The 57,671-nt window shown below is 35.0% G+C and carries 58 protein-coding genes and 1 other RNA gene (2 of these 59 cut by a window edge); 35 read left to right on the top strand and 24 right to left on the bottom strand.

The window, feature by feature from the left end; genetic code table 11:
* On the top strand, window positions 1–535 hold the end of the coding sequence (locus KXJ69_RS07665; protein WP_219052418.1) for a DNA gyrase/topoisomerase IV subunit A. Its footprint begins 2,159 nt before the window's first position; 535 of the gene's 2,694 nt are visible here — the last part of the coding sequence; its start codon lies off the left edge, out of view; it ends in the stop codon at window positions 533–535.
* 2 nt (window positions 536–537) lie between these two features.
* Here the strand turns inward: KXJ69_RS07665 and KXJ69_RS07660 are convergent, their stop codons facing one another.
* From KXJ69_RS07660 to KXJ69_RS07645, 4 genes are all read right to left on the bottom strand, one after another.
* Window positions 538–2,253, bottom strand: a complete 1,716-nt coding sequence (locus tag KXJ69_RS07660) for a T9SS type A sorting domain-containing protein (protein WP_219052417.1) — start codon at window positions 2,251–2,253, stop codon at window positions 538–540.
* A gap of 69 nt (window positions 2,254–2,322) precedes the next feature.
* A complete protein-coding gene (locus KXJ69_RS07655; protein ID WP_219052416.1) occupies window positions 2,323–3,705 on the bottom strand; it encodes a pyridoxal phosphate-dependent decarboxylase family protein in 1,383 nt (460 codons plus the stop codon).
* 4 nt (window positions 3,706–3,709) lie between these two features.
* Complete coding sequence (locus KXJ69_RS07650; RefSeq protein WP_219052415.1) at window positions 3,710–4,081, bottom strand: DNA topoisomerase IV; 372 nt, start codon at window positions 4,079–4,081, stop codon at window positions 3,710–3,712.
* 46 nt (window positions 4,082–4,127) lie between these two features.
* On the bottom strand, window positions 4,128–4,505 hold the full coding sequence (locus KXJ69_RS07645; RefSeq protein ID WP_219052414.1) for a helix-turn-helix domain-containing protein: 378 nt from the start codon (window positions 4,503–4,505) through the stop codon (window positions 4,128–4,130).
* Between the two features lie 269 nt (window positions 4,506–4,774).
* Here KXJ69_RS07645 and KXJ69_RS07640 point away from each other — a divergent pair, with 269 nt between their 5' ends.
* The 3 genes from KXJ69_RS07640 to KXJ69_RS07630 are packed head-to-tail and all read left to right on the top strand — an operon-like array spanning window position 4,775 to window position 6,978.
* Window positions 4,775–5,923, top strand: a complete 1,149-nt coding sequence (locus KXJ69_RS07640; RefSeq protein WP_219052413.1) for a M14 family zinc carboxypeptidase — start codon at window positions 4,775–4,777, stop codon at window positions 5,921–5,923.
* Between the two features lie 58 nt (window positions 5,924–5,981).
* Entirely contained in the window at window positions 5,982–6,461 is a 480-nt protein-coding gene (locus KXJ69_RS07635; RefSeq protein WP_219052412.1) for an Lrp/AsnC family transcriptional regulator, read from the top strand.
* A 4-nt stretch (window positions 6,462–6,465) separates the two neighbouring features.
* Window positions 6,466–6,978 (top strand): DinB family protein, encoded by a 513-nt coding sequence (locus tag KXJ69_RS07630; protein WP_219052411.1) that lies wholly within the window; start codon window positions 6,466–6,468, stop codon window positions 6,976–6,978.
* Here KXJ69_RS07630 and KXJ69_RS07625 read toward each other — a convergent pair.
* Window positions 6,975–7,310, bottom strand: coding sequence for a hypothetical protein (locus tag KXJ69_RS07625; RefSeq protein WP_219052410.1), 336 nt, complete (start codon window positions 7,308–7,310; stop codon window positions 6,975–6,977). The two genes, KXJ69_RS07630 and KXJ69_RS07625, sit on opposite strands and share 4 nt — an antisense overlap.
* A 43-nt stretch (window positions 7,311–7,353) precedes the next feature.
* Entirely contained in the window at window positions 7,354–8,430 is a 1,077-nt protein-coding gene (aroB, locus tag KXJ69_RS07620) for a 3-dehydroquinate synthase (RefSeq protein ID WP_219052409.1), read from the bottom strand.
* Window positions 8,431–8,496: 66 nt separating this feature from the next.
* On the opposite strand from aroB, the gene KXJ69_RS07615 reads away from it, so the two are divergent.
* On the top strand, window positions 8,497–9,669 hold the full coding sequence (locus tag KXJ69_RS07615; protein WP_219052408.1) for a proline dehydrogenase family protein: 1,173 nt from the start codon (window positions 8,497–8,499) through the stop codon (window positions 9,667–9,669).
* Here KXJ69_RS07615 and KXJ69_RS07610 read toward each other — a convergent pair.
* The 6 genes from KXJ69_RS07610 to porX form a co-directional block, all read right to left on the bottom strand.
* Window positions 9,666–11,798, bottom strand: a complete 2,133-nt coding sequence (locus tag KXJ69_RS07610) for a DUF2135 domain-containing protein (protein ID WP_219052407.1) — start codon at window positions 11,796–11,798, stop codon at window positions 9,666–9,668. The genes KXJ69_RS07615 and KXJ69_RS07610 overlap by 4 nt on opposite strands.
* 36 nt (window positions 11,799–11,834) lie before the next feature.
* The gene (locus KXJ69_RS07605; protein WP_219052406.1) at window positions 11,835–12,206 is read right to left on the bottom strand and encodes a hypothetical protein; all 372 of its coding nucleotides are present in this window, start codon (window positions 12,204–12,206) and stop codon (window positions 11,835–11,837) included.
* A gap of 2 nt (window positions 12,207–12,208) precedes the next feature.
* Window positions 12,209–13,408, bottom strand: coding sequence for an alanine dehydrogenase (locus KXJ69_RS07600; RefSeq protein ID WP_219052405.1), 1,200 nt, complete (start codon window positions 13,406–13,408; stop codon window positions 12,209–12,211).
* A gap of 58 nt (window positions 13,409–13,466) precedes the next feature.
* Window positions 13,467–13,997, bottom strand: coding sequence for a hypothetical protein (locus KXJ69_RS07595; protein WP_219052404.1), 531 nt, complete (start codon window positions 13,995–13,997; stop codon window positions 13,467–13,469).
* 247 nt (window positions 13,998–14,244) lie between these two features.
* Complete coding sequence (gene tsaE / locus KXJ69_RS07590) at window positions 14,245–14,661, bottom strand: tRNA (adenosine(37)-N6)-threonylcarbamoyltransferase complex ATPase subunit type 1 TsaE (protein WP_219052403.1); 417 nt, start codon at window positions 14,659–14,661, stop codon at window positions 14,245–14,247.
* Window positions 14,662–14,755: 94 nt separating this feature from the next.
* On the bottom strand, window positions 14,756–16,303 hold the full coding sequence (gene porX, locus KXJ69_RS07585) for a T9SS response regulator signal transducer PorX (protein ID WP_219052402.1): 1,548 nt from the start codon (window positions 16,301–16,303) through the stop codon (window positions 14,756–14,758).
* A 117-nt stretch (window positions 16,304–16,420) separates the two neighbouring features.
* Here porX and KXJ69_RS07580 point away from each other — a divergent pair, with 117 nt between their 5' ends.
* The 12 genes from KXJ69_RS07580 (at window position 16,421) to aroQ (ending at window position 28,005) form a co-directional block, all read left to right on the top strand.
* Window positions 16,421–17,647 (top strand): HD domain-containing protein, encoded by a 1,227-nt coding sequence (locus tag KXJ69_RS07580; RefSeq protein WP_219052401.1) that lies wholly within the window; start codon window positions 16,421–16,423, stop codon window positions 17,645–17,647.
* A 37-nt stretch (window positions 17,648–17,684) separates the two neighbouring features.
* A complete protein-coding gene (gene lpxD / locus KXJ69_RS07575; RefSeq protein ID WP_219052400.1) occupies window positions 17,685–18,710 on the top strand; it encodes a UDP-3-O-(3-hydroxymyristoyl)glucosamine N-acyltransferase in 1,026 nt (341 codons plus the stop codon).
* Between the two features lie 4 nt (window positions 18,711–18,714).
* Entirely contained in the window at window positions 18,715–20,112 is a 1,398-nt protein-coding gene (locus tag KXJ69_RS07570; protein ID WP_219052399.1) for a bifunctional UDP-3-O-[3-hydroxymyristoyl] N-acetylglucosamine deacetylase/3-hydroxyacyl-ACP dehydratase, read from the top strand.
* Complete coding sequence (gene lpxA / locus KXJ69_RS07565; protein ID WP_219052398.1) at window positions 20,109–20,891, top strand: acyl-ACP--UDP-N-acetylglucosamine O-acyltransferase; 783 nt, start codon at window positions 20,109–20,111, stop codon at window positions 20,889–20,891. Before KXJ69_RS07570 ends, lpxA begins: the two co-directional genes overlap by 4 nt.
* A gap of 17 nt (window positions 20,892–20,908) precedes the next feature.
* Window positions 20,909–21,475: an elongation factor P gene (efp, locus tag KXJ69_RS07560; protein WP_219052397.1), complete on the top strand. Its 567-nt coding sequence runs from the start codon at window positions 20,909–20,911 to the stop codon at window positions 21,473–21,475.
* An 83-nt stretch (window positions 21,476–21,558) separates the two neighbouring features.
* Window positions 21,559–22,497 (top strand): UDP-3-O-(3-hydroxymyristoyl)glucosamine N-acyltransferase, encoded by a 939-nt coding sequence (locus KXJ69_RS07555; RefSeq protein WP_219052396.1) that lies wholly within the window; start codon window positions 21,559–21,561, stop codon window positions 22,495–22,497.
* Window positions 22,494–22,907 (top strand): nuclear transport factor 2 family protein, encoded by a 414-nt coding sequence (locus KXJ69_RS07550; RefSeq protein WP_219052395.1) that lies wholly within the window; start codon window positions 22,494–22,496, stop codon window positions 22,905–22,907. The genes KXJ69_RS07555 and KXJ69_RS07550 overlap by 4 nt, the downstream gene beginning before the upstream one ends.
* Before the next feature lie 65 nt (window positions 22,908–22,972).
* Complete coding sequence (sucD, locus tag KXJ69_RS07545) at window positions 22,973–23,845, top strand: succinate--CoA ligase subunit alpha (RefSeq protein ID WP_219052394.1); 873 nt, start codon at window positions 22,973–22,975, stop codon at window positions 23,843–23,845.
* A gap of 105 nt (window positions 23,846–23,950) precedes the next feature.
* Entirely contained in the window at window positions 23,951–24,697 is a 747-nt protein-coding gene (gene fabG / locus KXJ69_RS07540; RefSeq protein ID WP_219052393.1) for a 3-oxoacyl-[acyl-carrier-protein] reductase, read from the top strand.
* Between the two features lie 10 nt (window positions 24,698–24,707).
* The gene (locus KXJ69_RS07535; RefSeq protein WP_219052392.1) at window positions 24,708–26,741 is read left to right on the top strand and encodes a VWA domain-containing protein; all 2,034 of its coding nucleotides are present in this window, start codon (window positions 24,708–24,710) and stop codon (window positions 26,739–26,741) included.
* Between the two features lie 20 nt (window positions 26,742–26,761).
* Window positions 26,762–27,577 (top strand): prohibitin family protein, encoded by an 816-nt coding sequence (locus KXJ69_RS07530; RefSeq protein ID WP_219052391.1) that lies wholly within the window; start codon window positions 26,762–26,764, stop codon window positions 27,575–27,577.
* 11 nt (window positions 27,578–27,588) lie between these two features.
* On the top strand, window positions 27,589–28,005 hold the full coding sequence (gene aroQ / locus KXJ69_RS07525; RefSeq protein WP_219052390.1) for a type II 3-dehydroquinate dehydratase: 417 nt from the start codon (window positions 27,589–27,591) through the stop codon (window positions 28,003–28,005).
* A gap of 46 nt (window positions 28,006–28,051) precedes the next feature.
* Here aroQ and lpdA read toward each other — a convergent pair whose 3' ends face one another.
* From lpdA to KXJ69_RS07510, 3 genes are all read right to left on the bottom strand, one after another.
* Window positions 28,052–29,428, bottom strand: a complete 1,377-nt coding sequence (lpdA, locus tag KXJ69_RS07520; RefSeq protein WP_219052389.1) for a dihydrolipoyl dehydrogenase — start codon at window positions 29,426–29,428, stop codon at window positions 28,052–28,054.
* 152 nt (window positions 29,429–29,580) lie between these two features.
* Complete coding sequence (gene msrB / locus KXJ69_RS07515; protein ID WP_219052388.1) at window positions 29,581–30,060, bottom strand: peptide-methionine (R)-S-oxide reductase MsrB; 480 nt, start codon at window positions 30,058–30,060, stop codon at window positions 29,581–29,583.
* Window positions 30,061–30,072: 12 nt separating this feature from the next.
* The gene (locus KXJ69_RS07510) at window positions 30,073–30,567 is read right to left on the bottom strand and encodes a hypothetical protein (RefSeq protein ID WP_219052387.1); all 495 of its coding nucleotides are present in this window, start codon (window positions 30,565–30,567) and stop codon (window positions 30,073–30,075) included.
* Window positions 30,568–30,703: 136 nt separating this feature from the next.
* On the opposite strand from KXJ69_RS07510, the gene KXJ69_RS07505 reads away from it, so the two are divergent.
* The 3 genes from KXJ69_RS07505 to KXJ69_RS07495 are packed head-to-tail and all read left to right on the top strand — an operon-like array spanning window position 30,704 to window position 34,303.
* Window positions 30,704–31,516, top strand: a complete 813-nt coding sequence (locus KXJ69_RS07505; protein ID WP_219052386.1) for a M48 family metallopeptidase — start codon at window positions 30,704–30,706, stop codon at window positions 31,514–31,516.
* Window positions 31,517–31,560: 44 nt separating this feature from the next.
* Window positions 31,561–32,859, top strand: a complete 1,299-nt coding sequence (locus KXJ69_RS07500; RefSeq protein ID WP_219052385.1) for an MFS transporter — start codon at window positions 31,561–31,563, stop codon at window positions 32,857–32,859.
* 55 nt (window positions 32,860–32,914) lie between these two features.
* Window positions 32,915–34,303 carry a DUF6252 domain-containing protein gene (locus KXJ69_RS07495; RefSeq protein WP_219052384.1) on the top strand — a complete coding sequence of 463 codons (1,389 nt, stop codon included), beginning with the start codon at window positions 32,915–32,917 and terminating at the stop codon, window positions 34,301–34,303.
* A 69-nt stretch (window positions 34,304–34,372) separates the two neighbouring features.
* On the opposite strand, the gene KXJ69_RS07490 is transcribed toward KXJ69_RS07495, so the two are convergent.
* Genes KXJ69_RS07490 through KXJ69_RS07475 form a run of 4 tightly spaced genes read right to left on the bottom strand, consistent with a single transcriptional unit; the run spans window position 34,373 to window position 37,287 of the window.
* Window positions 34,373–35,104 carry a head GIN domain-containing protein gene (locus KXJ69_RS07490; RefSeq protein WP_219052383.1) on the bottom strand — a complete coding sequence of 244 codons (732 nt, stop codon included), beginning with the start codon at window positions 35,102–35,104 and terminating at the stop codon, window positions 34,373–34,375.
* An 11-nt stretch (window positions 35,105–35,115) separates the two neighbouring features.
* On the bottom strand, window positions 35,116–36,210 hold the full coding sequence (locus KXJ69_RS07485; RefSeq protein WP_219052382.1) for a hypothetical protein: 1,095 nt from the start codon (window positions 36,208–36,210) through the stop codon (window positions 35,116–35,118).
* Entirely contained in the window at window positions 36,194–36,739 is a 546-nt protein-coding gene (locus KXJ69_RS07480; RefSeq protein WP_219052381.1) for a hypothetical protein, read from the bottom strand. The genes KXJ69_RS07485 and KXJ69_RS07480 overlap by 17 nt, the downstream gene beginning before the upstream one ends.
* Window positions 36,736–37,287 carry an RNA polymerase sigma factor gene (locus KXJ69_RS07475; protein WP_219052380.1) on the bottom strand — a complete coding sequence of 184 codons (552 nt, stop codon included), beginning with the start codon at window positions 37,285–37,287 and terminating at the stop codon, window positions 36,736–36,738. Before KXJ69_RS07475 ends, KXJ69_RS07480 begins: the two co-directional genes overlap by 4 nt.
* A gap of 215 nt (window positions 37,288–37,502) precedes the next feature.
* On the opposite strand from KXJ69_RS07475, the gene lon reads away from it, so the two are divergent.
* The 14 genes from lon (at window position 37,503) to KXJ69_RS07405 (ending at window position 53,534) form a co-directional block, all read left to right on the top strand.
* On the top strand, window positions 37,503–39,953 hold the full coding sequence (gene lon / locus KXJ69_RS07470) for an endopeptidase La (RefSeq protein WP_219052379.1): 2,451 nt from the start codon (window positions 37,503–37,505) through the stop codon (window positions 39,951–39,953).
* Window positions 39,954–40,048: 95 nt separating this feature from the next.
* Complete coding sequence (porQ, locus tag KXJ69_RS07465) at window positions 40,049–41,068, top strand: type IX secretion system protein PorQ (RefSeq protein WP_219052378.1); 1,020 nt, start codon at window positions 40,049–40,051, stop codon at window positions 41,066–41,068.
* The gene (cmk, locus tag KXJ69_RS07460; protein WP_219052377.1) at window positions 41,068–41,760 is read left to right on the top strand and encodes a (d)CMP kinase; all 693 of its coding nucleotides are present in this window, start codon (window positions 41,068–41,070) and stop codon (window positions 41,758–41,760) included. Before porQ ends, cmk begins: the two co-directional genes overlap by 1 nt.
* A 524-nt stretch (window positions 41,761–42,284) precedes the next feature.
* Entirely contained in the window at window positions 42,285–43,883 is a 1,599-nt protein-coding gene (locus tag KXJ69_RS07455; protein ID WP_219052376.1) for a T9SS type A sorting domain-containing protein, read from the top strand.
* A 214-nt stretch (window positions 43,884–44,097) separates the two neighbouring features.
* Window positions 44,098–45,939, top strand: coding sequence for a 30S ribosomal protein S1 (gene rpsA / locus KXJ69_RS07450; RefSeq protein WP_219052375.1), 1,842 nt, complete (start codon window positions 44,098–44,100; stop codon window positions 45,937–45,939).
* A gap of 127 nt (window positions 45,940–46,066) precedes the next feature.
* Window positions 46,067–46,606 carry a bifunctional pyr operon transcriptional regulator/uracil phosphoribosyltransferase PyrR gene (gene pyrR / locus KXJ69_RS07445; RefSeq protein WP_219052950.1) on the top strand — a complete coding sequence of 180 codons (540 nt, stop codon included), beginning with the start codon at window positions 46,067–46,069 and terminating at the stop codon, window positions 46,604–46,606.
* Window position 46,607: 1 nt separating this feature from the next.
* Window positions 46,608–47,546, top strand: a complete 939-nt coding sequence (locus KXJ69_RS07440; RefSeq protein WP_219052374.1) for an aspartate carbamoyltransferase catalytic subunit — start codon at window positions 46,608–46,610, stop codon at window positions 47,544–47,546.
* Window positions 47,536–47,871: a ribonuclease Z gene (locus KXJ69_RS07435; RefSeq protein WP_219052373.1), complete on the top strand. Its 336-nt coding sequence runs from the start codon at window positions 47,536–47,538 to the stop codon at window positions 47,869–47,871. Before KXJ69_RS07440 ends, KXJ69_RS07435 begins: the two co-directional genes overlap by 11 nt.
* A gap of 28 nt (window positions 47,872–47,899) precedes the next feature.
* Window positions 47,900–48,808, top strand: coding sequence for a ribonuclease Z (locus KXJ69_RS07430; RefSeq protein ID WP_219052372.1), 909 nt, complete (start codon window positions 47,900–47,902; stop codon window positions 48,806–48,808).
* Between the two features lie 24 nt (window positions 48,809–48,832).
* The gene (locus KXJ69_RS07425) at window positions 48,833–49,303 is read left to right on the top strand and encodes a DinB family protein (RefSeq protein WP_308701034.1); all 471 of its coding nucleotides are present in this window, start codon (window positions 48,833–48,835) and stop codon (window positions 49,301–49,303) included.
* 85 nt (window positions 49,304–49,388) lie between these two features.
* Entirely contained in the window at window positions 49,389–50,033 is a 645-nt protein-coding gene (pdxH, locus tag KXJ69_RS07420; protein ID WP_219052370.1) for a pyridoxamine 5'-phosphate oxidase, read from the top strand.
* Window positions 50,034–50,060: 27 nt separating this feature from the next.
* Window positions 50,061–50,546 carry a SixA phosphatase family protein gene (locus tag KXJ69_RS07415; protein ID WP_219052369.1) on the top strand — a complete coding sequence of 162 codons (486 nt, stop codon included), beginning with the start codon at window positions 50,061–50,063 and terminating at the stop codon, window positions 50,544–50,546.
* Window positions 50,546–52,633 (top strand): polyphosphate kinase 1, encoded by a 2,088-nt coding sequence (gene ppk1, locus KXJ69_RS07410; protein WP_219052368.1) that lies wholly within the window; start codon window positions 50,546–50,548, stop codon window positions 52,631–52,633. The genes KXJ69_RS07415 and ppk1 overlap by 1 nt, the downstream gene beginning before the upstream one ends.
* A 1-nt stretch (window position 52,634) precedes the next feature.
* Window positions 52,635–53,534, top strand: a complete 900-nt coding sequence (locus tag KXJ69_RS07405) for a Ppx/GppA phosphatase family protein (RefSeq protein WP_219052367.1) — start codon at window positions 52,635–52,637, stop codon at window positions 53,532–53,534.
* On the opposite strand, the gene KXJ69_RS07400 is transcribed toward KXJ69_RS07405, so the two are convergent.
* Window positions 53,531–54,112, bottom strand: a complete 582-nt coding sequence (locus tag KXJ69_RS07400) for a MiaE family protein (protein WP_219052949.1) — start codon at window positions 54,110–54,112, stop codon at window positions 53,531–53,533. The two genes, KXJ69_RS07405 and KXJ69_RS07400, sit on opposite strands and share 4 nt — an antisense overlap.
* A 22-nt stretch (window positions 54,113–54,134) precedes the next feature.
* Window positions 54,135–55,871, bottom strand: coding sequence for a DNA polymerase III subunit gamma/tau (locus KXJ69_RS07395; protein ID WP_219052366.1), 1,737 nt, complete (start codon window positions 55,869–55,871; stop codon window positions 54,135–54,137).
* 94 nt (window positions 55,872–55,965) lie between these two features.
* Between KXJ69_RS07395 and rnpB the strand changes: the two genes are divergently transcribed.
* Window positions 55,966–56,284: RNase P RNA component class A (gene rnpB, locus KXJ69_RS07390), an RNA gene on the top strand.
* Here rnpB and KXJ69_RS07385 read toward each other — a convergent pair.
* The 3 genes in view from KXJ69_RS07385 to KXJ69_RS07375 are tightly spaced (at most 56 nt apart) and all read right to left on the bottom strand, a layout consistent with a single transcriptional unit that may run on beyond the window.
* Window positions 56,283–56,654, bottom strand: a complete 372-nt coding sequence (locus tag KXJ69_RS07385) for a hypothetical protein (RefSeq protein ID WP_219052365.1) — start codon at window positions 56,652–56,654, stop codon at window positions 56,283–56,285. The genes rnpB and KXJ69_RS07385 overlap by 2 nt on opposite strands.
* A 56-nt stretch (window positions 56,655–56,710) precedes the next feature.
* On the bottom strand, window positions 56,711–57,247 hold the full coding sequence (gene rsmD, locus KXJ69_RS07380) for a 16S rRNA (guanine(966)-N(2))-methyltransferase RsmD (RefSeq protein ID WP_219052364.1): 537 nt from the start codon (window positions 57,245–57,247) through the stop codon (window positions 56,711–56,713).
* A protein-coding gene (locus KXJ69_RS07375; protein WP_219052363.1) for a DUF3822 family protein crosses the window boundary here: on the bottom strand, window positions 57,247–57,671 show its 3' portion. The gene runs 340 nt beyond the window's last position; only the last 425 of its 765 coding nucleotides appear in the window; its start codon lies beyond the right edge, outside the window; it ends in the stop codon at window positions 57,247–57,249. The genes rsmD and KXJ69_RS07375 overlap by 1 nt, the downstream gene beginning before the upstream one ends.

Raw genomic sequence — 57,671 nt, 5'->3', positions numbered from 1 at the left:
CATTCCGGAAGTCACCATGCATTTTGATAATGATATGATTGTTCTTGAAAAATGGGATCCAAAAAAACCTATATCCGTAATTTATTGGGAAGGAGAAAAGGAACTTTTTTATATAAAACGCTTTTTAATTGATACTCCAGATAAAGAAGAATTTGTTATTACTGAGCATCCAAAATCATATCTAGAAAAAGTTTTTACAGACTATCTTCCTATGGCCGAAGTGGTTTTTGTAAAAGAACGAGGAAAAGAACGAAAGGATAACCTCGAAATTAACCTAGAGGAGTTTATTTCGGTGAAAGGAATTACCGCGATGGGAAATCAATTAACCAAAGAAAAAGTGTTAGAAATTAATGCCCTAGAACCCCTTCCGTACACTCCACCAGAACCGGTAAAAGCGGAAGAAATGGAAGTTGTGGATGAAGAAAATGTTACAAATGAAGACACTTCTGTAGCGAAAGAAAAGTCAACTCCTTCAAATGAAAGCGATGATTCAACCCCGCAAAATGGAGGAGAGGGACAAATTACACTCTTTTAAACTTACTTTTTAATAATTTTAAAAGTCTGAAATTCCCCTTTATCATTTTCAATCGTAATAAAATAAAAACCAGAGTTTAATTCCTCTAAACTGATTTGGTTTTCCTCATTTCTTCCTACCTGAACTATCTTTCCAAGAGCATCAGAAATTTGATATTTTGAAAATTCAGAAGAGACATACACATACTTTGAAGTAGGATTAGGATAAAAGTAGCTTTTTTCAATTTCAAAATCATTTTTCGAAAGCACTCCTTGACAATCTCGTATTAAATTACCAATAAGAATATCACTTAACTGTAAGTTGTTTTGTGAGTTAGGAGCAGCTCCCACGATGATGGAGGTGTTGGTTATGCTAACTCCATTTGGTGAAATAATCAATTCCTTGTTTTCGCAATCATTTCTTTTGTCATTAAAAGTCCTAATCATATTTGCTTCAGAGAAATTAACACCAGCATTGGTTCTGTAATCTATGTGAAAATAGTTTAAAGCGCCATTTAGCGCTGCGTTAAAACTGATATCGGGAAAATATAAAAGTGGAAACTGACCATTCCAAAAATTATATTCGTCTCCCAAAGGTTCTACATGTGGAACCAAATATTGATAATTTGTGACCACTTGATTACCAGTGGCTTTTTCAAATTCATAAACAAACAGATTACTTTGTCCAGAAAGGGCATTTCCAGCGGTATCTACCCAATTTTCAAATGCATCGTATCCGGTAATTACCAAATTATTCATACTGTTTACAGATTCCATAAGTGTGAAACCGTAAATATCAAATTCGGATGCAGTACCTATCCAAGTTTCAGCAGTATTTATCACTCCAGTGGTGTTGTTGTAGGAAGTAATTCCGAAAAAATGAGCGTGAGAATAATTGGTAAGCGCATAAATTTTATCTGAAACACTATCGTAATAGGCATCTACACTAATATCACGACTGTTTCCGCCAGAATAACTGTTATCCCAAAGATACGTACCGTCAAATCCAATTTTAAGTCCCAAAATAGCTTGCTTTGATCCTTCGTTGGCACTTCCAGTAATAAAAAAGCCGTCAGAGGTTTCAGTACAATGGTTCGCAAAATCGTAATCGGTTGTCGTGGATGTACTATCAATTTCTATCGTCCAATTTAGGTTTAAAGCCATATCGGTTCGCATAACAAAGCCGAAATTAGAAGCAGCAGTATCCACAGCATAAGAATCACTAAAAAACCCACTTACAATGTAACCAGGATCGGCAACCGAGTCTCCATCTGCATCGCTTTCAGTATATATAATATGAATTCCAGTTGAATTAAAATTAGGGCTAATAATCCCGTAATATTGTGAAGAAATCATAACTCCAGTGGTAGCATTGATTCTGGCTATAAATACTTTTTTTACCCCTGAAACATCCACAGAGCCTGTAACTACAATCATATCAAAAACTGAAATTACATCAAAAAAGCGCAAATTTTGTAGTCCAGTGGCACTATATTCTTTAAACCAAACCACGACACCATTTTCGGTTACCCGTTTTAAGACAGGAACATAAGTAGATATTGACGCGTCAAATAAGTTTCCTGAAACCACATAATCATTGGAGCTATCATCCAGTTGAGTTATATTTAAATCGTGGAAATGTAATTGGTTGTTGGCATCGACACTTTTCTCGAAAATTTGTGATGACAATTGAAACGATAAAAAACAGAAAATAATAAAGAAAGGTAGTTTTGTTTTCATAATAGTGCTTATTTAGACAAATTAGAAGCCTTTAATAACTTCTCGGAAGTCCCATAAAGCTACATTATTTTATTTAAAACTCTTGTTGACAAGGAAACTATTTTCATTTATAAAGACTTCTAACGTATTGAAAAAGTGTAAGATATCTTCATTTTCGTTTTGTGCGTTTATGGTTACCAATCGAATAAACTCTTCATCATTAAAGGTACCATATCCCACTAATAATTTGGATTTTTCATAGAGTAGCGTACATAATTTACGCGCAGGAATATCTTTATAATTAAAGCATACCGAAATTGAGTTATCATAGCTGTAAAGTTTATAATCTGGATTGCTATTGATATAAGTACGAGCTACATTAGCTAATTCAAACTGCTTATCCACAATTGCCTCCAATCCTTTTGTTCCTACACTTTTCCATAATGTCCAAAATTTAAGAGCATCATTTCGTCTGCCACATTGCAAAGATGTTTTTCCAGGATTAAAATCATCTTCATCTGTTTGATAGAGATAATCGGCTTCATTTGCAAAGGATTGATCTAAGTACATTTTATTTTTTACTAAAAGTAAAGAACATGTTAGGGGAGTACCTATCATTTTATGAGCATTAAAGCTAAAAGAGTCAGCATTTTCAACCCCTTTAATGAGATGTTTGTATTTGTTGCTAAATAGGACAGAACCACAATAAGCACCATCTATATGAAGCCAAATATCATATTTCTTACAGATTTCTGAAAGGGGTAAAATATCATCAAAAGCACCTAAAACAGTGGTTCCAGCTGTGGCATTGACTAGAGTTGGGATATAACCATTCTTTATGTCTGCTTTAATGCTTTCAGCTAATTTTGAAGGGATTATTTTTCCGAAAGAATCTACAGGAATATACCGTACCTGATTTCTTCCTATTCCTGCAAAGGCAGCATTCTTTGGAATACTGTAATGCGATTCGGTCGAAGTGTACACGGTCATTCTTTCAGAAACACCATCCAATCTTACGTGGTTGTTTTTTGAATCTCTGGCCATAAGCATCGCCATAAAGTTGGTCATGGAACCTCCAGGAGCAAACGATCCACCGCTATTAGTATCCCATCCAATCATAGCACATACCTTTTCAAGAATCACTTTTTCCACTCCAATTTGTGGTCCGGCAGCTTTATACGTATACATGCTGTTATTTATCATGACAGCCAGCAAATCACCCAGAACTGCCTTATCATTTCGTCCACCAAACAACTGATTAAAAAAGGTGTTTGTAGCAGTTTTAGGAGTGTGAAGGAGTAATTCTTTTAAGGAGTTGAGAAATACTTCGTCAACAACGGGCGTCTCTTGTAACGAAATATCCAAGGTGTTAAACACATCTTTGGATGGAATAAAGTCTGCTACTGGTTTACTTTTTTCTTTTTCGAGTAAGAGGGAAGCAATCTCATTAAATGTTTTTAGCGTGTCTTTCATGGAGTTACTTAACCTTTGTTGCAGTTCCTTTTTTTCTAGTGGTTTGTCCTACGATGGCGTAATCGAAAGTATATTGATTATTGGTGCTATTTAAAATTCGAATATGGACAGCTTTTTCTTCTGCCATATTTTTAGGGTTCAATTTCTTTACAATATACTCGCAATCGTTAATCCATCGTATACTGGAGGTATCGGCTTTCCCTCGAAAATAATCAATTTCTATAGTATCATTCCTTATGAAGGTGGTTGTTTCAAGCTCAGTGCCCACTAAAGCCTCAAATGTAAAAGTTCCCGTTTTAAAATTCGTACAGTTTTTTTCTTTTTGTTGACAAGCAATAAAGGATCCTAATAAAATGAAAACAAGAAATATATGCATTTTGAAAATCTTTCAGCAAAGTTCTGAAAAATTGAACGAATTGTAGTTATTGATACGATTTAAAACTACCGTCTTTAAAAAAGATGACAATTCTTTCAATAGACGAATCATTCACTTTTTCAATTTTAAAATTTTCGGAAACTTTAGAAGGAACATCTTTCTCTTTTGATGAGACTATTTCTTTTTCAGTTATTGGAGAAGAAGGGAAGCTTCCTTTTCCATTTAACAACCAGTATAATTCTACCTCTGGAAATTCCTGAAGCACCTTCATAATAAATTCTAAACTTGGTTTATTTCTACCCGATAATAAATGTGAAATAGTGGACCTATTAAAATCTATTTTTTCTGAAAAAGCGGTGGCAGATAGACCGTAATAATCTAGGATATTTTGAAGCCTTTTTGCAAAATCTGCACTGTTTACCATTGTAAATATAAGTTGTTATTAAATAATGTTACAAATGTAACTATTATAACGATTTTGCAGGAGAATACATTGTTTTTCTTTTTATATATTATAAACTTATACTTTAATATTAATAATTTAAATCTCTGAAATACAATAATATAAATATTTAAATATTTATTTGTTAATTTATTTTTGATTTCTGACTGATAAATGTTTACAATTGTACATAATTCTTTTGTTTATTATTGTTTACAAAAGTAAACATTGCTTTGTTTACCTTTGTTAATATGATTTTAAACTCGCAAATTACCAACTGGTATTCAAAGCATTTTGAAACTCGTTTATCGGGGCGTCATATTTGTTTAAAACATATCAACCCTATTCTTTTTGAGTATAAAAAATTGGGTCTAGTTGAGGTGATAGGAAATTCAGAAAAGGGTGAAAAAATTCACCTTATAAAAATTGGTAATGGCCCAAAAAAAGTTTTGGCTTGGTCTCAAATGCATGGAAATGAATCGACAACTACAAAAGCCATTTTCGATTTTTTAAAGTTTTTATTGCAAAAGGATCATTTTAATAATGAAATTGAAATTTTTAAAAAGGAATGGAGTTTTTTTATAATACCCATTTTAAATCCTGATGGAGCAGAGCTATATACTCGTGAAAATGCAAACCTAATTGATTTAAATAGGGACGCACAAAATGCATCACAAGTTGAAAGTTTAATTCTATTAGATGTGTTTAATTCAATCAATCCTGATTTTTGCTTAAATCTTCACGATCAACGTACTATTTATAGCCTCCCTAATGGGCAACCAGCTACCATTTCGTTTTTGGCACCCTCTGCAGATGCTAAGCGCACTGTGACCAGTGCGAGACGTATTGCAATGTTGACTATAGCGAGAATGAATAACATATTGCAATCTTTTATTCCTGGTAAAATTGGTCGATACGACGATTCTTTTAATATAAATTGTGTGGGTGATAGTTTTCAAGCAAATGGAGTGCCAACCATTCTATTTGAGGCAGGCCATTTTCCTAACGATTATCAACGAGAGAAGACTCGGGAGTATGTTTTTTATGCATTTTTAGGCTTTTTTAAACTACTAGAGTCCAACAAGGAGCTGTTTACTATTAAGGATTATCTTATAATTCCTGAAAATGAGAAGAATTTTAATGACGTAGTATTACGTAATGTTAGTTTAAATGATGAAATTGTGGATATTAACATCCAGTTTGAAGAAAAACTACTGAATGATTCTATAATTTTAGTTCCAAGAATTGAAGATATTTCAAAAAAATCCAAAAAAACCGGTCATAAAGAAATTGATATTGAAAGAAATGAGCTATTGATAAATTCTCACGAAAACGTTTTCGTTAATGAAGAAATTGCAACAATTTTCTTTAAAAAGTCAAAAAAAGCCATAATACTTTAAAATTTATTGAGGATTCCGAAAAGTTTATTTGTATTTTTGCCCTTCAAATTTAAGAGCCATGGCAAAATTCAAATTAGACGAAACAGATCATAAAATTCTCGATATGTTAATTGAGAATACTAGAACTCCTTTTACAGATATTGCTAAAAATCTTAAAATTTCTGCTGGAACTGTGCACGTTCGTGTAAAAAAAATGGAGGAATCGGGAATAATTATTGGTTCATCCCTCACATTGGATTATAAGAAGCTAGGATATGCTTTTATTGCTTATGTAGGTGTGTTTCTTCAAAAGACATCTCAAACACAATTTGTATTAGAACGAATTAATGAGATTCCATATGTTACTGTTGCTCATGTAACCACAGGAAAATTTAACATTTTTTGTAAAATAAGAGCAAGAGATACCAGCCATGCAAAAGAAATAATTTACAGCATTGATGATATAGAAGGAGTGACTAGGACAGAAACCATGATTTCACTTGAAGAAAGTATAAACGATAAAAAGCGATTAATGCATACTATTTTTAAAAATATCTAATAGTATGAATTCTGATATCACACCAAATGAATATGCTCCTTTTTACGAAGGCTATATAAAAAAATCCGAAGGCATCGAAATTGTAAATGGCTTAGAAATGGGTTTACATAGAACCAAAGCCTTTTTTGAATCCTTTCCTATCGAAAAATTGGAGTATCGCTATGCAGAAGGAAAATGGACGCCTAAGGAAATTTTATTGCACCTTATTGATTCCGAAAGAGTTTTTGCCTACAGAGCTTTATTTATTTCACGTGCTACTAATGCCGAAATGCAAGGTTTTGATCAAGATGAATTTGTTGAAAATAGCAATGCCAATTCTAGAAGTATACGTAGTTTGGTAGAAGAGTATATTAATGTGAGAAAATCCAGTGTCTCTTTATATTCAAGTTTTAGTAAAGAAACGATGGCAAGAATGGGAAAAGCCAATAATACAAGTGTTTCAATTCGTGCGATAGGAAGAATTATTCTAGGTCACGAAATCCATCACACCGCTATTTTAAAAGAAAGATACCTTTAATCTTCTTCAGGATCTATTTCCGGATCTATATCTTCTACATCCAAATCATCGTCAATAGCTTCTTTTTCAGGAAGCTCACTAATGGGTTCAGAAAATTCATCTTCAGTATAATCATCCTCATCAAAATTTGCCATGGAGACTTCTAACCTTGCACTTACTTTTACAAGATAAATAGTATCTTCTGTTTTTACTTCAACAGCTTCAACCCATTCATTTTTAGCATTTTTAAAGCTTATTATATGATTGTCATCATACCCATCTGGATATTTTTCCACTAAAAGGGAAAGGATTTCCGGAGTTAGTTTTTTATAATCAACAATTATACGTCTCATAGTTTTGGGGAGGTTGGTACTGTTTCAAATATATAATAAGTTTTTATTTGGTAATAAAATTTTTATAAAATTTAAATGCTTTTTTTAATATGTCATTAGATATCACACAACTGGTTTTGGATTTTCCAATATCTGATAAAAGAACAAACTGAATGGTACCATGTGTGTTCTTCTTATCGAAAATTAATAATTTAATAATCTCATCAATGTCATTATCGTTAAACGAAACTTTTGGAAAAATGGCTAGTAGTTTATCTGTAATCTCATTTAATTTATCTTGTGAAAAGTCAAACATTTCAGAAGAAATATACGTTTCTAATATTAATCCAATGGCAATAGCTTCTCCGTGTAAAAGAGTAGGTTTTTTAGCATGATCGAGGCAATAGGATTCTATAGCATGCCCCATGGTGTGCCCATAATTTAGAGTTTTACGAATGCCTTTTTCTGTAGGATCTTGAGTTACAATTTTATTCTTTATTAGAATAGATTCCCATATTAATTCTTCGGCTTCAGAAGTATTGTCAACTTTAAATTCCCACGTTTTTTTTAAGTAATTTTCTGAAGTAATTAATCCGTGCTTAATCATCTCGGCCTTGCCAGAAGTAATATGATCTTTGGGAAGGGTCTTCAGAAAATGACTATCCACAATGACAGCTATTGGATCTTTTATAACACCAATTTGGTTTTTTAAATTCCCTAAATCCACCCCATTTTTCCCACCTACCGAGGCATCTACCATAGCTAATAGGGAAGTGGGGATATTAATAAAAGAAATACCTCTTTGATAGGTGCTTGCCACAAAGCCTCCTAAATCTGTAACGACGCCACCCCCTAAGTTTATTAAGAGACTTTGCCTATCGGCTCCTTTTTTCGACAACGCATTCCAAACAAGAAGGCAAGTCTCGATAGATTTATATATCTCTCCTACAGGAATCGTAATAATTTCTATTTTATCAAGGGATGTTTTTTCAATGAAGAGGGGTAAGCAATGTTTTTTTGTTTCGGTATCGACAAGTACAAAAATTTTAGAATAATTTGAACCTGCGACACTGTCATTTAAATATTCCCAGCAACCATCATTGCAAACAACAGTACTATTTTCTCTTTTAATTTTTTTCATGAGTGATGAAAAACTTCGGTTTTGTGATTTCAAATCTAACTATATTTGTGATAATAAAATTTTAAAATGACCACAAAACGTTTGTTTGATAATACCGAAATTGCTTTTAAGCTTAAAAGCGATGCTCAATTAGAGCGTGCTTATTTTTTATTTAAAATGATTGCAAATGAACCTTTGGTGAAGATTGGTTCTGCTGTGACCAAGTTTGCGCTAACAGTACACTTACCTGTTGAAGGGCTTATTCGGTCTACGGTTTTCGATCATTTTTGTGGAGGAGTTAATGAAAAGGATTGTTTACCCGTAGTGGATAACTTAATGGAAGCAGGGGTATATTCGGTTTTGGATTATTCGGTTGAAGGGAAAGAAGAGGAAAATCAGTTTGATTCTACCTTGAAAAAGATAATAGAATTAACCCGTTTTGCTGAAAAAAAGCCAGCAATGCCATTTTCTGTGTTTAAACCAACAGGATTGGGACGGTTTAAGATTTGGCAAAAAGTTACTGAAGACAAAGAACTTACTTCTGAAGAATCTGCAGAATGGGACCGAATTATTAAACGATATGATGCTGTTTGCAGTGAAGCTCATTCTAGGAACATTCAACTACTTATCGACGCCGAAGAAACCTGGATGCAAGATGCGGCAGATGATCTTTGCGAAGTAATGATGGAGCGCTATAATAAAGAGAATGTGATTGTTTTTAATACGCTACAGTGCTATCGGTGGGATCGATTGGATTATTTAAAAGAGATACATCAACGAGCTAAGGCAAAAGGCTATAAATTAGGATTTAAAGTAGTGCGAGGTGCTTATATGGAAAAAGAAAATGACAGAGCAGAGGAGAAGGAGTATCCTACACCCATATGTGCCAATAAGCAAGCGACGGATATTCATTTTAATCAAGTAGTACGGTACATTTTAGAAAACATTAATGATATATCCTTGTTTTTGGGTTCACACAATGAGGAAAGCAGCTATTTGGCTATGGAAATTATGGAGGAATTGGGAATCGAAAAAAATGATTCTCGTGTTTGGTTTGGGCAACTCTACGGAATGAGTGACCATATAAGTTATAACCTTGCTGAAGCGGGATATAATGTAGCGAAATACATTCCCTTTGGTCCTGTTAAAGACGTGATGCCATATTTAATACGCAGAGCCGAAGAAAATACTTCAGTGGCGGGGCAGACGAGTCGAGAATTGGAGTTGCTTAAGAAAGAAAAAAGTAGAAGAGGGATTTAGTTTATATTTACTTTAAACAACACATATTCACTTCCTTTTTCAGAGAGGCGAAGTACCTTTTCTTCTGTTCTTTCGGTAGGTTTGCCATAATCATATTGAACTGTATATTTTAAAAAAGTAGGTTCTATATCTTCAAAAATTCTATTCCCAATATATTTTACTGTAATGAGCCATTGTCCCTTAGGGCTTCCTTCAATTTCAAATTCTTCTTGATTAATCCCCAATAGTTGTTCTAGCTGCAGTCTTTCTAGGTTATTATTTGTGTGTTCCCATTTATAAAAAAGATTAGATGGGTTTACGAAAAACAATTCAAATTCGGCATTTGGGTTATTCCATGCTACTACTATTCTAGCATCTAAATTTGGTTTTGTCAGGTGTTTTACACCAATTTTACTTAAATCAAAATGGGCGTCTTTTGTAGCAGCTATGTTTCTAATTTCATTGTTTACCGTTTTAAGTAAAGGTGTAAAATTAATACTTGGATTAATGGTGCCGTTATCAATAGCAAGTAACATATTTAAAGCAATTTGTTTATTTCCTGCATTCTTTTGAGCTAATGCAAGGTCTAAATACGATTGAGCATCTTCAGGATATTGCTCTAATAAATGCGTTGCGACATCTAACGCCATCTCATAATGCTTATTTTGAGTGGTTGCATATAAAAGTCCTTTTAACGAAGAAAGTTTACTTTCTTCACGTTCCAAAAGATTATAGCCAATGGCCTGTGCCATTTTTAAATTTAAAGGGGTAAAGTGGTTGTATAAGTCAATTATATAGGCTGGTTCATTCCAAAATTGTTCTCGCTGATTTAAAAATAGATTATATGCCGACTTACTGTCTTTTACATTTTTTATCTCGTTAAGATACTTCGTTTCTGTGGGAGGTAACGTATAGATGGGTTTACCCTCGTAAAAGTTATCTGGCTTTTTTACTCTCCCACTTTTTTCAGCCTCTTCACGAGCGGCTTCCATTTTGGTTTTTATAAGAATCACTCCATTAGATCCTTCCGATCCATATTGATTGGTGGCTGCCAAGCCCTTTAAAACGGTAACGTCTGCAACATTTTTTGGATCAATAAAGTCGGTAAGTTGAAGTAATCCATTAGTAGTTGAATACGATCGAGCAATAGGAGCACCATCGATAATAATTAGTGGATAGTTATTTCCTGAAATGGTTGATAACCCTCGAATCAATGATTGACTCACATCTTGGTTTACTCCTTTTGTAACACCACTAAATTTTCCTTCTGTGGCATCGCTAATATTACTTACTCCTTGATTGAGATCTTCTTCTTCAACTGTAGAAACAGCGTAGCCAATGGTTTTTGGGTCTCTTTCTTTTTTAACAACAACATTAGATTCTTTTTCTGCTTTTTTGTTTTTAATAAATACTTGGTCTAGTTGAATTCCATCATTTTTCACCCAAACATTTAGGTTCCTATCTTCTGTTACTTTTTTTTCTATGGGAGGCAGTCCTAAAGAACTGAACACTAAAATATCTCCAGGTTGTGCTTCAATAGAATAGGTTCCATCTTTATTTGCTATGACTGAATTATTAGTTCCTTTTACAGAGATAACTACTTCTGAAGCCTCATTACTTTCAGAAAAAATAGTCCCGGTGTATGTTATATAATTACTTGAGGTTGGCAGAGTGCTAATTAAGTTGATAAAACGACCTTTATTGGCTAATGCTAAGAATTGTAAGTTTTTTAAATCGTGATCCTTATTCCCATTTACAACATATAGTGTTCCTTCAATTAATGGTAAATCTCTTTCTATATTTTCTTTTCCATCTGTAAAAAGCAGGGTAGTGCTTGTTGAAGGAATATTATTTAGCAGATGATATGATGTTGCCCCATTGTATTGAGAGGATTCTAAAAGTGTCTTTATTGCGGACCAATCGCCATCTGTTATGGTAAATTCTGTTTCTGAAAGATTAACATTATTAAACTGTAAAACAGTTACTTGTGTGTCTTGGTAGCGCTCAAAATATTTAGTGATGAAATCAAATTCCTTTTCCAAATCTCTTTCTTTCATGGACAATGAAATATCCCAAGCAATGATTGTTTCAGTTTGTGCATTTACTGAAATTGAAATTGTAAATAAGATTAAAATCAGAAACCGAATCATATTAAAAGCTTTATTCCTATTAAATATAAATATTTTCTATTGCATACTCACCGCATTGATTGAGGCTCTTTTTTCACAATTCTCGATGGTAAGTTTTATTATTTTTTTTTCAATTTCACCTTCAACTACATAAATCTTACAAGAGTCAAGTTTAGTATTACTTTCAGAAAATAATACATCGCCCTCCCTTAGAATCTTGGATACTGAAGAAGTATCAAGTCCTTTATTTTGAAGCTGTATAAGTACTTCAGGGCTAATGATTCTGTTTTTAGTCCGAATATTCTTTAGCGTGCGGGCACTAGGGCCATAATCACAAGAGGCCTTTTTTCCACCTAAAAAGAAAAATAAAATGACTAATCCTATGGAGAATCCTCCAAAATAATATAGAAATCGTTTAAAAAGGCTCAATGCTAAAAAATTAGAAGATTAATATCGCTATGTGGCAAACTAAACCAGTTTCCAACGGTTTGATTGGTTAAAATACCTCGGTAAAAATACAATCCATTTTTTAAACCATTGTCAAAACGAAGTGCATTTTCAATTCCGCCAGACTCGGCAATGTCGAAGAGGTAAGGGGTGAATATATTACTGATAGCTATGGAAGCGGTTTTGGGATATTTGGCCGGAATATTGGGTACCCCATAATGAATCACACCATGTTTTACGTGTGTAGGCCTGTCATGTGAAGTCATTTCGGAAGTTTCAAAGCACCCTCCCATATCAATGCTTACATCAATAATTACAGCCCCTTTTTTCATATTTTCAACCATTGTTTCTGTGACGACCACGGGAGACCTATTACTTCCGCGAAGCGCTCCAATGGCAACATCACATCTGCGTAATGCTTTTAAAAGATATTTTGGCTGTAGCGTACAAGTAAAAATAGATTGGCCAGCTACTAATTGAAGATTTCTAAGTCTAGGAATTGAACTATCAAAGACCTTAACGCTAGCACCTAATCCTATAGCGGATCTTGCAGCAAATTGGCCTACTGTTCCTGCGCCAATAATGACAACTTCTAGGGGAGGAACGCCACTAATATTTCCGAATAAAAGTCCATTACTATTATTACCATACGCCATAAGTTCTGCAGCTATTAATACTGAGGCAGTACCTGCGAGTTCGCTTAAGGCTTTGACAGCAGGGTAGGTACCATCTTCATCTTTTATGAATTCAAAGGCTAGTGCTGTAATCTTTTTTTTAGATAACAGTTCGAAATATTCTTTCTTTTGTGTTTTTAACTGTAGCGCCGAAATAAGTAATGTTTTAGGCTGAATCCATTTAATTTCTTCTAGAGTAGGCGGTTCTACTTTTAAAATAATTGGGCAACCAAATACCTTTTCGGTGTCATGAGTCAATTGTGCACCAGCTTCATTATAGTCAGAATCTTGAAAACCCGCTTCAGTTCCAGCGCCTTTTTCCATGAGTACTTTATTCCCTTGTCCTACAATGGCTGCAACTGCATCTGGCGTAAGGCAAATTCTTTTTTCTTGAAAGTGTGTCTCTTTGGGAATCCCTATATACAATTGGGTTTTATTTCGGGTAATCTCCAAAGTTTCTTCCTGTGGAATGAGTTGCGCTTTGGTAAATGGGGAAGAGGAGCTTGACATAATAAGGACTTATTGCTTATGCCAAGTTACTAATAAATTTTAAAAAAAGGAATGCGATTTATTGGAATAAATCTTTGATTTGTTGCCAGAACGTTTTTTGAGAACTTAATTCTTCTTCGAAAGATTTTAAGTCATTACCTCTTACTTTATTAAAAAGTTTGGCTCGGATTAAATAAACTGCTGGAACTAAAAATAACATGAGTGGAACCAAGTAGTATAGTTCTAATTCATCAAGGTTATTACTCTCGTTAATTACGCCCCATAATTGAAAGGCATACATGGCTATAGGAACAAGTATAATCCAATGCCACCAATCTCTACAAGTAAAAAACCATAGTAATAGTAAATAAAGAGGTATTGCCTTCCCTGTAAAGTACCAAGCAAATGAATACCAATCTGGAAAAGAGGTGTTTAGGGTAAATAGAGAAGTCTCCCAGACTTGAGATTCTGGGAAACTTTTATATGAATAAAATAAAAATGGTGAGACCGCAATTAATAAAACGATAATCCCCCCAAACGCTAGCGATTTACTAGCCGTTCTGGAGTGGTTTAAGTGTTTTGTCGACTTGTTGGTCTGTTTGTCCATCATTCACGCTTTCTGGAGTACAAGACACAAATAATGCAGCTCCAAACAATGCAACGATTAAAAGGTATTTAAGTTTCATAATACTAGGTTTTTTGTGAGGTTTATATTACAAACCTATCACGAAAAAAAACAAGTATTTCAAATAGTTTAGTGGTATTTTGTATAGTTTACCCTAATGTGAAATAAATTAATCTTACTTAATGTTAAAATAAGATTTTTTCATTACTATTTATCTTCGTACCCTCGTTGTTTAGCTCATTGGCATTATCTGTATTGTTCTACTTCCGTTTGTATTTTTGGTCAATTTTAGCGTTGTTCTGTTGAATGGTAAAAGATTTTCGTTTACTCTCTCGGGCCATTCAATTAATTTCCAGTGATCTGTTTCAAAATAATCTTCAATTCCAATATCCAATAATTCTGTTTCATCTATTATTCGATAAAAATCAAAATGATATAATTTATCTTTTGGTAAATCATACTCATTTACAATTGAAAAGGTTGGACTGCTAATTGATTCTTTTATACCTAACTTTTGTGCCAACTCTTTTACTAATGTCGTTTTGCCCACTCCCATTTCACCATATAACAATAGTGTCTTGGAAGAAATGTTTTCAAGAATCAAACTAGCAATGTCTGGTAATTCTGCAAGTGTGTATGTTCGTTTCATGATTCAAGGGCTGAAACAAATATAGAATTATTTTCGATTACGGTACATAAAATCCGATAAAAAGTATTAATATAAGTAAAATCCTACAAATAAATTACTTTGGAATTAAAGTAGAGAATGGAATAAGCATTTCTTCTAACGATACACCTCCATGTTGGTAGGTGTTTCTAAAGTAACTTACATAGTGATTATAATTATTTGGGTATGCAAAAAACAAATCCCCTTTGGCAAAAATAAAGGAGCTACTCATATTAATGGTTGGTAAGTGGACTGTTTTGGGATCTTTAATTGCCAATACATCTTTATCTTCATAGGATAGACTTCTTCCTGTTTTATACCGAAGATTTAAACTTGTATTCTTATCGCCAATTACTTTTGATGGATTCTTAACATTAATAGTCCCGTGATCTGTAGTAATTATTAGTTTGAACCCAGATTGCGCGGCTTGTTGAATTATTTCTATTAATGGAGAGTTTCGAAACCAACTTTTTGTTAATGATCTATATGATTTATCGGTAGAGGCTAATTCTTTTATTACTTCCATTTCAGTTTTCGCATGGGAAAGCATATCTACAAAATTGTAAACCACAACGGTAAGGTCTTCATTTTTATGAGATTTAAAGTTCTCTGAAAGCTTTTTGCCTTGTCGTAAGCTTGATATTTTATGGTAACTCCAATTAAGATTAAGCCCTAGTCGCTTTAATTGCGCTTTCAAAAAATCTTCTTCATATAAATTTTTTCCTCCATCGTCAGTATCATTTAGCCAAAAATTAGGATATAATTTTTCCATTTCACTAGGCATTAAACCTGAAAAGATGGCATTACGAGCATATTGAGTTGCAGTTGGTAATATGCTATAAAAAATTTCCTCATTTGTTTTTTTATAGAAACTGGAAAGCATGGGTTCAAAAGCTTTCCATTGGTCATATCTTAAATTGTCAACAACCACTAATAAGGTGGGTGTGTTTTTTATCTCGGGAATAACCTTTTCTCTAAACAAAGTGTGCGACATAACAGGTGCTTCATCATCTCCGTCAAACCATGAAGCATAGTTTTTTTCGATAAACTTGCAAAACTGGATATTAGCTTCCGTCTTTTGACTTTCTAATATTTCAATCATACTATTATCCTCAATATCTTCAAGTTCTAGCTCCCAATACACCAATTTCTGATATAACTCTGCCCACTCTTTTGGGGAATTTACCATAGACATATCCATGGAAATTTTCCTAAACTCCTGTTGATAATTAGAGGTTGTCTTTTGTGAAACAAGCCTAGAGTGATCAAGATTCTTTTTTAAGCTTAATAATATTTGATTAGGATTAACAGGCTTAATGAGGTAATCTGCAATTTTAGAACCAATAGCTTCCTCCATAATATACTCTTCCTCGCTTTTGGTAATCATAATCACAGGAATCGAGTCTTTTTGCTCCTTAATCTCAGCAAGAGTTTCAAGTCCAGTAAGTCCAGGCATGTTTTCATCCAAGAAAATAATATCAAAATCATCTTTATGAATTTCTTCAAGTGCTTCTGAACCACTTTGAGCGGTAGTTACTTTGTAATTTCTGTTTTCAAGAAATATAATGTGTGGTTTTAACAAGTCGATTTCATCATCTACCCAAAGTACTTTTATCTCGCTCATATATGTATATTTGTGAAGTTTTGTTTTTTACTGATTCTTTCAGTTATGTATATAACAACAAAATTAGCTTTGTAGTATTCCAATACTAAAGTAGCACTATTAATTTAAAGTTAAAGTTTGACTGGAACTACCAAACTGAAAATTGTAAACGACCCTGTGTACGGTTTTATAACTATACCCAGTGAGTTGGTTTTTAAACTTATTGAGCATCCTTTCTTTCAAAGGTTACGGAGGATTTCCCAAATGGGATTATCGTACTTAGTATATCCTGGTGCACACCACACACGTTTTCATCACGCATTAGGCGCTATGTTTTTAATGCAACGTGCTGTGCAAGTACTTAAGTCTAAAGGTGTTGAAATTTCCAAAGATGAAGAACAAGATCTTTATATCGCAATTTTACTTCATGATATAGGACATGGGCCTTTTTCGCATGCGATGGAAAACTCCATTGTTGAAGGAATAGGCCACGAAGAGCTTTCCCTCATGTTTATGAATGCTCTTAATAAGGAATTTGAAGGGAAACTAAGTGGCGCCATTGCTATTTTTAAAAATGAATGTCCTAGAAAATTTATGCATCAATTAGTTTCTGGACAATTGGACATGGACAGGCTTGATTATTTACGTCGTGATAGTTTTTATACCGGTGTAGCCGAAGGAAATGTAAGCTCACAGCGATTAATTGCTATGCTGGATGTGCATAATGATGCGTTGGTGGTAGAGGAGAAGGGAATTTATTCGGTTGAAAAATTTATTGTAGCTAGGCGATTTATGTATTGGCAAGTTTACTTGCATAAAACATCCTTAGTTGCAGAACAATTGTTGCTTGGCTTGTTGAAAAGAGCCAAGTACTTATCCCTAAAAGGGGAAATCTTACCTGCTAGTGAAGCATTATCCTATTTTTTAAGTAAGAAAATTACGAAAGAAGATTTTTCTTCAGAAGCACTACAAATATTTTCAAAATTAGATGATACAGATATTTTAGCAGCAATAAAAGCATGGGCAAGTCACAAAGATGTCGTGTTATCAATGATTTCTATGATGCTTTTACACAGAAATCTTTTGAAAATAAAGATTAAATATGAACCTTTTTCTGAAGAAAAAATAAATGAAAAACGAATTCAAGTTATAAATAAGCACAACCTTTCGGAAGAAGAAGCATCTTATTTTGTGTTTACCGGGGAAATATCGAACCAAGCTTACCGCATGGATAAGGAAAATATTTATCTCCTTAAAAAGAACGGAAAAGTAGTAGATGTAGCTAAAGCCAGTGACCAATTAAATATTAAGGCGCTTTCAAAAACAGTGGTAAAACATTATCTATGCTATCTGAAGATAGATTAGCATTGCTTTTTTTATATTTGCATTCATAAACGTAAAAATGAACTTTACAGCCAACCAGATAGCAGGCATTCTAGAAGGAACCGTGGAGGGAGATGGAGAGATAGAGGTATCAAGACTTGCAAAGATTGAAGAGGGAACTCAAGGGAGTCTTACTTTTTTGGCAAATCCTAAATACAAACCTTATTTATATACAACCGAAGCTTCGATTACCATTGTTGATAATGAATTCGTAGTTGAAAGTCCTATTAAAACTACTTTAATTAGGGTGGAAGATGCCTATAAGTCTTTTTCAAAATTACTGGAATATTACAACCAAGTAAAAATGAATAAGACAGGAATTGAAAAGCCTACATTTATTTCGGAAAGCGTTACTTATGGAGATAATATATATATAGGTGCGTTTTCTTATATAGGAGAAAATGTGAAAATTGGAGAAAATGTAAAGATTTATCCAAATGTATATATAGGTGATAATACAACTATAGGTGATAATGTTGTGGTTTTTGCTGGCGCAAAGATTTATTCAGAAACTATTATTGGGAATCATTCGGTTATTCACAGTGGAGTTATTATAGGAGCAGATGGTTTTGGATTTTCACCCAACGAAAAAGGAGAGTATATTAAAGTACCTCAAACAGGAAATGTGATTATTGAAGATAATGTGGATATTGGTGCTGGTACAACAATAGATAGAGCAACATTAGGCTCTACGATTCTTAGAAGAGGTGTGAAATTGGATAATCAAATTCAAATTGCACATAATGTTGAAATTGGTAAAAACACAGTAATTGCTGCACAAACGGGTATTGCAGGTTCTACTAAGATTGGAGAAAATTGTATGATAGGCGGACAAGTAGGCATTGTTGGACATTTAACCATTGGTAACAATGTTCGTATCCAAGCTCAAAGCGGTATTGGTCGAAATTTAAAAGACAATGAAGTGGTGCAAGGATCTCCGGCTCTTAATTATGGAGATTACAATAAAAGCTATGTTCATTTTAAAAATCTTCCCAAAATTGTTGAGCGTTTTAATACTTTTGAAAAAAAATTAAAAGACAATTAACCGTATGGCAAAACAGCGAACCATAAGTAAAGAAATTTCATTAACTGGTGTGGGACTCCACACAGGAAAAGAAGTGACCATTACTTTTAAACCTGCTCCCGAAGATTACGGTTATGCCTTTGTGAGAGTAGACCTTGAAGGTAGCCCTGTAATTGAGGCAGATGCAAATTATGTGGTAAATACACAACGAGGGACAAATCTTGAAAAGTTAGGTGTTAAAATTCAAACATCAGAGCACGTACTCGCTGCCTTGGTAGGTATGGAGGTTGATAACTGTATGATTGAACTGAATGCTTCAGAGCCTCCTATTATGGATGGATCTTCAAAATATTTTGTAGAGGCGATTGAAAAGGCTGGCATTGTAGAGCAAGAGTCAGAGCGTGAAGAATATGTAGTTGAAGAGGTAATTTCGTTTCTGGACGAAGAATCTGGTAGTGAAATAACAATCATTCCTGCAGAAGAATACCAAGTTACAGCCATGGTAGATTTTGGAACTAAGGTTTTAGGAACCCAAAACGCTTCTTTGAAACACCTTTCAGAGTTTAAAGATGAAATTGCAGATTCCAGAACGTTTAGTTTCCTTCATGAAATTGAAATGTTATTGGAACACGGACTTATAAAAGGAGGTGATTTAAATAATGCCATTGTTTATGTAGACAAGGAACTTTCCGAAAAAACAATGGAGAAACTACGAGCGGCATTTAAAAAGGATAAAATTTCAGTAAAACCCAATGGAATTTTGGATAATCTTACGCTCCATCATCCTAATGAAGCGGCCAGACATAAATTACTTGATGTTATTGGTGACTTAGCATTGGTGGGAACTCGAATAAGAGGAAAAGTAATTGCCAATAAGCCGGGTCATTTTGTGAATACTCAGTTTGCGAAAAAGCTTTCGAAAATTATTAAAATTGAAAAGCGTAATAAAATTCCAAAATTCGATATCACAAAAACTCCAGTAAAGGATGTCAATGCCATTATGGCCATGTTGCCACATAGACCGCCTTTTTTATTGGTAGATAAAATTCTAGAACTATCTAGTAATCATGTGGTTGGATTGAAGAATGTGACCATGAACGAACCGTTTTTTGTGGGACATTTCCCTGGAGCTCCAGTGATGCCTGGTGTTTTAATTGTAGAGGCAATGGCACAAACAGGAGGGATTTTGGCTTTAAGTACGGTTCCAGATCCAGAGAACTATCTTACATTTTTTATGAAAATAAACAATGTAAAATTTAAGCAACAAGTAAACCCTGGGGATACTTTAATATTTAATTTGGAGTTAATAACTCCTATAAGACGAGGCATTGTCCATATGCAAGGAAATGCTTATGCAAATGATAAATTAGTTACTGAGGCAGAGCTTATGGCTCAAATAGTAAAAACAAAAAACACTGAATGAATCAACCGTTAGCATATGTTCATCCTGGGGCAAAAATTGCCAAAAATGTAGTAATAGAGCCATTTACTACCATTCATAATAATGTAGTCATTGGTGAAGGAACTTGGATAGGTTCTAATGTGACCATTATGGAAGGCGCACGCATAGGAAAAAACTGTAATATCTTTCCAGGAGCCGTAATTTCAGCCATTCCACAGGATTTAAAGTTTCAAGACGAAGAAACTACAGCAGAAATTGGTGATAATACTACTATAAGAGAGTATGTAACTATAAATAGAGGAACTATAGATCGCGGTAAAACAGTGGTTGGTAATAATTGCCTCATTATGGCCTATTGCCACATTGCTCACGATTGTTTTGTGGGAAATAATTGTATTTTTTCAAACAATAGTACTTTGGCTGGACATATCACCATTGGTGATTATGTAGTATTAGCCGGGATGACAGCTGTTCATCAGTTTTGCATGATAGGGAATCACGCTTTTGTAACGGGAGGATCTTTAGTAAGAAAAGATGTTCCTCCCTATGTAAAAGCTGCTCGTGAACCTCTTTCTTATGTGGGGATAAACTCTATTGGTTTACGAAGAAGAGGATTTGATCCTAAAAAAATAAGTGAGATTCAAAATATTTATAGAATTCTCTATCAAAAAAACTATAATAATACCCAAGCGTCACAAATTATTGAAGCCGAAATGGAGGCAACTCCAGAGCGTGATGAAATCCTTCAGTTTATCAAAAACTCAAAGCGGGGTATTATGAAAGGATATTTTCAGAATTAAAAATCATTAAAAATAGTATGGCGAGTACATCAGATATTAGAAAAGGATTGTGTATTAGATACAATCATGACATTTTTAAAATAATTGAATTTCTTCACGTAAAACCAGGGAAAGGTCCTGCTTTTGTGAGAACGAAATTAAAGAGTGTGACTACAGGAAAGGTAATTGATAACACGTTTTCTGCAGGACATAAAATTGAAGATGTTCGAGTAGAAACGCATAAATTTCAATATTTATATAGCGAAGGAGCAACCTATCATTTTATGAATACGGAGGATTACACGCAAATTCAGCTACAAGAAAGTGCCCTCGATAGACCCGATTTACTAAAAGAAGGAGAGGTGGTAACAGTGATAATTAATTCTGAAGATAATATGCCATTGTCTGTAGAAATGCCTGCGCATGTGATTCTCGAAGTAACTGCTACAGAGCCTGGTGTTAAAGGGAATACCGCTACCAATGCTACAAAACCCGCCACTGTAGAAACAGGGGCACAGGTAAATGTTCCATTATTTATAAATGAAGGCGATAAAATTAGAATCGACACTGAAAAAGGACAGTACCAAGAGCGAATGAAAGAATAGATTTCCCTCAATAAAAATATAAATCCCATCGCAATCCTTTTTGCGGTGGGATTTTTTTATATTTGGTATTCAAATTTTTTTAGGTGAAATTTAAGATACCACAAACGCTCGAAGCCATTGCCAGTATAATCGATTGCGACTATAAAGGGGATGCTAATTTCCCTGTGCTGGGAATGAACGAAATTCATGTCGTCCAACCAGGAGATATTGTTTTTGTAGATCACCCTAAATATTACGATAAGGCGCTTCAATCCCTAGCGACCATTATTCTTATAAATAAAGAAGTAGAATGTCCTAAAGGAAAGGCTCTGTTAATTTCTGATGACCCTTTCCGTGATTTTAATAAACTTACTAATCATTTTCGCCCTTTCGAAATGGCACGTGCGGTGATTTCTGAAACCGCCAAGATTGGAAAAAATACGGTCATTCAACCTAATGTATTTATCGGAAATAATGTTACCATTGGCGATGATTGTTTAATTCATCCCAACGTCATTATTTACGACCATACCGTAATTGGGAATAATGTCACAATACACGCAGGAACAGTTTTAGGAGCAGATGCTTTTTACTACAAGAATAGACCCGAAAAGTTTGATAAATTAGTGAGTGGAGGAAATGTTGTCATAAAGGATGGTGTAGATTTAGGTGCCTTATGTACCATTGATAGAGGGGTTAGTGCTTCAACGGTTATTGGAGAAGGAACTAAAATTGATAATCAAGTACATGTTGGGCACGACACAGTTATTGGAAAAAGGTGTTTAATTGCCTCACAAGTGGGTATTGCGGGTTGTGTTTTAATTGAAGATTTTGTGACTATTTGGGGGCAGGTGGGTCTAACTAGTGGAATTACTATTGGAGAAAAGGCAATTATCTCAGCGCAAAGTGGGGTTAGCAAATCACTAGAAGCAAATAAATCGTATTTTGGGACTCCTGCAGATGAATTCAGAAAAAAATATAAAGAAATAGCCTCTATTAGACTTATTCCAGATATTATTGAAAAACTTGACAAACTATCATGAGTAAAACTGCTAAAGAAATTGTTCGTAATTTCTACCTTTCAGATATTCTTAAAGACAAAACTGTTTTAAAAAAGTATTTTCACCCAGAATTAGTATTAATCTGGAATAGCAGTGATGGACTTTCCATAAAAAATTACGATGATATTGTTCAATTTTTTGAAGAAATACGTCGTACTTACACCGGTTTACGAGTTGAAGTGAGTCATATGCTTCAAGACGATACTCACGTAACTATTCGATATAAGTATTATGTTCGCACGTTTGAAAACCCCGATGAAGAATTGGGTATTGCCCATTTTATTGCCATTTGGGAAGTAAAAGACGAAAAATTATACCGTGGATATCAAGTAAGTCAGCCAGTAACAGACAAGGATGACACCAATGAATCATATCATAAAGTAAAGGTGTAATTCCTTTTGTAAAAAAGGACAAAAAACTACCTTTGCACTTCAAAATTTTAAAAGATAAATACTCCATGAGTGTATTAGTAAATAAAAATTCAAAAATTATAGTTCAAGGATTTACGGGTAGCGAAGGAACTTTCCACGCAGGTCAGATGATTGAATACGGAACCAATGTAGTGGGAGGGGTAACCCCCGGAAAAGGTGGCCAAACACATTTAGACAAGCCTGTTTTTAATACAGTTGTAGAAGCAGTTGAAAAAGTAGGAGCCGATACCAGTATTATTTTTGTGCCACCAGCATTTGCCGCTGATGCTATCATGGAAGCCGCCGAAGCAGGTATAAAAGTGATTATTACCATTACAGAAGGTATTCCTGTGGCCGATATGATTAAAGCTGCTGCTTACGTAAAAGATAGAGATTGTCGTTTAATAGGCCCTAATTGCCCCGGAGTTATCACTCCTGAAGAAGCCAAAGTAGGTATTATGCCTGGTTTTGTGTTCAAGAAAGGAAGAGTGGGTATTGTTTCTAAATCGGGAACATTAACTTATGAAGCGGCAGACCAAGTAGTAAAACAAGGACTCGGAATTACAACGGCCATTGGAATTGGTGGAGACCCCATTATTGGAACCACTACCAAAGAAGCTGTAGAATTATTAATCAATGACCCTGAAACTGAGGCTGTTGTTATGATTGGTGAAATTGGAGGTCAATTAGAGGCCGATGCTGCCAATTGGTATAAAAATAGTGGAAGTAAAAAGCCTATTGTAGGATTTATAGCTGGTGAAACAGCGCCTGCGGGACGTACCATGGGGCACGCTGGTGCCATTGTTGGCGGAAGTGATGACACCGCACAAGCCAAAAAGAAAATTATGAGAGCTTGCGGAATTCATGTAGTAGATTCACCTGCAGAAATAGGAAAAAAAGTGGCTGAAGTTTTAGCGTAAGTATTATTTTATAAAATTGAAAAGCCTTGCAAATAGCAAGGCTTTTTTTATGGGAAAGCCGAAGCGTTTTCCTATATTTGAAATTCAACAGAAAACAAATTTATCATGAAATTATTGCAAGGTAAAACAGCTATTATTACAGGGGGTAGCCGTGGAATTGGAAAAGGAATTGTTGAAGTATTTGCACAACACGGTGCCAATGTAGCATTTACATATAATTCTTCTGCAGAAGCTGCTGAGGCTTTAGCAGATGAGGTTTCCAAACAAGGAGTGAAAGCTAAGGCCTATAAAAGTGATGCCTCTAATTATGAAGAGTCTCAAAAATTAGCTGAGCAAGTGTTAGAAGACTTTGGGTCTATTGATATTCTTATAAACAACGCTGGAATTACCAAGGATAACCTTTTAATGCGTATTTCTGAAGAAGATTTTGATAAAGTCATTGAAGTGAATCTTAAATCGGTGTTTAATATGACCAAAGCGGTGCAACGCGCCATGTTAAAACAACGCTCTGGTTCCATTATTAATATGAGCTCTGTTGTTGGGGTGAAAGGAAATGCGGGTCAAACCAATTATGCTGCCTCAAAAGCAGGGATTTTAGGGTTTACCAAATCGGTTGCTTTAGAATTAGGGTCTCGAAATATTCGTTGCAATGCTATTGCGCCTGGTTTTATCGAAACCGAAATGACTGGCAAGTTAGATGAAGCGACCGTACAAGGATGGCGAGATGCCATACCATTAAAAAGAGGGGGAACCCCCGAAGATATTGCCAATGCCTGTGTGTACTTGGCTAGTGACTTGTCTGCCTATGTTACTGGACAAACGTTGAACGTAGATGGAGGAATGCTTACCTAGAATTTAAAATTTGACCGCACAAACTGTACTTTATATTGTCATTGCTGGCGTTACTTCTTTTGCATTAGCGGTTTTCATGTATGGCTATAAAACCAAGTACAACCGCTCATTAAGTTGGCTTTTTGGGATTTTACGTTTTATAACACTCTTTTCATTATTGCTACTTTTAATCAATCCGAAATTTAAAAGTGAAACGTACTCTGTTGAAAAACCTAAACTCCCTGTTTTAGTGGATGTTTCGTCTTCTATTTCCTCGTTGAATCAAGACGAAAATGTGAGAGATTTGGTAGCAAAGATTCAGAATGATGCGTCATTGCAGGATAAGTTTGATGTTAGTTATTTTGGCTTCGGAAATGATTTTGGCATATTAGATTCGGTTTCCTTTTTAGATAAACAAACCAATATTAATAAGGCGTTTAAAACTACAAACGAACTATTTAAAAACGAAATAGCTCCTACCATAGTCATCAGTGACGGAAACCAAACCTTTGGAAGCGATTACGAATTCTCTAGTTTGACTTTTTCAAACTCAATTTACCCGATTATTGTGGGGGATTCCACCCAATATATCGATTTAAAAATAGAACAGTTGAATACCAATCGGTATTCCTTTTTAAAGAATGAATTTCCGGTAGAAGCCATTTTAGTGTATAACGGGAAGGATGCCGTGACATCTAGATTTGTCATTAGGCAGGGTGGGAGTGTAGTTCATTCGCAAAATGTAAGTTTTACACAAAACAACAACTCACAAACTATTTCAGTATCATTGCCTTCCACAAGAGTAGGGTTACAACGCTATACCGCAACGATTGAGCCGCTTCAAGAAGAAAAAAATAAATCGAACAACAGCAAAGTCTTTGCTGTTGAAGTAATTGACCAAGCAACTAAAGTGCTTATTTTGAGTCAATTGAAACACCCCGATTTAGGTGCTTTAAAAAAGGCCATTGAAAGCAACGAACAACGTAAAGTTACTTTTATGGAACCCGAAAAGGCTTCAGCAGTGTTAAATGATTATCAGTTGGTGGTTCTCTTTCAACCCGATAGAAGTTTCAGAGCTGTTTTTTCAGAAATAGATAAATTAAAAAAGAATACCATTGCCATAACAGGGTTACAAACCGATTGGAATTTTCTGAATTCGGTTCAAAATAACTTCAGAAAGGAAGCCGCGAATGCTTCAGAAGATGTTTCAGGAGTACTTAATTTAAATTACGGGAGCTATGCGGTAGAAGACTTTGGTTTTTCAGAGTATCCACCTTTGCAGACATTGTTTGGGGAATTGGAAATTAAAGTGCCTCATGAGGTGCTTTTGCAACAACAAATAAGTGGTTTTTCAACCGGAAGCCCTTTGTTTGCCTCTATGGAAGTGAATGGTGTTCGGACTGCTATTTGGGATGGGGAAGGTATATGGAAATGGCGTGCTAATGCGTACTTAAATGCTGAAAGCTTTCAGGATTTTGATGAATTTGTGGGTAAAATGGTTCAGTATTTGGCTTCCAATAAAATCAGAACGAGACTGGAGGTTAACCACGAAACATTTTATTATAATAATAATCCCGTGGTTGTTTCGGCACAATATTTTGATAAGAGTTTTGTGTTCGACAATCGGGCGCAACTAGAAATAACGGTAGTTCATTCTGAAACCAAAAAAAGGGATGTTTTTCCGCTCTTGCTAAAGAATAATTATTTTGAAGTGGATTTAAACTCATTACCGCAAGGAGATTATAGTTTTACTGTTTCTGTAAAGGATGAAGCGGTTTCGAGAAGTGGAAACTTTACCATTTTGGATTTTAATGTGGAGCAACAATTTTTGAATGCTAATGTAACAAAGCTACAACGTGTTGCGACCCATACGGGTGGAGCAAGCTATTTTTCAAATAACATGGATGCTTTAATAGATTCTCTTCTAAAAAATGAAGACTATACAGCGGTTGAAAGAAGCCAACAAAAAGTTGTACCTTTAATAGATTGGAAATACTTGCTCGGACTCATTGCTATTGTTCTTTCCGCCGAGTGGATTATAAGAAAATATAACGGACTAATTTAAATTATAAAAAATAAAATATTATGGAAAAACTACCCAAATTAGGAATTTTTAGTATCGTCATTATTATTGTTTTGGTGATTGTGCTAGCTAAGTCTGCTGTTACTGTTGGCTCTGGAGAAGCAGGTGTTTTGTACAAAACCTTTGGTGGAGGTGTTGTAACCGATGAACCGCCTTTAGGGGAAGGATTTCATGTGGTAGCGCCTTGGAATAAAGTAATTATTTATGAGGTGCGCCAGCAGGAAGTATTTGAACAATTGAAAGTGCTTTCGTCTAATGGGCTTGAAATTCAGATTGATGCATCAGCCTGGTATTTGCCTGTTTATAATGATTTAGGAAACTTACATCAATCCCTTGGAGAAAATTACTTACAAAGAGTTATTCAACCAGCAATTAGAAGTGCGGCTCGTAGTGTTGTGGGGCGTTACACCCCAGAGCAGCTATATAGTAGTAAACGTGATGTAATTCAGGAAGAAATTTTTGAAGAAACCAAAAAGATTTTAGACAATCAATATGTACAACTCAATGAAGTGTTAGTGCGTGATGTTACATTGCCTAACACTATTAAAGACGCTATTGAGCGTAAATTAAAGCAAGAGCAAGAATCCTTGGAATATGAATTTAGATTGGTGACGGCTGCCAAAGAGGCGGAAAAAGTAATTATCGAAGCCCAAGGAAAAGCTGATGCTAACCGTATTTTAAGTGCTTCCCTTACCGATAAGATTCTTCAGGATAAAGGGATTGACGCCACGTTAAAGTTGGCGGAATCTCCTAATTCTAAAGTTGTGATTGTTGGTGGTGGTGATAGTGGTTTACCCATTATTTTAGGGAATAACTAATTTTTTTTGAAGTGAAGATTATCATCATTAACGGTCCTAATCTCAATTTGCTTGGAAAGCGAGAAAAGAACATCTACGGTGACTTAACTTTCGAGGAGTTTTTTCAAACTTTGAAAGAAAAGTACCCACAAGTGGAGCTATCCCATTTCCAATCGAATGTAGAAGGAGAGTTGATAAACAAAATCCAGGAAGTGGGGTTTTCTTATGAGGGCATTATTTTAAATGCTGCTGCTTATACACATACATCGGTAGGGATAGGGGATGCTGTAAAAGCCATTGAAACCCCTGTAGTGGAAGTGCATATTTCTAACACTTTTGCTAGAGAAGAATTTAGACATCATTCACATATCTCTGCAGGTGCAAGGGGCGTCATCCTTGGTTTTGGTTTGCAAAGTTATGAATTGGCACTCCAGAGTTTTCTAAAATAAAAAAAGCCCCAATTTGGGGCTTTTTTATTACAATACTATTTATTTTCTATAAATGGATTACTTCTCCATAAGCATCGGCCACAGCTTCCATTACAGCCTCACTCATAGTAGGGTGTGGGTGAATGGCTTTTAGCACCTCGTGCCCTGTAGTTTCCAATTTGCGTCCTAATACGGCTTCGGCAATCATATCGGTTACACCAGCTCCAATCATATGGCACCCTAACCATTCGCCGTATTTGGCATCAAAAATTACTTTTACGAATCCGTCCTTGGCACCAGAAGCACTTGCTTTTCCACTAGCGGAGAAGGGGAATTTACCCACTTTCAATTCGTACCCTTTTTCCTTAGCTTGCTTTTCGGTAAGTCCAACACTGGCAATTTCAGGCGAAGTATAGGTACATCCAGGAATGTTTCCGTAATCAATGGCTTCAACATGCATTCCGGCAATTTTTTCAACACAGGTAATTCCTTCTGCGGAAGCAACGTGAGCTAGAGCAGGACCAGGAACTACGTCACCAATGGCATAATAACCCGGGATGTTGGTTTGGTACCAATCGTTCACCATAATTTTACCTTTATCGGTGACTATTCCTACATCTTCTAATCCAATATTTTCAATATTTGCTGCAATTCCCACAGCAGAAAGAACTACATCTGCCTCCAGTATTTCTTCTCCTTTTTGGGTTTTTACTTTCGCTTTTATACCTTTGCCAGAAGTATCTACACTTTCTACAGACGAATTGGTCATCACATTGATGCCTCTCTTCTTAAATATTTTTTCAAATTGTTTGGAAACGTCTTCGTCCTCCAATGGAACTAAATTTGGCAAGAATTCTACGATGGTAACTTCAGTACCCATACTGTTGTAGAAATTTGAAAACTCAACACCTATTGCACCACTCCCCACAACAATCATCTTTTTAGGTTGTTCTTTCAGCGTCATGGCTTCACGATAGCCTATCACTTTTTTTCCGTCTTGTTTTAAATTAGGAAGCTCACGAGAACGAGCTCCTGTAGCGATGATGATATGATCTGCGCTGTATTCTTTTCCGTCGACATCTACTTTTTTTCCTGGTTTTATTTTTCCGAAACCATTAATCACATCAATTTTATTCTTTTTCATCAAAAATTGAACACCTTTGCTCATCCCATCGGCAACACCACGGCTACGTTGTACCACTTTGGTAAAATCTTTATCAAATTCTTTTACAGTAAGTCCGTAGTCTTCGGCGTGTTTTAAATAATCGAAAACTTGCGCACTTTTAAGTAGGGCTTTGGTAGGAATACATCCCCAATTAAGGCAAACGCCTCCTAAGCTTTCTTTTTCAATAATGGCGGTTTTAAAACCTAATTGCGATGCTCTAATCGCCGTAACATAGCCTCCGGGGCCACTTCCAAGAACAATGATATCGTATTTACTCATTTCGAAAATTTATCGTGATTTTGAAGTAGCAAATTTACGAAATGTATCTATAACAAGGAAGTATTGTTTGCTTTTTGAATACCCTTTCATTTTAAAAAGGAAAACCCTTCAAATTCTATTTTGAAGGGTTTGTATATATATTTTGAAAAATTCTACTTTTCAGAAGGAATAAATTTTAGGGCCGCACCATTAATACAATGTCTTTTTCCAGTCGTTTCCCTTGGGCCATCATTAAATACGTGACCTAGGTGACCACCACAAGTGGCACAGTGCTCTTCGGTTCGTGCATAGCCAATATTATAATCGGTAGAAAAGGCTACATTTCCTTTAATTTCTCTATCGAAACTTGGCCAACCTGTTCCACTATCAAATTTATGTTTGCTCAAAAACAGGGGAGTTTCACACGCGGCACAAACGTAGGTTCCTTTTTCTTTATTATAATTTAATTCGCTAGTAAAAGCTCTTTCGGTTCCTTCTTCACGAAGGACGTAGTATTGTAAATCGGTTAACTGTGCTTTCCATTCGGCTTCCTTTTTGGCCACAGAGAAGGATTCTTTTTTCTTTTCATTTTGTGCTTTTGAATTACAGCTTAGTAGCAATAACCCAACAAGCAGTAATGCTATTTTATTCATATTTTTTTCAATTTAGTTTCCTAAAAACTCCACTTGAGGGGAATTTTCCAGTTGCTCCATGGTAAGGTCTGCTTGACCAAATTCGGCAGGAACAATGGCTATGCGGAAACTTTGGTCGTTTGTCCATTCCGATCCTAACTCGGTTAAATCAAAATTTCCATCCAAAAAGAATTTAACATCAAAAAAGGTATGGTTGAAGGTATATAAGAAAGTATCTCCTAACGAGAAATAGGTGGCAGGAAGTGGTGTCCAAATATCAGCTCCGTCAAAAGTACCTTCCCAGCGATACACGAGGATTACATCACTTTCATAAACTTCAATTGCTGATGGGATATTTACAACTCTCTGAAAATTATTATTCTCATTTAAGTTAATTGTTACTTCAAAAACTTGCCCTAAAATATTGATGCCATCATAGCCTGGAGGTCCTGGAGGGCCTTGTGGCCCTTCACAAGCAGTTAAAAATAGAGAAATGACAATGAGCGGAAGAATGAGTATTTTTTTCATAGTAATTTTTTTAGTTTGAAAAGGTATTGCAAAAGCCGTTCCATTTTCAAAATTATAGTTTTTAAATACACTTAGGCATCGTATTTGTAAATATCGTTATATTTAACGTCTTAAATATTCATTTAAATATTTCAAAATGAAAAAGCTCACTATTCTCTTTGCAATTGCACTTTTTTTATCCTGTAGTACAAACCCCTTTACTGGGAAAAGCACGTTGGCGCTAGTACCAAATTCTCAGTTATTTCCTATGGCTTTTCAAGAATACAGTAGCTTTTTATCTGAAAATAAAGTGGTTTCGGGAACAAAAGATGCACAAATGGTAAAAAGTGTAGGGCAAAAAATTGCCGTTGCTGCAGAACGTTATTTAAATGCAAATGGTTATGCAGGGTATTTACAGGATTATCAATGGGAGTATAATTTGGTAGATAGCCCAGATGTAAATGCTTGGTGTATGCCTGGAGGAAAAATTGTAGTGTATACAGGTATTTTACCCATCACGCAAAATGAAGCAGGATTAGCTGCCGTTATGGGTCACGAGGTTGCCCATGCATTGGCAAATCACGGACAACAGCGTATGAGTGCAGGACAATTACAGGCTTTAGGGGCAGTAGCAGGAAATATAGCTTTAAGTAAAGATCCTAAAAATCAAGAAATTTTTAATCAAGCATACGGAATTGGAAGTACGGTAGGAGTAATGTTACCCTTTAGTAGAAATCACGAAAGTGAAGCAGACCAAATAGGATTATATCTTATGGCAATTGCAGGTTACGAGCCTATGGTAGCAGCTCAATTGTGGGAACGAATGAAAGCTAATGCAGGAGGACAAGCTCCGCCGGAGTTTTTAAGTACACACCCGTCAAGTGATACACGAATAAATAATATTAAGGGTTGGGCACCCGCCGCAAAAGCTGAAGCAAAAAAATACGGAGTGACCACTTTCAAAAAATAACTAACTTATACAAAAGCCGCCAAGGGCGGCTTTTTTGATTCGATATGGCTAACTTACCAAAAGGAAGTAAAAAACTTCTCAATGCTTGGGCGTTTTACGACTGGGCAAATTCTGTTTATACACTTACTATAGCTTCGTCTATTTTTCCAATATTTTATTCCGCATTATTTCTTTCAGAAATTAAAACTGTTGATGCCTTTGGTTTTACATTTAAAAGCACGGCGTTAATTACGTTTGTGACAGCCTTTACTTTTTTGGTTGTGGCTTTCACCTCTCCAATTCTTTCAGGTATTGCAGATTATGTAGGCAATAAAAAGTATTTTATGAAATTCTTTTGCTATGTGGGAGGGTTAGGATGTATCGGTTTGTATTGGTTTAGTTTAGACCATATTTATTTAAGTATCCTATTTTATTTTATGGGTTTAATAGGGTATTGGGGGAGTTTGGTTTTTTACAATTCATACCTTCCCGATATTGCCTTTCCAGAGCAACAAGATAGGGTAAGTGCCAAAGGTTTTTCACTTGGTTATTTTGGAAGCGTCATTCTTCTTATCGTAAATCTTGCTATGGTGATGAGTCAAGATGACGGTGCTGCTAAAATGGAAATGATGCGTTATTCTTTTATCACGGTAGGAGTGTGGTGGATTTTGTTTAGTCAGTATTCTTTTTATTATTTACCAAAAGGGACTTCTTCGGGACATAGGGTTACAAAGGCAGTTGTTTTAAATGGGTTGCGTGAGTTACAACAAGTTTGGAAGCAATTAAAAAACAACTTACAATTGAGACGCTATTTGCATGCATTTTTTGTTTTTAGTATGGCTGTACAAACTATTATGCTTGTTGCAGTATATTTTGGAGAAGAAGAAATAGCGTGGGGCAGTGATGATGCAAAGACCATGGGGTTAATTATAAGCATTTTAGTGATACAAATTGTGGCGGTAATTGGTGCGGTATTAACTTCGAGAGCTTCTGCCAAATTTGGAAATATTAACACGCTCATTTTTATTAATTTTATTTGGATGGGCTTATGCTTTTATGCATACTTTATGCAAAGTCCAATTCAGTTTTATATTGCCGCTTCCTGTGTTGGTTTTGTGATGGGCGGAATACAATCCTTGGGGCGTTCAACCTATTCAAAATTTTTACCCGAAACAGAAGATACTACGTCCTATTTTAGCTTTTATGATGTTGCCGAAAAAATAGGAATTGTTATAGGGATGGGGATATTTGCTTCTATAGATCAATTAACCGGAAGTATGCGAAATGCCATTTTATTTTTGTTTATTTTCTTTTTAATTGGAATCATTTTATTGTTTAGAGTACCAAGAAAACAATTAGATTAAACAATTTTTACTTATGTTTGCGTTACATACCTATGCGAATTAACTTACTTACTTTATGAAAAAAGCGATTATTTTAAACTGGATGCTCTTAGCCCTATTTGCATTAAGTTTTTCAAGTTGTACCAACGAGACTTTAGAAGGAGAATTTATTACAGACGAGACTGGAACTGGAAACGGCGAATTCTCTGCGACCATAGATGGTGAAAATTTTGTAGCTACTGCAGTAACAGCCGAACTTACAGATGGTGTTTTAAACTTAAAGGCTACTGATGCCGGGGGAAATGTGGTTACCTTATTAATTGAAAATGTTGGAATTTGTACTTACGATTTATCTTTACAGAGTAGCACTGCAGAATATGCAATAGTGAATGATAATGATTCGTTTTCTAGTTTAGGTTCCGTTGGAGGATCTGGATCGGCAAGAATAATCGCACTAGAATCTGAAGACCTAAAGATTGCAGGAACTTTTCAGTTTAATGCCATTAGACAAGTAAATGCTACTAATGAATTTGTTGTTGTAACAAATGGGGTTTTTACCGGTGTTGCTTTTAATCTAGTTAGTGGTAGTGCCTTGCCTAACGAATGTGAAACATCTGGAGGAGGAAATGTAGATCCTGAAACTAGTTTCTTTGCTAAAGTCGATTTGTTAGAGTTTGTAGAAGAAACCATTGAGGTAACTCGAGTAACTGTTTATGACACGCCAATGGTAAATATTGTTGCCACCACGGCAAATGGTGCGCAAATTAGAATAGATATTCCTGAAAATATTGGTGGTGTTGGTACGTATACGTTTCCGCCAGCAGATATGCCAATTTCAAATGGAGCCATACTCTTTGCAAGTTATAATGATGCGGCAGGAGGCGAATCTTTAACTGCTATTCCAGAAACCGGAACCATTACCTTTACGGAGTTTGGAGCAAATACAGGTAAAATGACAGCTACTTTCTCTTTTATGGGACAAGATCCTATTGATGGAGGTGAAATCGTAGAAGTTACTGAAGGAACGTTTACAATCGATTTTATTGAAAATAGTGGTGGAGTAGAAGACACATTTACCGCAGATATAGATGGTGAAGAATACACTTATGATTCTATTGAAGTTACTCAAAATCCATTTAATGGACAGACCATAATTAACATTACAACAATAGATTCAGTTACCAATAGAAGCCTAACTATTTCTTTTCCTATAGATATTCAAGTAGGAACCTATGAAATGTCGCCATTCTTTACTAACGGAGATGAAGTAGTGGGTATTCATAATCCTAATATAGGAAGTTCCATTCTTTTTAAATCAAATCCAGGAACTCTGTCAATTTTTAGCTATGAATACAGTAGCGGAGTTTTAGAAGGAGCGTTTAGTTTTTCAGCCGTCGATCCTTTAGAGAATGATCCCACAGTTTATGAAGTTACCAATGGGTATTTTGTAATTACACTACAATAATGTAGAAATATTAAATTATAAAAAAAGCCACTCATTGAGTGGCTTTTTATTTGAATTGTTATTTTGATTTTAATAAGAAGTAATATCACCAGAACCAGATGTTTTAGTATCACTTTTTTCAGGATTTCCTTTATAAACTATATCACCAGATCCGCTTACCCGTGCATTTATACTTTGTTTAGCTACCACTTGTATATCGCCCGACCCGCTTACACGCGCTTCGGTATTGTTGGATTGTAGGTCGAACCCTTTAAAGTCTCCACTTCCAGTAACCGTTACAGCAAGGCTATTAGTAGAACCCTTTAAAACAACATCTCCTGAACCTGTTATACTTGTTTCAATGCTTTGTGCTTCTACAGTTAAATTAATATCTCCAGAGCCTGTTACAGATACTTCAAATTCATTCGCTTTTATGGTATCTTTTGTGTCTACATCCCCAGAACCTGTAAGACTTACTTCAGAAATATCCTGAAAGGGTACCGTAACGTGAATCCCTTTTTTGGTTTTCAAATTGTATCCTTTTTTCGTTTTTATGACCAATTCTTCTCCTTTTACCTCTATCACTATATAGTCGTGTAAATTGCTATCGGTAGTTACAGATATATTTCCTTCGGTTCCTTTTTCTAGATGAACATCCATGGAGCCGACCACTTTAATCTCGTCATAACCCCCAGTGGATACAGATTTGGTGGTTACATTCCCGTCGCCGACCACTTTGTTATGTCCCCATTGGGCATTACTTTCGGTCACTGAATAAAGTAATAGTCCAGCACACATGATTGATTTTAAGATAGTTTGCATAGTTTTTAGTTTTAAAGTTTTTTAAGGGTTACGCCCCCATATCCTGAATTAATATTTATTGTATTTCCCGAATCTTTTCTACCGTAATAACCGCTGTAGGTCTTACTTGAATAATCTTTCGAAGTTTTGGTAATCTCCAAGTCCTCTTCACCATTTAGGCCTGCATAGGATAGGTCTATGTAAAAATTAAAGTTTGCATCACTATCATAATACAGTTTAACCCCGGCATAATCTGAATCAATAGTAACATCTTTTACAGAAGATTTCATTCTATCTACAGTAACCGAGCCATAATCTGTATTTACATTTAGACTTTCGGTTAATACATCTACTCTTAATGGAATGTAATCACCACGCCCTAAAAGTTTTCCTACTTTTCCAATGTTTAGTTTACCATAATCATTGTTGTAATTAATGCTCCCTACTTCGTTAACTTCAGAGTTGGTATAATCTGCATTTAACTCAAGATACTCTACCTTATCTAAAGTAAAGCTAGAATAATCTGCATTTATCTTTCCGCTTTTCATATAGCTTATGGTAGAATTTTTGGTATAGTCGAAATTGAGGTAGTTATTATCTGCTAAAAGTCTTCCAAGGTTTAATTGACCATAATCACAGTTAATCTTCGCATTCCCTTTAATTTCATTAATGTTAATGCTTCCATAGTCATTATTTAAATCTACGCTATTAGTAACGGGCATTTTTATGGTGTAATTAATCTCCATATGTACATTTTTGTTATTGTTGTTACCCCAGAAACTCCAAGATGAATTTTTACGATCTTTAAAAATAGTTTTTGCGGTAACTTTTGAAGCACTACCAGAAAAATCTACATCAATATTGTCCAGTTTTTCTTGTACACGTTCTTCGTCGTTACCATTAGTGCGAATATGCACTTCAATGACGATACGGTTTTCGTTCCAAGTGACAATATCAATATTTCCGTAACTGTTATCCACAGTGAGTCCTGCTTCGGCATTTACTGCAAACTCTTTTTTTAGTTTTTTCTCTTTGGTATATTTCCCATTGAATTTGGGGTCAATATTGGCCGAAACTAATGCTGGGACTAGCAAGACCAATAGGCATATGTTAAATAGTTGTTTCATTGTTATTTGCTTTAAGTGTTTTTACTTCTTCCATGGTTGAAAATACCTGTTCTAAAATGTCAATTCGGCTTTGAAAATTAGCAATCATAGCAGCCACAACTCGCTTGTCGTTTCCGCTTTGCATCAAATCAATTTTTAGTTTTTCGTAGTTCTCTTCCAAGACTTCAAGCCGTTTTAGGGCATCTTGGACGAGATGTTTTGTATCCTCATCCTGAAAGCTTTTTAATGTTTCGATTTCTTGATTGATGGTTGATACAAAGAAAGACTGCGTTTTTTCCATTTCAGGAGAAATACTAGCCAAATCTGCTGTTTTTTCTTTTTGGATCAAGCCATAAAAGCTTATTCCTATTACTAAAAGAATGGATGCAGCTATGGATAATGGCTTCCACCAAAACATTTGAGTTTTGGGTGGATGTTGTGACTTCAATTTTTCTATAAATCGTTGTTGATGTCCTACAGGTATCTCTTCCGTATTGAAGGAATCTTGTAATCTTTCAAATAATTTTTCTATGGAGTCATTTTCTTTCATGCGCTTACGGTTAACTTAGTTCTTAAACTTTCTTTGGCTCTGGAAATCATTGTTCTACAATTGGCATAACTTATTTGAAGAATATCACAAATTTCTTCGTAATCATATCCTTCAATAAAATGAAGTGTAAGTATTGTTTTGTAATTTTCGTGAAGTGTTTCCAGGCAGTGGAGTAGTTCTGCTACTTTGGTGCTGCCATAGTCTTCGCTTTCAATTCCAAAACCTTCTTCGGCTTCTTCTTTTAAATCATATTCTGACAATTCTGTAAATCGTTGGCCCTTTCTATATTGTACAATGCTATTGTTAATGACTATTCGCTTTAACCAAGACCCAAAGGTTGCTGTACCTTTAAAAGAATCTAATTTGCTAAATGCTGCTATAAACGATTCTTGCATAACATCTTCGGCTTCGACTTCGTTTTTAACAATGCGTAATGCCGTATTATACATGGCCTTACTGTAACGATTGTACACTTCTAATTGTGCCAACTGATTTCCCTTCTGACAAAGAGCGAGTAATGATTCTATTTTTTGATCGGTTAGTGCCAAAAAAACAATTGTTTAGTATAGAGATATACAGGGATTAAAAATGTTACACTTTAAAATGAAAAATTTATGAGCTGGCATAACTATTGAATTATAGGATTGAAAAAAATAGCTTAAAAGTTGATTATTCAACCCTTTAGAGCGCATATAAGACACTAATTTACTAAAGAAGACCGTTGCAAATTCTATTTTTGCGACAGAATGTCTTAAAAATTATTATGACGAAAACAAAATTGATATCCATAGACAGTTTGTCATTTCAAGATTTAAATGAAGATGCCGAGTTAATTCCTTTAATGACGCCCGAAGATGAGGATGCCATGGCAAAAGAAGATTTGCCAGAAACACTTCCAATATTACCATTAAAAAATACGGTACTTTTCCCTGGTGTGGTGATTCCTATTACTGCAGGAAGAGATAAGTCCATTAAACTCATCAATGAAACTAACAAGGGAAGTAAGGTTATTGGAGTAGTTTCCCAAAAAGATGAAACCAAAGAAAACCCGGGATTTGAAGACATAAATACCGTAGGAACTGTTGCTAGAATACTACGGGTATTAAAAATGCCAGATGGCAATACAACCGTTATTATTCAAGGTAAAAAAAGATTTGAAGTTTCACAACTGGTCACGACAGACCCTTATTTAACAGCAACAATTAAAGAAGTTGCCGAAGCACGGCCTGCGAAAGATGACAAACATTTTAGCGCTGTGATAGACACAATAAAAGAATTGGCAATAGATATTATTAAAGACAGCCCGAACATTCCGTCGGATGCGGCTTTTGCAATTAAAAATATTGAAAGTGTTCCTTTCTTAATCAATTTTGTGTGCTCCAATTTGAATATTTCAGTAAAAGAAAAACAACAATTGCTGGAGATTAATGACCTGCAGGAACGAGCCATGGAAACTTTGAAATATCTTAACATTGAACTACAAAAACTTTCCCTTAGAATGGATATTCAGTCGAAAGTGGAAAGTGATATTTCAAAACAACAGCGCGAGTATTTCCTTCAGCAACAAATGAAAACCATTCAAGAGGAGTTGGGTGGTCCTTCTCATGAAGTTGAAATTGAAGAAATGCGGGCGAGAAGCAAAACAAAAAAATGGAATGAAGATGTAAAAAAACATTTTGAAAAGGAGATTGCAAAGCTTCAGCGTATGAATCCGCAGGTGGCAGAATTCAGCATTCAAAGAAATTATTTGGATTTACTGCTAGAACTGCCATGGAATGAATTTAGCAAAGATAAATTCGATTTAAAACGCGCCAGAAAAATCCTAGATAGAGATCATTATGGATTGGATGATGTAAAACAACGTATTATAGAATATTTAGCCGTTTTAAAACTTCGGAATGATATGAAATCACCCATACTTTGTTTGTATGGACCTCCAGGAGTGGGTAAAACCTCTTTAGGAAAATCCATTGCCGAAGCATTAGGTCGAAAATATGTGCGTATGTCTTTAGGGGGCTTACGTGACGAGGCCGAAATTAGAGGCCACCGTAAGACGTATATTGGAGCTATGCCAGGACGCATTGTGCAAAGCATTAAAAAAGCAGGAACAAGCAATCCTGTATTTGTTTTGGATGAAATCGATAAACTTTCGGTAGGGAGTCAAGGGGATCCTTCATCGGCAATGTTGGAAGTGCTCGATCCAGAACAGAACAGTGCCTTTTACGACAACTTTTTGGAGTTGGGATACGACTTATCTAAAGTAATGTTTATTGCAACATCCAATAGTTTAAGTACCATTCAGCCGGCGTTAAGAGACCGAATGGAGATTATCAACGTTTCAGGATATACTATTGAAGAGAAAGTTGAAATAGCAAAAAGACATTTGCTTCCAAAGCAATTAAAAGAACACGGACTTTCAACCGCACATTTAAAAATAGGGAAACCTCAATTAGAAAAAATTGTGGAAGGCTATACACGGGAGAGTGGTGTGCGTACCTTAGAGAAGCAAATTGCAAAAATGGTACGTCATGCGACTATGAAAATTGCCATGGAAGAAGAGTACCAAGTGACTGTCTCAAATAAAATGATCATTGAGGTGTTAGGAGCGCCTAAAATGGAGCGTGATAAATATGAAAATAATGATGTGGCTGGTGTTGTCACTGGATTGGCTTGGACAAGAGTGGGAGGTGATATTTTATTTATTGAATCGGCAATTTCCAAAGGAAAAGGAACCTTAAACATGACAGGTAATTTGGGAACTGTAATGAAAGAATCTGCCACCATTGCACTGGAATACATTAAATCGAATGCTGAAAAACTGGATATTAATCCGGATGTTTTTGAAAATTACAATATTCATATTCACGTTCCCGAAGGAGCTACACCTAAGGATGGCCCTAGTGCTGGAATTACGATGTTAACCTCCTTAGTGTCTTTATTTACACAGCGAAAAGTAAAGAAAAGTCTCGCCATGACGGGTGAAATTACCCTTCGTGGAAAAGTGCTTCCTGTGGGTGGAATTAAGGAAAAAATATTAGCTGCAAAGCGTGCTAGAATTAAAGAAATTGTTCTTTGTGAGGATAATCGGCGAGATATTGAGGAAATAAAACCTGAATATCTTAAAGGATTGACTTTTCATTATGTAAAAGAAATGAGTGAAGTATTAGATGTGGCGCTTACCAAGCAAAAGGTGAAAAACCCCAAAAAGCTTTAAATTCATAAAAATGATGAAAGGATAATCCTTTTTTACTCGCCGAAAATAAATTATCATTGTAGTCGTTTAAACTCCAAGGAACGTTTACTAGGTTAATGGTTCAAAAACTCACTTTATTAGGTTGCCTTTTTATTGCTACAGCATCTTTTGCTCAAGTAGGAGGTAGAGCAACCTATCAATTTCTAAATTTGGGTATTTCACCACGACAAGTAGCGTTAGGAGGGAAAGTAGTAACAAATTACGACTATGATCCTACCCAAGCTATCTACAATCCAGCAAGTATTAATCCAGAAATGGATAATCAACTTTCCCTAAATTACAATAACTATATTGGTGATGTAAACTACGGAACAGCTTCCTATGCCTATTTATGGGATCGACGAACACAAGTATTGCATACAGGGATAACCTACATTAACTACGGAAAATTTGACGGCTACGATGAACAAGGAAATGCTACCAATAGCTTTGGTGGAGGTGAAGTAGCGCTTTCTTTTGGGCACGCTAGAAATATTGCTTTCACTAATTTTCATATTGGAGGGAATGTCAAATTTATTTCTTCAAAACTAGAACAATACAGTTCTTTTGGTGTGGCCGTGGATGTCGCGGTGATGTATGTTTATGAAGATTGGGATTTACATATTACGGCAGTAGCCAGAAATTTAGGAACACAAATTCAACCATACGAGAATACCATCGAAAAATTACCTTTTGAAGTTGTATTAGGAATCTCACAAACACTACAAAATATACCTATTCGTTGGCATTTTACATTGGAAAATATGCAAACGTGGAATATTGCTTTTGCAAATCCTAATCGTGATGAAATTGACTTGGAGGGCAACACTACATCCGAAAAAATCACCTTTGTCGATAATGCTTTTCGGCATATGATAGTAGGAATCGAGCTTTTTCCAGAAAGTGGTTTTAACTTACGATTGGGATATAATTTACGACGTGCAGAAGAACTACGAATTATAGAACAGCGTTCCTTTGCTGGATTAAGCGCAGGATTTTCAATTAAATTGAATAAACTTAGGCTGAGCTACGCCTATTCAAAATATAACTCGGCGGCTGCAACGAGCTTTTTCGGACTCAATATAAACCTTCAATAATGCGAAAAATTACCATAGCTATTGACGGACATTCTTCCACTGGCAAAAGCACGGTAGCAAAACAACTGGCAGATTATTTGGGATATATTTTTGTGGATTCTGGAGCGATGTATAGGGCCGTTACTCTTTTTGCATTACGAAAAGGAATTATTTCTGAATCACATTTCGATAAAGAAAAACTGATTGATTCTTTGGCGGAAATCCAATTAACATTCAAAAAGAATAAAGAAGAGAAAGCCGAAATGTATTTGAATGATGAAAATGTAGAAAAACAGATTCGCACTTTGGAAGTATCGGAATTCGTAAGTCCTATTGCTACGGTTTCAGAAGTGCGTAAAAAACTAGTGGAACAGCAACAAGAAATGGGTAAGGAGGGAGGCATCGTGATGGACGGTAGAGATATTGGGTCGGTGGTTTTTCCTAATGCTGAATTAAAAATATTTATGACGGCTTCCCCACAAGTAAGAGCAGAACGTCGTTACAAAGAGTTACTAGAAAGAGGAGACACTATCTCGTTTGAAGAGGTGTTAGAAAACGTTACGGAGCGAGATCAAATTGATTCTAATCGCAGAGATTCTCCTTTAAAAATTGCCGAGGGAGCTATTGTTATTGACAATAGCGAAACCAACCAAGAAGATCAATTTCATATGTTATTGCAGCTTGCTAAAGATAGAATTGCCGGAAGGGTATAAAAAAAACCACTCGATTGAGTGGCTTTTTTATTCTAATTCTAGCTTATATTGCATAAAATTCGTTGTATTTGCTAGGTCCTGTCGTTACGTTTGGGAAGCAAATTCTTTTAAGAAAGTGTATATCCCTCCGTTTGTGTTCTCTCTTCAATACTTTATGGTTTCTTAAAAGTGGGTTCATAATGCTAGATTTTTAAAGTTAAGCGTTATCTGTATCTCCTTTTGTTATTCCATACAAATCCTAAAGAGGTTTTTGGCTTTTCTGTTAAGGTGTTGCTGTTTAATGTTCTCATGATTGTTGTTTTTAAAAATTATTCGTTTTTTGATTAATGATTGTTACTAGATAGACGACACAATAAATATTTTGTTACAGTACTATGTATAACAAAGTAGTAATTTAACATATTTTAACTATTTTATTATAGATTAATTAGAGTATAAGCATTTGAATTATTCAATTAATATATTATCATAATAGTATTTATTAAAAGTAATTTATTAACTTTAAATTAGATATAGTCTATAAAATGAAGAGTTTAGCAACATATATTTTTATTATACTTTTTTGTAGTAATGGTATTTCTCAAAACAAACTGAATTTTGATGCTTTTAAAATTTCAGTAGATTCTATATTAAAAAAACAATCAAAATTTCAAAAACAAAATAGAGAGTCAAATACATTAGTGTTTTTAGCAGATTCTATTATCGATTTTTATTTTGATGATTTTTTTAAACCTTGTGAAAACCAGCCCACAAAAAGTTATTATACCTATAATATTAATGGAAATGTTGCAACTAGAGAAACTAAAAATACACCAGAACCGGGATGTGAGGTTGATGCTTACAATAATAGATATACCTATAGTTATAATGGAAATCACCCAAATAATGTGACAGAGTATTTAATAGAATCTTTCGACTTTATCACTAACGAATGGGTAAATACTAATAAATATAGTTATCAATATGATACCTACAACAATCAAATTGAAGTAATAAGTCAACAATGGAACGAAAATACCTCTTCTTGGGAAAATACGTCAAGACTTGAAAATACTTATAATATAAACCTTCTTCTATCAAGCAATAGATATTCGTGGGATTCAGACAGTAATGACTGGTTTTGGAACAGAAGTGAAACATACCAATATAACACAAATGGGAATCTTTTAGAATACCTTTATAATTCTTGGGATTACACTTTAAATGAATGGGAAACTCTCAGAAAAAAAGTATATGAGTACGATGCCTATGAAAATGTGACAATGTATGCAGAGTACCAGAAGTATACTAGTGAAAACCAATACGAATGGAATAGAATTACCATTACAAACTCCGCTTATGACACGAGCAACTATCTAATTGAAGAAATAATTTATAGAGACTGGAATAACAATACTCAAAATTGGAACACTAAAAAGAAGTACGACTATACAAACAATGCTAATGGTAGTCCTACTGAAACTCAGATATATTTATGGAACGAAGTAACAAACAATTGGGATAACGAATCAAGACGATTTACTACTTACAATACAAATAGTTATATTTTAGAAGAAATTACACAAGAATGGGAATCAAATTCTTGGGAAAATTTAAATAGAATATTATTTACCTATAATTCATCAAATCTTTGGATAGAAAAACTACGGGAAACCTGGAATAATGAATGGGAAAATAATATAAAAGAAACTAGAGTTTATAATGAGTTTGATAATTTACTAGAATATAAATACGAATATTGGTCTGGTACAAATTGGTATGTAGACTATTACACTTTATTAGATTATGACGAACACCAAAATTTAATACAATATATAGACAGTGGCATTTTTCATTATAATGAAGTTAATATCTATTATTCGGAATATGATGTTGAATTAGGAATTTCTAACCATAATATTAACAATGCTATTTCGATAGTACCAAATCCTTCAAATCTGTTTATTTCCATACTTGGCTTGGAAAAAGAAGCGAGTATTTCAATCTATGATGTTAGTGGTAAGTTATTATTGAAGTCTGCTAACAAAAATCTAATAAATGTTTCTTCATTTGATCAAGGGATATACATAGTTAAGATTGCTTCAAGTGATTCTGTTATTTCTAAGAAGTTTATAAAGGAATAATTATAAAATACAACTTTTTCAAAACACTTTGAAAATCAAAACTAAAGCATTACTTTTGCGACCCTTTTTGGCGACATTATCTGAAAGCGAAAAGGAATAGATAAAAAACCAAACCCTTCTATGGGATGGTCGCAACCCTTTCAGTAAGAACATAGAATACAAAGCACAAGCTTGATTTCTTAATAAAAATTAAGACGGTGCATATTAAATTAAAATGGCTGATAAAGCAAAAAAAGAAGAAGCTGTAGCTGAAGAAGTAGCTGTAGCAAAACCAAAGCAGGAAGTTTCTGCAAAAGAGGCAAACCCTGAAAAATTCCTTAAAGATTTTAACTGGCACAACTACGAAGAAGGAATCGACCAAGTAGATGAAGGACAGTTAGAAGAATTCGAAAAATTAGTAGCCGAAAACTTTGTTGACACGTTAGATGACGAAGTTGTAGAAGGTGAAGTAGTCTATTTAACAGACCGTGATGCGATTATTGACATCAACGCAAAAAGTGAAGGTGTAATTTCGTTAAACGAGTTCCGTTACAATCCAAACTTAAAAGTAGGAGACAAAGTAGAAGTATTAATTGATGTTCGTGAAGATGCAACTGGACAATTAATTCTTTCTCACCGTAAGGCTCGTACCATCAAAGCTTGGGATCGTGTTAATAAAGCACATGATGATGGTACCGTAGTTAATGGTTTTGTGAAGTGCAGAACTAAAGGAGGTATGATTGTAGATGTATTTGGTATTGAAGCCTTCTTGCCAGGATCACAAATTGATGTGAAACCTATTCGTGACTACGATGTGTATGTTGGAAAAACAATGGAATTCAAGATTGTAAAAATCAATCACGAATTTAAAAACGTTGTAGTTTCTCACAAAGCTCTTATCGAAGCAGATATTGAAGAGCAGAAAAAAGAAATCATTGGACAACTTGAAAAAGGACAAGTACTTGAGGGTGTTGTAAAAAACATTACTTCTTATGGAGTATTTGTAGATCTTGGAGGTGTAGATGGATTAGTACACATTACAGACCTTTCTTGGTCTCGTATTAACCACCCTAACGAGATTGTTGATTTAGATCAAAAATTAAACGTTGTTATTCTTGATTTTGATGAAGATAAAACGCGTATCCAATTAGGTCTAAAACAATTAAATCCTCACCCTTGGGAAGCTCTTGGAAAAGAGATGAAAGTTGGTGATAAAGTAAAAGGTAAAGTAGTTGTTATTGCAGATTATGGTGCGTTTATTGAAGTTGCTGAAGGTGTTGAAGGACTTATTCACGTAAGTGAAATGTCTTGGTCTACACACTTGCGTAGCGCTCAAGATTTCGTAAATGTAGGTGATGAAGTGGAGGCAGTTATCTTAACATTAGATCGAGAAGAGCGTAAAATGTCCTTAGGTATCAAACAATTAACGCCAGATCCTTGGACGGATATTACTAAAAAGTATCCTGTAGGCTCTAAGCACAATGGTATTGTACGTAACTTCACAAACTTTGGTGTGTTTGTAGAATTAGAAGAAGGAATTGATGGTCTTATTTATATAAGTGATCTTTCTTGGACTAAGAAAATCAAACACCCAAGTGAGTTTACCAATATTGGTGATACCTTAGAAGTGGTTGTATTAGAATTGGATGTGGAAGGACGTAAGTTAAGCTTAGGTCACAAACAAACCATGGACAACCCTTGGGATAAATACGAAGATGACTTTGCTGTAGGAACTAAGCACACTGCTGCTATCGACGAAATGGTTGATAAAGGAGCGGTAATTAACTTCAATGAAGATATTAGTGCTTTTGTACCAAAACGTCACTTAGAAAAAGAAGACGGAAGCGAATTGAAAAAAGGTGAAGAAGCAGAATTTGTAATTATAGAATTCAATAAAGAATTTAAGAAAGTAGTTGCATCTCATATGTCAATTCACAAAGAAGAAGAAGCTAAGATTGTAAAGCAGGCTGCTAAAGCTGCTGCTAAACAAGCTGAAGAGTCAAAACCAACATTAGGTGATGCAAACTCTAAGCTTCAAGAGATTAAAGACAAAATGGAGGGTAAGAAAAAGAAGTAATTCCTTTTATTTAATTATATCAAAAGCCCTTCAGAAATGAGGGGCTTTTTTATTAAAAGGTTCTGAAAGCATAATAATTCAACAAAAAAACTTAAATTTGACCCCTGAACAAGATTCAGAAACTTCTATGAGCCAAAAAGTGCTACTCAACGCCACTGAAATTAACATCGCGCTCCACCGTTTGTCTTGTCAATTAATTGAAAATCACGATACTTTTGAAAATACAGTACTTATAGGCATTCAGCCTAGAGGAATCTTTTTAGCCGAACGTCTAAAGGATGTGCTTCAAAAAGAGTATAAAATTAAAAAAGTGCAACTGGGTTATTTGGATATTACGTTCTATCGCGATGACTTTAGAAGAAGCGGTAAGCCCTTAGAAGCCAATACTACCAAAATCGATTTTATAGTAGAAGATAAAAAAGTGGTCTTTATAGATGATGTGCTGTATACTGGGAGGAGTATTCGCTCTGCACTCACAGCAATACAATCTTTTGGACGTCCCCTTGAAATAGAACTCTTAACGCTAATAGATAGACGATTTAGCAGACATTTACCTATCCAACCCGATTACAGGGGGAGGCAAGTAGATGCTATAAATTATGAAAAAGTAAAAGTATGCTGGAAGGAGAATGATGGGGAGGATGCAGTTTATTTGATAGAAAAATAATATGAAGGAACTAAGTGTCAATCACTTATTAGGAATTAAATACATCACCAAAGAGGATATACAACTCATCTTTGAAACGGCAGATCATTTTAAAGAGGTGATTAATAGGCCCATAAAAAAAGTACCTTCACTTCGAGACATTACCATTGCTAACCTCTTTTTTGAAAATAGCACCCGAACCCGACTTTCTTTTGAATTAGCTGAAAAACGCCTCTCTGCAGATGTTATTAACTTTTCTGCAGCGTCTTCTTCGGTTAAAAAGGGAGAAACCTTGATTGATACGGTAAATAATATACTTTCAATGAAAGTAGATATGGTGGTGATGCGCCATCCTAATCCTGGTGCAGGGGTGTTTCTTTCAAAACATATTAATTCAAGCATTATTAATGCCGGAGATGGAGCACACGAACATCCTACCCAAGCGTTGCTAGATTGTTTTTCAATACGAGAAAAACTAGGTAAGGTAGCTGGTAAAAAAGTGGTCATAGTGGGAGATATTCTCCATTCCAGAGTCGCATTATCCAATATTTTTGCGCTTCAAAAACTTGGAGCAAAAGTTAAAGTATGTGGTCCTAAAACGCTAATCCCTAAATATATAGAAAAATTAGGTGTGGAGGTTGAAGGAAATTTGATTAAAGCACTAGAATGGTGCGATGTAGCAAATATGTTGCGTGTTCAAAATGAACGAATGGATATAAGCTATTTCCCAACCACACGTGAGTATGCTCAACAATTTGGACTTACCAAAAAGATATTGGATTCTTTAAATAAAGAAATTGTAGTGATGCACCCTGGGCCCATAAATCGAGGAGTTGAAATCACCAGTGATGTTGCGGATAGTAAGCAGGCAATTATTTTAGATCAAGTACAAAATGGTGTTGCAATTAGAATGGCGGTTATATATTTATTAGCTTCAAAAATTAAGCATCATGAAGATTAGTGAACATAACAATTATGTTGTCCTAGCCGATGATCGTGGAGGGTTTTCAGACTTCGTACCCTTCTTAACTACACAAGTCAAAACAAATTTTAAAGGTAAAAATTTGGTGATTGATTTATTAAAATATACTCACATCACTCTAGAGGAGTTGCTTGAGTTAGTTGTACTTTCAACCAAGCATAGAGCCGCAAAAAATTCTTTTGTCATTGTCAATAACTCAATTAATCCAGACGATATTCCAGACGAAATGATTGTAGTTCCTACGCTTCAAGAAGCTGCAGATATTATTGAAATGGAAGAAATAGAAAGAGATTTAGGATTCTAGAATCCTATTTTCTTTCAGAAATACCACTATGAAATTAACCATACTTGGCTGTCATTCTGCAACACCTCGTGCGTACCATAATCCTACAGCGCAGGTCTTAGAGATGAAAGGGCATATGTTTTTGATTGATTGTGGTGAAGGCGCACAGATTCAATTGAGACGAAATAAAGTGAAGTTTTCACGTATCAAGCATATCTTTATTTCGCATCTACATGGTGATCACTTTTTTGGATTAGTAGGATTAATTTCAACTTTTAGATTACTTGGAAGAGAAGCCGAATTACACGTGTATGGTCCTAAAGGAATAAAAGAAGCTATTACGCTTCAGCTTAAGCTAGGAAATAGCTGGACGAACTTTCCACTATTGTTTCATGAATTGGAAAGTGATCAAGCTGAAACTATTTTTGAAGATAAGACCCTTTCTGTAACTACCATTCCTTTAAATCATAGAGTTTATACTAACGGATTTTTATTTCAAGAAAAGGAAGGTGAGCGTAAACTAAATATTGAGGCTGCGGTAAAGGCAAAAATTGACCACAGCTACTTTTCGAAGCTAAAACAGGGATTTGATGTTAAAAACATGAAAGGAGATACCATTGAAAATGCTCAAGTAACTTTTCCTCCAGATCCCCCAAAAAGCTATGCCTTCTGTAGCGATACATTGTATTACCCAGCAATTGTGCCTCAAATAACCAATAGCACCGTTTTATATCACGAAGCTACATTTTTGCAATCTCACGAGGAACTTTGTGAAAAAACCAAACATAGTACAGCGGCTCAGGCTGGACTTATTGCAAAGGCGGCACAAGTGGGCACACTTATTTTGGGGCATTATTCTGGCAGGTATGCAGATTTAAATGATTTTAAAGAAGAGGCTCAGCAACATTTTGATACTGTTGAATTGGCTGAAGATGGAAAAGTGTTTCATTTTGATTAATTTTTGATAAAAATGCAAATGACAATGTCACAGCAACTTGCAAACAGATTTCGAGAAGTAGTTTTAGATGGCAAATGGGTTTCGAACACCAATTTTAAAGACCAACTAGAAAACCTTCCTTTCGAAAAAGTAATAAAGAGAAAAGGCTCTTTAAACTCAATTGCCGTATTATCGCAGCATATTCACTATTATATAGCTGGGGTAAAAAATGTGCTCGAAGGTGGCACACTTGATATAAAAGATGCTTACAGTTTCGATTTTCCTCCCATGGAAACTCAAGTACAATGGGAAACATTTTTAAATAAGCTCTGGGCAGATGCTGAGGCTTTTGCTTTGCTTGTCGAACAATTACCCAATTCTAAATTAGCTGAATCCTTTGTAGATAAAAGGTATGGCACCTACCAACGAAACATAGATGGAATAATTGAACATTGTTACTACCATTTAGGACAGATTGTGCTAATAAAAAAAATGCTTTCTGAAAAGGAAAGGTAAATTTTACTTATTTAACCCAAATTTAAATAGAAAGCTATTTCGCATCCTTCTTAAAACTCGTAAATTGCAACTAGTTAATTAATGTATGCGAGACAACCTTCACGATTACCGTAAAAACTATAAAAAAGGAGCGCTAGATGAAACCTCCGTAAATGAGAATCCTTTTCAGCAATTTCGTACGTGGTTTTATAATGTACGAGATTCTGGCGGGGTAGACGAAGTAAATGCCATGACCCTTACCACTATTGGTGTGGATGGCTTTCCACGTGGCAGAGTAGTGCTGCTTAAAAAATATGACGAAAATGGCTTTTACTTCTATACCAATTACACCAGTGACAAGGGGAAGGCAATAGAACAAAACAATAAAGTCTCACTTTCCTTCTTTTGGCCAAACATAGAAAGGCAAGTCATTATTAAAGGGATTGCTGAAAAAACCAGCGAAGAAGATGCCAGTAATTATTTTGCTTCACGCCCTAAAGGGAGTCAATTAGGAGCACTTTTAAGCGACCAAAGTAGTGTGGTAGCAAATAGAAAAGTTTTAGAAGAAGAGCTAAAGGATCTAGAAAAAAAGTATGAAGGAAAAGAAGTGCCAAAGCCTAAGCATTGGGGAGGTTTTATTGTAAAACCCTTAGAATTCGAATTTTGGCAAGGAAGACCTAATAGATTACACGACAGAATAAGATACAGATTAGAAGGAATTGATTGGGTTATTGAACGCCTTGCACCATAATTAACAGCTACAATATAAATAAAGCATATGAAAACACTTTATATGGTTCGCCACGCAAAATCGTCTTGGGAACATGATGTTATTGACCACAAAAGACCTTTAAAGAAACGAGGAAATAATGATGCAATTTTAGTCTCAAATTATGTTTCAAAGGAAGTCAAAAAACCTAAAAAAATTATTAGTAGTGATGCCGTCCGTGCCTTGACAACGGCTCAGTATTTTAAAAAGGCATTTAATATTACTGATGAAAATTTTGAAGTGAATCATACTTTATATGATTTTAGCGGTCATAAAGTCATGGATATTATTAAAAACTTAGATGACTCGCTTAACAGAGTTATGATTGTGGGACACAATCATGCGTTCACATCGGTTGCAAATATGCTGGGAAACAAGTATATTGATAACGTTCCTACGTGTGGGTTTGTTGAGATTCAATTTGATGATTCCCAGTGGAATACCATTTCTACAGGAACAACAGTACAAACCATTTTCCCTCGAGATTTAAAATAATGAGTCAAAATAAGTCAACAAAGAAGCTTCACGATAGGTTTATAAACAGAGATTTAAGCTGGCTTCAGTTTAATGCTCGAGTGCTTCAGGAGGCAGAAGACCCGAAGGTACCTTTGTTAGAGAGATTACGTTTTTTAGGGATTTTTTCGAATAATTTGGATGAATTTTTTAAAGTGCGCTATGCTACTATAAAGCATATTGTTGAAGCTGGAAAAGGAGGAAGAAGTGAGTTAGGGGGTATTTCGGCAACCGAATTGCTTGAAGAAATTACGCAGATAGTAATTGAACAACAAAATCATAGTCTTAAAATTCTTAGAGAGATAGAGCTCGAACTAGAAAAAGAGGACATTCATATTATTAACGAAACCGAAATTACTCCTTCTCAAAGTAAATTCATTTCAGAATATTATATGCGTGTGGTAAGTCCGGCTCTAGTAACTATCATGTTATCTGAGCTAGAAGAATTTCCATCCTTAAAAGATAGCGCAGCATATTTAGCAGTGCGACTTGTAATGCAAGATGAAGACACTACCTTTCCTTCAAAAATTAATTATGCCTTAATAGAAATACCACGTGGTATCGATCGTTTCGTTGTCCTTCCTGAAGAAAATGGGCAAAAGTATATTATAATTCTGGACGATTTAATTCGTCATTGTTTAGGAAATATTTTCAGTATTTTTTATTACGAAAGTATTTCTGCACATATGATAAAGATAACTCGTGATGCAGAATTGGATATTGACAGTGATTTAAGTAGAAGTTTTCTTGAAAAGATATCAAAAAGTGTAGCGAAAAGGAGTTCTGGTGATCCTGTACGCTTTGTTTATGACAGCACCATCGATAAAGACACATTGGATTACCTCTTAGATAAAATGGGAATTGATGTTATGGATAGTATCATTCCTGGAGGGCGGTATCACAACAGGAGAGATTATATGAGTTTTCCCAGTTTGGGGCGTACCGATTTGTTGTATGAAGTAAATGAACCATTACCCATTGCAGGGTTAAATATTCAAGGAAGTCTACTTGATAAAATCGCAAAAAAGGACTATTTATTATACGCTCCGTATCATACCTTTAGATATGTAGTTAAGTTTTTAAGGGAAGCAGCGCTAGATCCTAAAGTGCAATCGATTAAAATTACAATTTATAGACTGGCGGAAGTTTCTCATATCGCTAGTGCATTAATTAATGCTGCCAAAAACGGAAAAGATGTAACGGTACAAATAGAATTGCGTGCTCGTTTTGATGAGGCTGCAAACATTACTTATGCGGAACAAATGCAAGAGGAAGGTGTGAAGTTGATTTTTGGTATTAAAGGACTTAAAGTACATTGTAAAGCCTGTGTGGTTGAACGATTGGAAGAAGGAAAATTGAAACGATTCTCCTTTATAAGTACAGGAAATTTTAATGAATCTACCGCCAGAATCTATACCGATTATACCCTATTTACTGCCTCTGAAAAAATTGGAAAGGAAATTAATAAAGTGTTTAGTTTTTTTGAAGTTAACTATCAAATAAAAAAGTATAGACACTTAATTGTTTCTCCACATTATACGAGAAACGCCTTTTATCAGTTAATTGATACAGAAATTGAAAATCATAAAAAAGGATTGCCTAGCGGAATTAAACTTAAATTAAATAGTTTGTCCGACTTTAATATGATAGACAGGCTCTATAAAGCCAGTCAAGCAGGGGTTAAGATTCAAATCATTGTACGCGGAATCTGTTGTCTTATTCCTGGGAAAAAGGGATTAAGTGAAAATATAGAAGCCATAAGTATTGTAGATAAGTTTTTGGAACATCCTCGGTTGTATATTTTTAAAAATGGGGGAAAACCAAAATACTATATTTCTTCGGCAGATTTTATGACAAGAAACCTCGATACAAGAGTAGAAATTTCTTGCCCCATTTACGATACTGATATACAGGAAGAATTATTGGAAACATTCGAAATTTGCTGGAATGATAACGTAAAAGCGAGGGTGATAACCGAAAAACAAAACAATGTGTACCGTAGAAATAAAAAGGACAAACTCCGTTCACAAATTGAATTATATAACTATTACCTTAAAAAACTAAGCTAGTTTGCTAAATATTGAAAAATACGCTGCTATAGACATTGGCTCCAATGCTATTCGATTACTTATAATGACCGTTACCGAATATGGTAATAATCCTCCTCATTTTAAAAAGACGTCATTAGTAAGAGTGCCTATTCGATTGGGAGCAGATGTATTTCTTGATGGAAAAATTTCTGAAAGAAATTACCTGCGCATGGTGGATGCTATGACAGCTTTTAGATTGCTAATGAAAAACCATAGTGTGGTACGTTTTAGAGCCTGTGCAACTTCAGCCATGCGTGAGGCTAGTAATGGAGCAGAAATTGTAAAAAAGATAAAGGAAGAAACGGATATTGCTATTGAGCTAATTGATGGTTCTGTGGAAGCTGAATTAATTGCTTCAACAGATTTGCAAGATTTAATAGATTCTGAAAAAACATTTTTATATGTGGATGTAGGAGGAGGAAGTACAGAGTTTACCATATTTTCTAATGGCCACACCGTTACTTCGAAATCGTTTCAACTTGGAACTGTACGCATATTAAATGATATGGTTCGAGAATCCATGTGGGCAGAGGTAGAACAGTGGATTAAAGTGAATACTCACAAATACGAAAAAGTGAGTCTAATAGGCTCTGGAGGAAATATTAATAGTATTTATACATCTAGCGGAAAAAAGCTAGGGAAGCCACTTAGTTATTTTTTTCTATCAGATTATTACGAGAAGCTAAAATCCTATACCTATCACGAACGTATTTACGAATTACAAATGAATGCAGATAGGGCAGACGTTATTATACCGGCAACTCGTATTTACCTTTCTGCTATGAAATGGAGTAGGGCTAAGAACATATATGTACCTAAAATTGGGCTTGCCGATGGAATTATTAAGACCATGTATAACGAAAAATTGAAACAGAATTAACCGTGAACCGTTTCTTCTTTTCCTAAATCCTTCATGATCTGGGCTTCAAATTCAAGTAAATCCTGCCATTTTTTGTCGACCTCTTTTCGGTTGCCGTATTTTCTGGCAAAGTTTAAAAACATTGTATAATGGCTAGCTTCACTTATCATAAGTTTTCTGTAGAACTTGGCTAATTTTTTATCTTCCAGTTCCTCACTCAATAACCTAAAGCGTTCACAACTACGGGCTTCAATAAGTGCGGCATACAGGAGCCTATGAATAAGTTTGGTATTTCTATCACTGCTTTTTGGAAAGAAAGTCATCAATTTATTTACGTACATGTCTTTTCGCTCTCTTCCTAGATGCCATCCACGTTCAATAATCTTATCGTGTACCATTTTAAAATGACTCATTTCCTCCTGAGCAAGTAAACTCATTTCGGTTACTAAGTCACTATACTCTTGGTATCCTATAATTAAAGAAATTGCAGTGGACGCGGCTTTTTGCTCACAATAGGCATGGTCTGTTAAAATTTCTTGAACATTTTTTTCTACAATATTCACCCAACGCGGATCTGTAGGTAGTTTAAGCCCTAACATTTTAATACTTTCCTTTTCCATTCTAAATATCTAGATCAAATTCTTTTCGTAAATTTTCAATAAGTGGATTCTTTTCACTCAACTTTTGAAATTTTTCCATAGGAGTGTATGCATATCGTTTAATTTCGGTTTCATCCACTTCAATAGAAAGGTCAATCTCATAATTTTGAAGGGTAGAACGCAAGTACGTGAGCAATTTTGTTTTTGCCCTTTCTACTTCTACTTTTATGGTACTATTTGGGAATACCAGATGAATTAAACTTCCTTCCAGCCTAGGAACTCCCATGGTTAGGTGAGAATGCATGTTAAATTGTCCTTGTTTTTCAAGTTTTTTGGTGTATTTCTGCCAAACTTTAATAAAATCTTCTTCCGAAAAATCTTCAGTAGGAAGCGCATCTTGATCTGGTTGCTGTGATACCAGCACTTTTTTAATGGCTTGCTTTTTCTGAATGCTTTTTAATGAAAAAGCTGAAACTTTTTGCGCATTGCGCTCGGCTATAATTTGTGGTCGGTTGAGTACAATTTTCTCTTCTTCTTTTACAGTCTCAACCACTACTTCATTTTCTGAATCTTCTTCAGTTCTTGCTTCAACTTTAGTTTCGTCTTCTTCTTTTGAAGCTAATTTTTCAATTAAATTTTCAGAAACTTTAAAAAAGGAGGGAGGAATTATCTTTAGCTTGTCGTTAGGATTTTTTTTTTCAGCCTCGTGCGTAAGAGACCCTAATTGGAGTAAGCATAGTTCTACTAATAGTCGTTGATTTCGGCTGTTTTTATATTTTAAATCACAACTGTTGGCTAACTCAATGGCATCTATTAAAAACGCTTGTGATGCCTGAACAGATTGTTTTAAATACATTTCTTTTACCTGTTCACCCACCTCCAACAAATCGATAGTTTCTTTGTTTTTACAAACCAAAAGATCCCTGAAATGTGAAGCTAACCCCGAGATAAAATGGTGCCCATCGAATCCTTTTGCTAAAATGGCATCAAATTGAATGAGCGCTGATGGAATCTTGTTTTCCATTAGCAACTGAGTCATTTCAAAGTAATAGGTGTAGTCGAGTACGTTTAAATTCTCCGTTACAGCCTGTCTCGTGAGTGTTTTGCCAGAAAAGCTAACAACCCTATCAAAAATTGAAAGCGCATCTCTCATGGCTCCGTCTGCTTTTTGAGCAATGATATGAAGTGCATCATCTTCGGCGTCTATTTCTTCGGCTTTTGCAACTTCAGCTAACTGTTGTTTAATATCATTTACAGTGATTCTTTTAAAATCAAATATTTGACAACGCGAAAGGATAGTAGGTATAATTTTGTGCTTTTCGGTAGTTGCTAAAATAAATATAGCGTGCTTAGGAGGTTCTTCTAGTGTTTTAAGAAAGGCATTAAAAGCAGCAGAAGAGAGCATATGTACCTCATCGATAATATACACTTTATATTTTCCAACTTGTGGTGGAATTCGAACCTGATCGATAAGATTTCGAATATCATCTACCGAATTGTTTGAAGCAGCGTCAAGTTCAAAAATATTGAAGGCAAAATCTTCATCTTCTTTGTGGTTTTCATCTGCATTAATCTTTTTTGCTAAGATTCTAGCACAGGTAGTTTTTCCAACACCTCTTGGGCCGGTAAACAATAATGCTTGCGCTAGGTGATTATTATCTATGGCATTTTCTAAAGTCTTGGTAATAGCTTTTTGCCCTACAACACTTTCAAAAGTGGAGGGACGGTACTTTCTAGCTGATACAATAAAATGTTCCATAGAAGAGAAACAAATATAAAAAGGTAGGAGAAGTTTTCTAAAAAACTAGCAGTCTATTTTCTCTTAGTTATTAACATTTTGAAGTACTTTTGCCAACGCAGGCCGCCTTATCGCTCCCGTGTAAATGCAGGAGAGGAAAGTCCGGACACTAAAGGGAAGCATAGCGGCTAACGGCCGTCGTTCTGCCTTGGCAGAATAGGACTAGTGCAACAGAAAGAATGTACAGGTAATGCTGTAGTGAAATCATGTAAACTCTATGCGGTGAAATGTCACGTAAACCTACGCTTGAGGGTTCCCGCCCGATGTAGGAGGGTAGGCAGATGGATCCCACTAGTAATGGTGGGGCCAGATAAATGATAGGGGTCGCGTCATTAGGCGAGATACAGAATCCGGCTTATAGGCCTGCTTTTTTTATTCGGTCAGTAATTCTCGAGACCAATCAATGGCTTCCTCAATAGAATTAAATATCTCAAAAGGACCACTGTAGAATTTTTTTTCAAATCTGGCGGTTTGCTTGCTTTGTTGGTTATAACAAACAACCGCTATGCCTACCAGGCTTGGATGTCTTTTTGATTTCAGAAGATTGGGGTCTAGGCTATAGTCATTTTCTCTATTTGCTATAGAAACAAATGGTTTTTCGCTGTAGTAGGTATTAAATATTTCAAAAAATGTATCTAATTGTTTTTGTGTTAAGGTAACACCCTCACCAATTGACGAAATAACATAGTTTTCATACAAGTGAATAGTAGCAAAATCAAGTTGAAATATATGAAGTGCCTTCATTTTAAAAAGAAATAAAAGTACTGAAAACCAATTGCTTTACTCAAATTTTGATGGTGTTATTTTTGAAAAAAACTAAAAACCGATCCACCATATCTTCTGTCTTCTTGAAAGTAATTAACTTGTGATAAATCAATTTCTTTGGAATGTTCAAGAATTAAAACACCTTCTTCAGCAAGCCAATTATTATGCATTATTTTATGAACAAGCTCTTCAAGGTTTTCTTTCGGAAAAGCATAGGGAGGGTCTGCAAAGATTAAATCGAATGGTCCATTTTGAAAATCTAAATACTTGAAAACATCTGCCTTAAAAGTTTGTATTGGCATGTCTAATTCGGCAGAAGTCTTTTTAATAAAGTTTATACAACCAAAATCGGTGTCAACAGCTATAATTTCCTTTGCTCCTCTAGAAGCCAATTCAAAACTAATATTTCCTGTGCCAGCAAAAAGTTCTAAAGCTTTAATTTCTTGAAAAGAAATTCTATTATTCAGAATATTAAATAAGCCTTCCTTAGCAAAATCTGTAGTAGGTCTTACTGGTAAGCCCTTGGGGGGATTAATTCTTCTGCTTTTATGTTTGCCTGAAATTATGCGCATTAGCTATGAACTTTTAAAACAAAGTTTTTATGATTTTCTTCATTTTCAACGGTATAAGCGGTTTCTTCTATAAAGGAAATGTTTCTAACATATCTATATAAAAGTTCATATAATGGGCTTGGATTATCAATATTACCACTTAACACAACATCTACTTGATCTGGATTTAAATGAAGTTGCTCAAAGGCAAAAAGCGTAAAATAAAGGAAATCTTCTGGCGACTTAAATGGATAACTATTGCAGAGTTCAACTTTCCCTTGCGATATAGCCAAACAATCAAACCAATCTTTTTCTACGTTTAAAAATACTTTGGATTTGATAGTGTATTTTTCTCTATCTAAAAAATGCTTTAGTAATACTGTCGCGCTATGGAAATATTGGAAGTTTCCAAATTTCTCAAATAAGTAGTTATTTATATTTACAA

Source organism: Halomarinibacterium sedimenti, assembly GCF_019312585.1.
GTDB classification, from domain to species: Bacteria; Bacteroidota; Bacteroidia; order Flavobacteriales; family Flavobacteriaceae; genus Halomarinibacterium; species Halomarinibacterium sedimenti.
This window is presented reverse-complemented; position numbering and strand designations above follow the sequence as displayed.

Bases quoted from the DNA above. Each gene is read 5' to 3' on its own strand.
- KXJ69_RS07660 (WP_219052417.1), bottom strand. From the start codon at position 2,253: ATGAAAACAAAACTACCTTTCTTTATTATTTTCTGTTTTTTATCGTTT.
- KXJ69_RS07655 (WP_219052416.1), bottom strand. From the start codon at position 3,705: ATGAAAGACACGCTAAAAACATTTAATGAGATTGCTTCCCTCTTACTC.
- KXJ69_RS07650 (WP_219052415.1), bottom strand. From the start codon at position 4,081: ATGCATATATTTCTTGTTTTCATTTTATTAGGATCCTTTATTGCTTGT.
- KXJ69_RS07645 (WP_219052414.1), bottom strand. From the start codon at position 4,505: ATGGTAAACAGTGCAGATTTTGCAAAAAGGCTTCAAAATATCCTAGAT.
- KXJ69_RS07640 (WP_219052413.1), top strand. From the start codon at position 4,775: ATGATTTTAAACTCGCAAATTACCAACTGGTATTCAAAGCATTTTGAA.
- KXJ69_RS07635 (WP_219052412.1), top strand. From the start codon at position 5,982: ATGGCAAAATTCAAATTAGACGAAACAGATCATAAAATTCTCGATATG.
- KXJ69_RS07630 (WP_219052411.1), top strand. From the start codon at position 6,466: ATGAATTCTGATATCACACCAAATGAATATGCTCCTTTTTACGAAGGC.
- KXJ69_RS07625 (WP_219052410.1), bottom strand. From the start codon at position 7,310: ATGAGACGTATAATTGTTGATTATAAAAAACTAACTCCGGAAATCCTT.
- aroB (WP_219052409.1), bottom strand. From the start codon at position 8,430: ATGAAAAAAATTAAAAGAGAAAATAGTACTGTTGTTTGCAATGATGGT.
- KXJ69_RS07615 (WP_219052408.1), top strand. From the start codon at position 8,497: ATGACCACAAAACGTTTGTTTGATAATACCGAAATTGCTTTTAAGCTT.
- KXJ69_RS07610 (WP_219052407.1), bottom strand. From the start codon at position 11,798: ATGATTCGGTTTCTGATTTTAATCTTATTTACAATTTCAATTTCAGTA.
- KXJ69_RS07600 (WP_219052405.1), bottom strand. From the start codon at position 13,408: ATGTCAAGCTCCTCTTCCCCATTTACCAAAGCGCAACTCATTCCACAG.
- KXJ69_RS07595 (WP_219052404.1), bottom strand. From the start codon at position 13,997: ATGATGGACAAACAGACCAACAAGTCGACAAAACACTTAAACCACTCC.
- tsaE (WP_219052403.1), bottom strand. From the start codon at position 14,661: ATGAAACGAACATACACACTTGCAGAATTACCAGACATTGCTAGTTTG.
- porX (WP_219052402.1), bottom strand. From the start codon at position 16,303: ATGAGCGAGATAAAAGTACTTTGGGTAGATGATGAAATCGACTTGTTA.
- lpxD (WP_219052400.1), top strand. From the start codon at position 17,685: ATGAACTTTACAGCCAACCAGATAGCAGGCATTCTAGAAGGAACCGTG.
- KXJ69_RS07570 (WP_219052399.1), top strand. From the start codon at position 18,715: ATGGCAAAACAGCGAACCATAAGTAAAGAAATTTCATTAACTGGTGTG.
- lpxA (WP_219052398.1), top strand. From the start codon at position 20,109: ATGAATCAACCGTTAGCATATGTTCATCCTGGGGCAAAAATTGCCAAA.
- efp (WP_219052397.1), top strand. From the start codon at position 20,909: ATGGCGAGTACATCAGATATTAGAAAAGGATTGTGTATTAGATACAAT.
- KXJ69_RS07550 (WP_219052395.1), top strand. From the start codon at position 22,494: ATGAGTAAAACTGCTAAAGAAATTGTTCGTAATTTCTACCTTTCAGAT.
- sucD (WP_219052394.1), top strand. From the start codon at position 22,973: ATGAGTGTATTAGTAAATAAAAATTCAAAAATTATAGTTCAAGGATTT.
- fabG (WP_219052393.1), top strand. From the start codon at position 23,951: ATGAAATTATTGCAAGGTAAAACAGCTATTATTACAGGGGGTAGCCGT.
- KXJ69_RS07530 (WP_219052391.1), top strand. From the start codon at position 26,762: ATGGAAAAACTACCCAAATTAGGAATTTTTAGTATCGTCATTATTATT.
- lpdA (WP_219052389.1), bottom strand. From the start codon at position 29,428: ATGAGTAAATACGATATCATTGTTCTTGGAAGTGGCCCCGGAGGCTAT.
- msrB (WP_219052388.1), bottom strand. From the start codon at position 30,060: ATGAATAAAATAGCATTACTGCTTGTTGGGTTATTGCTACTAAGCTGT.
- KXJ69_RS07510 (WP_219052387.1), bottom strand. From the start codon at position 30,567: ATGAAAAAAATACTCATTCTTCCGCTCATTGTCATTTCTCTATTTTTA.
- KXJ69_RS07505 (WP_219052386.1), top strand. From the start codon at position 30,704: ATGAAAAAGCTCACTATTCTCTTTGCAATTGCACTTTTTTTATCCTGT.
- KXJ69_RS07500 (WP_219052385.1), top strand. From the start codon at position 31,561: ATGGCTAACTTACCAAAAGGAAGTAAAAAACTTCTCAATGCTTGGGCG.
- KXJ69_RS07495 (WP_219052384.1), top strand. From the start codon at position 32,915: ATGAAAAAAGCGATTATTTTAAACTGGATGCTCTTAGCCCTATTTGCA.
- KXJ69_RS07490 (WP_219052383.1), bottom strand. From the start codon at position 35,104: ATGCAAACTATCTTAAAATCAATCATGTGTGCTGGACTATTACTTTAT.
- KXJ69_RS07485 (WP_219052382.1), bottom strand. From the start codon at position 36,210: ATGAAACAACTATTTAACATATGCCTATTGGTCTTGCTAGTCCCAGCA.
- KXJ69_RS07480 (WP_219052381.1), bottom strand. From the start codon at position 36,739: ATGAAAGAAAATGACTCCATAGAAAAATTATTTGAAAGATTACAAGAT.
- lon (WP_219052379.1), top strand. From the start codon at position 37,503: ATGACGAAAACAAAATTGATATCCATAGACAGTTTGTCATTTCAAGAT.
- porQ (WP_219052378.1), top strand. From the start codon at position 40,049: ATGGTTCAAAAACTCACTTTATTAGGTTGCCTTTTTATTGCTACAGCA.
- cmk (WP_219052377.1), top strand. From the start codon at position 41,068: ATGCGAAAAATTACCATAGCTATTGACGGACATTCTTCCACTGGCAAA.
- KXJ69_RS07455 (WP_219052376.1), top strand. From the start codon at position 42,285: ATGAAGAGTTTAGCAACATATATTTTTATTATACTTTTTTGTAGTAAT.
- rpsA (WP_219052375.1), top strand. From the start codon at position 44,098: ATGGCTGATAAAGCAAAAAAAGAAGAAGCTGTAGCTGAAGAAGTAGCT.
- pyrR (WP_219052950.1), top strand. From the start codon at position 46,067: ATGAGCCAAAAAGTGCTACTCAACGCCACTGAAATTAACATCGCGCTC.
- KXJ69_RS07440 (WP_219052374.1), top strand. From the start codon at position 46,608: ATGAAGGAACTAAGTGTCAATCACTTATTAGGAATTAAATACATCACC.
- KXJ69_RS07435 (WP_219052373.1), top strand. From the start codon at position 47,536: ATGAAGATTAGTGAACATAACAATTATGTTGTCCTAGCCGATGATCGT.
- KXJ69_RS07430 (WP_219052372.1), top strand. From the start codon at position 47,900: ATGAAATTAACCATACTTGGCTGTCATTCTGCAACACCTCGTGCGTAC.
- KXJ69_RS07425 (WP_308701034.1), top strand. From the start codon at position 48,833: ATGTCACAGCAACTTGCAAACAGATTTCGAGAAGTAGTTTTAGATGGC.
- pdxH (WP_219052370.1), top strand. From the start codon at position 49,389: ATGCGAGACAACCTTCACGATTACCGTAAAAACTATAAAAAAGGAGCG.
- KXJ69_RS07415 (WP_219052369.1), top strand. From the start codon at position 50,061: ATGAAAACACTTTATATGGTTCGCCACGCAAAATCGTCTTGGGAACAT.
- ppk1 (WP_219052368.1), top strand. From the start codon at position 50,546: ATGAGTCAAAATAAGTCAACAAAGAAGCTTCACGATAGGTTTATAAAC.
- KXJ69_RS07400 (WP_219052949.1), bottom strand. From the start codon at position 54,112: ATGTTAGGGCTTAAACTACCTACAGATCCGCGTTGGGTGAATATTGTA.
- KXJ69_RS07395 (WP_219052366.1), bottom strand. From the start codon at position 55,871: ATGGAACATTTTATTGTATCAGCTAGAAAGTACCGTCCCTCCACTTTT.
- KXJ69_RS07385 (WP_219052365.1), bottom strand. From the start codon at position 56,654: ATGAAGGCACTTCATATATTTCAACTTGATTTTGCTACTATTCACTTG.
- rsmD (WP_219052364.1), bottom strand. From the start codon at position 57,247: ATGCGCATAATTTCAGGCAAACATAAAAGCAGAAGAATTAATCCCCCC.